This is a genomic window from Ruegeria sp. CL3, from assembly GCF_056536505.1.
Genome location: NZ_JBQFPT010000003.1, coordinates 284,061 through 341,112 on the forward strand (window position 1 = coordinate 284,061; position 57,052 = coordinate 341,112).

The 57,052-nt window shown below is 54.9% G+C and carries 52 protein-coding genes and 4 pseudogenes (2 of these 56 only partly in view); 16 read left to right on the plus strand and 40 right to left on the minus strand.

Translation table 11 applies throughout. The features are described from left to right. Positions 1–318: the end of a CRTAC1 family protein gene (locus ACR0NO_RS05825; RefSeq protein ID WP_480723276.1), read on the plus strand. Its footprint begins 1,194 nt before the window's first position; only the last 318 of its 1,512 coding nucleotides appear in the window; its start codon lies off the left edge, out of view; it ends in the stop codon at positions 316–318. On the opposite strand, the gene ACR0NO_RS05830 is transcribed toward ACR0NO_RS05825, so the two are convergent. The 4 genes from ACR0NO_RS05830 to ACR0NO_RS05845 all read right to left on the minus strand — a co-directional run bounded on the left by ACR0NO_RS05830 (position 312) and on the right by ACR0NO_RS05845 (position 4,476). After that, positions 312–1,595 carry a cytochrome-c peroxidase gene (locus tag ACR0NO_RS05830; RefSeq protein ID WP_480723277.1) on the minus strand — a complete coding sequence of 428 codons (1,284 nt, stop codon included), beginning with the start codon at positions 1,593–1,595 and terminating at the stop codon, positions 312–314. The genes ACR0NO_RS05825 and ACR0NO_RS05830 overlap by 7 nt on opposite strands. Positions 1,596–1,597: 2 nt before the next feature. Next, positions 1,598–2,524 (minus strand): aldose epimerase family protein, encoded by a 927-nt coding sequence (locus tag ACR0NO_RS05835; RefSeq protein WP_480723278.1) that lies wholly within the window; start codon positions 2,522–2,524, stop codon positions 1,598–1,600. Positions 2,525–2,821: 297 nt separating this feature from the next. Continuing rightward, positions 2,822–3,748, minus strand: a complete 927-nt coding sequence (locus ACR0NO_RS05840; protein ID WP_480723279.1) for an aminotransferase class IV — start codon at positions 3,746–3,748, stop codon at positions 2,822–2,824. Next, on the minus strand, positions 3,745–4,476 hold the full coding sequence (locus ACR0NO_RS05845; RefSeq protein WP_480723280.1) for a sulfotransferase-like domain-containing protein: 732 nt from the start codon (positions 4,474–4,476) through the stop codon (positions 3,745–3,747). The genes ACR0NO_RS05840 and ACR0NO_RS05845 overlap by 4 nt, the downstream gene beginning before the upstream one ends. Before the next feature lie 368 nt (positions 4,477–4,844). On the opposite strand from ACR0NO_RS05845, the pseudogene ACR0NO_RS05850 reads away from it, so the two are divergent. After that, positions 4,845–4,928: pseudogene (locus ACR0NO_RS05850) on the plus strand (thioredoxin domain-containing protein); the annotation flags it as partial. Positions 4,929–5,403: 475 nt separating this feature from the next. Here ACR0NO_RS05850 and ACR0NO_RS05855 read toward each other — a convergent pair. The 3 genes and pseudogenes from ACR0NO_RS05855 to ACR0NO_RS05865 all read right to left on the minus strand — a co-directional run. Continuing rightward, a pseudogene (locus tag ACR0NO_RS05855) lies at positions 5,404–5,955 on the minus strand (DDE-type integrase/transposase/recombinase); the annotation flags it as partial. Positions 5,956–6,066: 111 nt separating this feature from the next. Continuing rightward, the gene (locus tag ACR0NO_RS05860) at positions 6,067–6,474 is read right to left on the minus strand and encodes a universal stress protein (protein WP_480723281.1); all 408 of its coding nucleotides are present in this window, start codon (positions 6,472–6,474) and stop codon (positions 6,067–6,069) included. Positions 6,475–6,531: 57 nt separating this feature from the next. After that, positions 6,532–7,014, minus strand: a complete 483-nt coding sequence (locus ACR0NO_RS05865; RefSeq protein ID WP_480723282.1) for a phasin family protein — start codon at positions 7,012–7,014, stop codon at positions 6,532–6,534. 167 nt (positions 7,015–7,181) lie between these two features. Between ACR0NO_RS05865 and ACR0NO_RS05870 the strand changes: the two genes are divergently transcribed. Next, entirely contained in the window at positions 7,182–8,339 is a 1,158-nt protein-coding gene (locus tag ACR0NO_RS05870; protein WP_480723283.1) for a cation:proton antiporter, read from the plus strand. A 15-nt stretch (positions 8,340–8,354) separates the two neighbouring features. Here ACR0NO_RS05870 and ACR0NO_RS05875 read toward each other — a convergent pair whose 3' ends face one another. Both ACR0NO_RS05875 and ACR0NO_RS05880 read right to left on the minus strand, forming a co-directional pair. Beyond that, entirely contained in the window at positions 8,355–8,762 is a 408-nt protein-coding gene (locus ACR0NO_RS05875) for a c-type cytochrome (protein WP_480723284.1), read from the minus strand. 160 nt (positions 8,763–8,922) lie between these two features. Continuing rightward, positions 8,923–10,527 (minus strand): Na/Pi cotransporter family protein, encoded by a 1,605-nt coding sequence (locus ACR0NO_RS05880; protein ID WP_480723285.1) that lies wholly within the window; start codon positions 10,525–10,527, stop codon positions 8,923–8,925. 440 nt (positions 10,528–10,967) lie between these two features. On the opposite strand from ACR0NO_RS05880, the gene ACR0NO_RS05885 reads away from it, so the two are divergent. Together ACR0NO_RS05885 and ACR0NO_RS05890 are read left to right on the plus strand one after the other, a co-directional pair. Beyond that, on the plus strand, positions 10,968–12,188 hold the full coding sequence (locus ACR0NO_RS05885) for an APC family permease (protein ID WP_480723286.1): 1,221 nt from the start codon (positions 10,968–10,970) through the stop codon (positions 12,186–12,188). Between the two features lie 103 nt (positions 12,189–12,291). After that, positions 12,292–13,848, plus strand: a complete 1,557-nt coding sequence (locus ACR0NO_RS05890; RefSeq protein ID WP_480723287.1) for an MFS transporter — start codon at positions 12,292–12,294, stop codon at positions 13,846–13,848. On the opposite strand, the gene ACR0NO_RS05895 is transcribed toward ACR0NO_RS05890, so the two are convergent. Then, positions 13,849–15,441 carry a trypsin-like peptidase domain-containing protein gene (locus ACR0NO_RS05895; protein ID WP_480723288.1) on the minus strand — a complete coding sequence of 531 codons (1,593 nt, stop codon included), beginning with the start codon at positions 15,439–15,441 and terminating at the stop codon, positions 13,849–13,851. A gap of 220 nt (positions 15,442–15,661) precedes the next feature. Continuing rightward, on the minus strand, positions 15,662–16,165 hold the full coding sequence (locus ACR0NO_RS05900) for an Hsp20/alpha crystallin family protein (RefSeq protein WP_480723289.1): 504 nt from the start codon (positions 16,163–16,165) through the stop codon (positions 15,662–15,664). Positions 16,166–16,443: 278 nt separating this feature from the next. On the opposite strand from ACR0NO_RS05900, the gene ACR0NO_RS05905 reads away from it, so the two are divergent. Together ACR0NO_RS05905 and ACR0NO_RS05910 are read left to right on the plus strand one after the other, a co-directional pair. Further along, positions 16,444–17,748, plus strand: a complete 1,305-nt coding sequence (locus ACR0NO_RS05905) for a ferredoxin reductase family protein (protein ID WP_480723290.1) — start codon at positions 16,444–16,446, stop codon at positions 17,746–17,748. A 335-nt stretch (positions 17,749–18,083) separates the two neighbouring features. After that, on the plus strand, positions 18,084–18,647 hold the full coding sequence (locus tag ACR0NO_RS05910) for a flavodoxin domain-containing protein (protein ID WP_480723291.1): 564 nt from the start codon (positions 18,084–18,086) through the stop codon (positions 18,645–18,647). A gap of 79 nt (positions 18,648–18,726) precedes the next feature. Here the strand turns inward: ACR0NO_RS05910 and ACR0NO_RS05915 are convergent, their stop codons facing one another. The 20 genes and pseudogenes from ACR0NO_RS05915 to ACR0NO_RS06010 all read right to left on the minus strand — a co-directional run bounded on the left by ACR0NO_RS05915 (position 18,727) and on the right by ACR0NO_RS06010 (position 38,926). After that, a complete protein-coding gene (locus ACR0NO_RS05915) occupies positions 18,727–19,572 on the minus strand; it encodes a universal stress protein (RefSeq protein WP_480723292.1) in 846 nt (281 codons plus the stop codon). Between the two features lie 88 nt (positions 19,573–19,660). After that, on the minus strand, positions 19,661–20,038 hold the full coding sequence (locus ACR0NO_RS05920) for a SnoaL-like domain-containing protein (RefSeq protein ID WP_170689791.1): 378 nt from the start codon (positions 20,036–20,038) through the stop codon (positions 19,661–19,663). 94 nt (positions 20,039–20,132) lie between these two features. Further along, positions 20,133–20,243, minus strand: a pseudogene (locus ACR0NO_RS05925) (IS6 family transposase); the annotation flags it as partial. An 87-nt stretch (positions 20,244–20,330) separates the two neighbouring features. Continuing rightward, positions 20,331–21,338 carry a LacI family DNA-binding transcriptional regulator gene (locus tag ACR0NO_RS05930; RefSeq protein WP_480723293.1) on the minus strand — a complete coding sequence of 336 codons (1,008 nt, stop codon included), beginning with the start codon at positions 21,336–21,338 and terminating at the stop codon, positions 20,331–20,333. Between the two features lie 5 nt (positions 21,339–21,343). After that, a complete protein-coding gene (locus ACR0NO_RS05935) occupies positions 21,344–22,513 on the minus strand; it encodes a dihydrodipicolinate synthase family protein (protein ID WP_480723294.1) in 1,170 nt (389 codons plus the stop codon). A 4-nt stretch (positions 22,514–22,517) separates the two neighbouring features. Then, the gene (locus ACR0NO_RS05940; protein ID WP_170376158.1) at positions 22,518–22,826 is read right to left on the minus strand and encodes a Dabb family protein; all 309 of its coding nucleotides are present in this window, start codon (positions 22,824–22,826) and stop codon (positions 22,518–22,520) included. Between the two features lie 2 nt (positions 22,827–22,828). Beyond that, complete coding sequence (locus ACR0NO_RS05945; protein WP_480723295.1) at positions 22,829–24,415, minus strand: GMC family oxidoreductase; 1,587 nt, start codon at positions 24,413–24,415, stop codon at positions 22,829–22,831. A 15-nt stretch (positions 24,416–24,430) separates the two neighbouring features. Further along, complete coding sequence (locus tag ACR0NO_RS05950) at positions 24,431–25,189, minus strand: 3-ketoacyl-ACP reductase (RefSeq protein WP_480723296.1); 759 nt, start codon at positions 25,187–25,189, stop codon at positions 24,431–24,433. Further along, positions 25,186–26,676 carry a GMC oxidoreductase gene (locus ACR0NO_RS05955; RefSeq protein ID WP_480723297.1) on the minus strand — a complete coding sequence of 497 codons (1,491 nt, stop codon included), beginning with the start codon at positions 26,674–26,676 and terminating at the stop codon, positions 25,186–25,188. Before ACR0NO_RS05955 ends, ACR0NO_RS05950 begins: the two co-directional genes overlap by 4 nt. Continuing rightward, a complete protein-coding gene (locus ACR0NO_RS05960) occupies positions 26,673–27,785 on the minus strand; it encodes a sn-glycerol-3-phosphate ABC transporter ATP-binding protein UgpC (protein ID WP_170470396.1) in 1,113 nt (370 codons plus the stop codon). The genes ACR0NO_RS05955 and ACR0NO_RS05960 overlap by 4 nt, the downstream gene beginning before the upstream one ends. A 6-nt stretch (positions 27,786–27,791) precedes the next feature. Further along, positions 27,792–28,673 (minus strand): carbohydrate ABC transporter permease, encoded by an 882-nt coding sequence (locus ACR0NO_RS05965; protein ID WP_068340098.1) that lies wholly within the window; start codon positions 28,671–28,673, stop codon positions 27,792–27,794. After that, positions 28,673–29,566 (minus strand): carbohydrate ABC transporter permease, encoded by an 894-nt coding sequence (locus ACR0NO_RS05970; RefSeq protein ID WP_170376146.1) that lies wholly within the window; start codon positions 29,564–29,566, stop codon positions 28,673–28,675. Before ACR0NO_RS05970 ends, ACR0NO_RS05965 begins: the two co-directional genes overlap by 1 nt. A 101-nt stretch (positions 29,567–29,667) precedes the next feature. Beyond that, positions 29,668–30,906 (minus strand): ABC transporter substrate-binding protein, encoded by a 1,239-nt coding sequence (locus ACR0NO_RS05975; RefSeq protein ID WP_170551916.1) that lies wholly within the window; start codon positions 30,904–30,906, stop codon positions 29,668–29,670. 68 nt (positions 30,907–30,974) lie between these two features. Beyond that, a complete protein-coding gene (locus ACR0NO_RS05980) occupies positions 30,975–32,498 on the minus strand; it encodes an aldehyde dehydrogenase family protein (protein ID WP_480723298.1) in 1,524 nt (507 codons plus the stop codon). A 4-nt stretch (positions 32,499–32,502) separates the two neighbouring features. After that, positions 32,503–33,270 carry an enoyl-CoA hydratase/isomerase family protein gene (locus ACR0NO_RS05985; protein ID WP_480723299.1) on the minus strand — a complete coding sequence of 256 codons (768 nt, stop codon included), beginning with the start codon at positions 33,268–33,270 and terminating at the stop codon, positions 32,503–32,505. Further along, complete coding sequence (locus tag ACR0NO_RS05990; protein WP_480723300.1) at positions 33,267–34,838, minus strand: acyl CoA:acetate/3-ketoacid CoA transferase; 1,572 nt, start codon at positions 34,836–34,838, stop codon at positions 33,267–33,269. The genes ACR0NO_RS05985 and ACR0NO_RS05990 overlap by 4 nt, the downstream gene beginning before the upstream one ends. Beyond that, positions 34,838–35,839 (minus strand): Gfo/Idh/MocA family protein, encoded by a 1,002-nt coding sequence (locus tag ACR0NO_RS05995; protein ID WP_170689773.1) that lies wholly within the window; start codon positions 35,837–35,839, stop codon positions 34,838–34,840. The genes ACR0NO_RS05990 and ACR0NO_RS05995 overlap by 1 nt, the downstream gene beginning before the upstream one ends. Positions 35,840–36,051: 212 nt before the next feature. After that, complete coding sequence (locus ACR0NO_RS06000; RefSeq protein WP_480723301.1) at positions 36,052–36,876, minus strand: TauD/TfdA dioxygenase family protein; 825 nt, start codon at positions 36,874–36,876, stop codon at positions 36,052–36,054. Positions 36,877–36,919: 43 nt separating this feature from the next. Next, on the minus strand, positions 36,920–37,327 hold the full coding sequence (gloA2, locus tag ACR0NO_RS06005) for an SMU1112c/YaeR family gloxylase I-like metalloprotein (RefSeq protein WP_480723302.1): 408 nt from the start codon (positions 37,325–37,327) through the stop codon (positions 36,920–36,922). A gap of 612 nt (positions 37,328–37,939) precedes the next feature. After that, positions 37,940–38,926, minus strand: coding sequence for a serine hydrolase domain-containing protein (locus ACR0NO_RS06010; RefSeq protein WP_480723380.1), 987 nt, complete (start codon positions 38,924–38,926; stop codon positions 37,940–37,942). 196 nt (positions 38,927–39,122) lie between these two features. Between ACR0NO_RS06010 and ACR0NO_RS06015 the strand changes: the two genes are divergently transcribed. After that, positions 39,123–40,103, plus strand: a complete 981-nt coding sequence (locus tag ACR0NO_RS06015; protein WP_480723303.1) for a hypothetical protein — start codon at positions 39,123–39,125, stop codon at positions 40,101–40,103. A gap of 150 nt (positions 40,104–40,253) precedes the next feature. Here the strand turns inward: ACR0NO_RS06015 and ACR0NO_RS06020 are convergent. From ACR0NO_RS06020 to ACR0NO_RS06030, 3 genes and pseudogenes are all read right to left on the minus strand, one after another. Next, a pseudogene (locus ACR0NO_RS06020) lies at positions 40,254–40,789 on the minus strand (DDE-type integrase/transposase/recombinase). A gap of 137 nt (positions 40,790–40,926) precedes the next feature. Beyond that, positions 40,927–41,748 (minus strand): phytanoyl-CoA dioxygenase family protein, encoded by an 822-nt coding sequence (locus ACR0NO_RS06025; protein ID WP_480723304.1) that lies wholly within the window; start codon positions 41,746–41,748, stop codon positions 40,927–40,929. Then, positions 41,741–42,799: an L-idonate 5-dehydrogenase gene (locus tag ACR0NO_RS06030; RefSeq protein ID WP_480723305.1), complete on the minus strand. Its 1,059-nt coding sequence runs from the start codon at positions 42,797–42,799 to the stop codon at positions 41,741–41,743. Before ACR0NO_RS06030 ends, ACR0NO_RS06025 begins: the two co-directional genes overlap by 8 nt. 69 nt (positions 42,800–42,868) lie before the next feature. Here ACR0NO_RS06030 and ACR0NO_RS06035 point away from each other — a divergent pair, with 69 nt between their 5' ends. Beyond that, entirely contained in the window at positions 42,869–43,636 is a 768-nt protein-coding gene (locus tag ACR0NO_RS06035; protein ID WP_480723306.1) for an SDR family oxidoreductase, read from the plus strand. A gap of 47 nt (positions 43,637–43,683) precedes the next feature. Here ACR0NO_RS06035 and ACR0NO_RS06040 read toward each other — a convergent pair whose 3' ends face one another. Genes ACR0NO_RS06040 through ACR0NO_RS06060 form a run of 5 tightly spaced genes read right to left on the minus strand, consistent with a single transcriptional unit; the run spans position 43,684 to position 48,525 of the window. Beyond that, positions 43,684–44,274, minus strand: coding sequence for a LysE family translocator (locus ACR0NO_RS06040; protein WP_480723307.1), 591 nt, complete (start codon positions 44,272–44,274; stop codon positions 43,684–43,686). A 16-nt stretch (positions 44,275–44,290) separates the two neighbouring features. Next, a complete protein-coding gene (locus ACR0NO_RS06045; RefSeq protein WP_480723308.1) occupies positions 44,291–45,250 on the minus strand; it encodes a 2-hydroxyacid dehydrogenase in 960 nt (319 codons plus the stop codon). Continuing rightward, positions 45,207–46,055, minus strand: a complete 849-nt coding sequence (locus tag ACR0NO_RS06050) for a fumarylacetoacetate hydrolase family protein (RefSeq protein WP_480723309.1) — start codon at positions 46,053–46,055, stop codon at positions 45,207–45,209. The genes ACR0NO_RS06045 and ACR0NO_RS06050 overlap by 44 nt, the downstream gene beginning before the upstream one ends. 11 nt (positions 46,056–46,066) lie before the next feature. Further along, a complete protein-coding gene (locus tag ACR0NO_RS06055; RefSeq protein ID WP_480723310.1) occupies positions 46,067–47,863 on the minus strand; it encodes an IlvD/Edd family dehydratase in 1,797 nt (598 codons plus the stop codon). After that, entirely contained in the window at positions 47,860–48,525 is a 666-nt protein-coding gene (locus ACR0NO_RS06060) for an SDR family oxidoreductase (RefSeq protein ID WP_480723311.1), read from the minus strand. Before ACR0NO_RS06060 ends, ACR0NO_RS06055 begins: the two co-directional genes overlap by 4 nt. A 172-nt stretch (positions 48,526–48,697) precedes the next feature. Here ACR0NO_RS06060 and ACR0NO_RS06065 point away from each other — a divergent pair, with 172 nt between their 5' ends. Both ACR0NO_RS06065 and denD read left to right on the plus strand, forming a co-directional pair. Then, positions 48,698–49,582 (plus strand): NAD(P)-dependent oxidoreductase, encoded by an 885-nt coding sequence (locus ACR0NO_RS06065; protein WP_480723312.1) that lies wholly within the window; start codon positions 48,698–48,700, stop codon positions 49,580–49,582. Then, a complete protein-coding gene (gene denD / locus ACR0NO_RS06070) occupies positions 49,579–50,547 on the plus strand; it encodes a D-erythronate dehydrogenase (RefSeq protein WP_480723313.1) in 969 nt (322 codons plus the stop codon). The genes ACR0NO_RS06065 and denD overlap by 4 nt, the downstream gene beginning before the upstream one ends. On the opposite strand, the gene ACR0NO_RS06075 is transcribed toward denD, so the two are convergent. Next, positions 50,544–51,194, minus strand: coding sequence for a GntR family transcriptional regulator (locus ACR0NO_RS06075; protein WP_480723314.1), 651 nt, complete (start codon positions 51,192–51,194; stop codon positions 50,544–50,546). The two genes, denD and ACR0NO_RS06075, sit on opposite strands and share 4 nt — an antisense overlap. A gap of 198 nt (positions 51,195–51,392) precedes the next feature. Between ACR0NO_RS06075 and ACR0NO_RS06080 the strand changes: the two genes are divergently transcribed. The 5 genes from ACR0NO_RS06080 to ACR0NO_RS06100 all read left to right on the plus strand — a co-directional run. After that, positions 51,393–52,406 (plus strand): TRAP transporter substrate-binding protein, encoded by a 1,014-nt coding sequence (locus ACR0NO_RS06080; protein WP_170376099.1) that lies wholly within the window; start codon positions 51,393–51,395, stop codon positions 52,404–52,406. Positions 52,407–52,485: 79 nt separating this feature from the next. Continuing rightward, positions 52,486–53,655 (plus strand): mandelate racemase/muconate lactonizing enzyme family protein, encoded by a 1,170-nt coding sequence (locus ACR0NO_RS06085; protein ID WP_480723315.1) that lies wholly within the window; start codon positions 52,486–52,488, stop codon positions 53,653–53,655. A gap of 16 nt (positions 53,656–53,671) precedes the next feature. Continuing rightward, positions 53,672–54,514, plus strand: coding sequence for a TRAP transporter small permease (locus ACR0NO_RS06090; protein WP_170473590.1), 843 nt, complete (start codon positions 53,672–53,674; stop codon positions 54,512–54,514). Then, complete coding sequence (locus tag ACR0NO_RS06095; RefSeq protein WP_142634770.1) at positions 54,514–56,136, plus strand: TRAP transporter large permease; 1,623 nt, start codon at positions 54,514–54,516, stop codon at positions 56,134–56,136. Before ACR0NO_RS06090 ends, ACR0NO_RS06095 begins: the two co-directional genes overlap by 1 nt. A 10-nt stretch (positions 56,137–56,146) precedes the next feature. Then, positions 56,147–57,052 carry the 5' portion of a phytanoyl-CoA dioxygenase family protein gene (locus ACR0NO_RS06100; protein WP_170665445.1) on the plus strand. The gene runs 45 nt beyond the window's last position, so the window shows 906 of its 951 coding nt (coding positions 1–906); the start codon lies at positions 56,147–56,149; its stop codon lies off the right edge, out of view.

Sequence of the window (57,052 nt, forward strand, 5' to 3'; positions counted from 1 at the left end):
TTGGTGGTCGTCAACCGGGGCGCGCCGTTGGAGGTTCACCAGAACACAAGCAACGCCGGAAATTGGGTGCTTGTCGATGTCTCTCAGAACCTCTCCAACCATGCTGCGGTCGGTGGGTTTATCGAGATGCGAACGCCGTCCGGCCTGCAGACCCGCGAAATCACCATTGGCGGAGGCCATGCCGGGGGGACCTCAGGCCTGCATCATTTCGGATTGGGACCGGCTGAGGCAGTCGAACTTCGGATGATCTGGCCCGATGGCTCCACAAGCGACTGGCAGGCGTATGACGCCAACCAGATCATCCGCCTCCATCACTGATCCACACGCAGCCCGCTGGGAACGGTTTCGGGAACACCAAGCCTTAGGGCCGGGTCTTCAAGGGTGTTCAGAAAACTGAGGATCGCGTTTACCTCATCGTCGCTCAACGAAACCGGCTCCAGGCTATTGGCGGCAGCGATAGCGTCGGTCGTTTCGCCTAAGGCCCGCTGATCATCTGCACCTGGAAACGCGGGCAGACGTGCTTGTTCCAGCGAATACCGCTGCAACGACCCCACGGGATCAAGGTGGTGGCGCACCACATCCTCCAACTCGGCATAGGCACCGCTATGGCCATACGGGGCGGTCAGGGTCACATTGCGCAGCGACGGTGTGCGAAAGGCAAAGGCATCATCGGCCTCACCTGTCACCCGCATGCGACCATCATCGCGTGCGTGACTTTCGAACCGCGCACCTTTACCCGGCCCGATCTGAGGCATCGCGATGGCATGGAACCCATGATCCGTCTGGAGCCATCCGGAATGGCACGTGCTGCACCCGGCCTCACCGTAAAACAGATCCAACCCGGCCTGCGCCTCGGGCGGCAGCTCGGCTTCTCCGCGCAGCGCCTGATCAAACAGGCTATTGTCGGCCCGCCATTCGAAGGCGATGAAATCGGCAAGCACGTTGGCAATCGTCGTAAAGGTGATCTCCTCCCCCGGCAGAGCGTCTTCGAACCGTTTCTGATATTCGGGAATGGCTGCGACACGCGCGGCGATCAGGTCCCAGGCCCCGCCCTCTTGCGTCAGCAGACCCAGACGCACCGCTTTGCTGATTTCATTTTCGGAGTAGTGCCCGGCCATTTCGTCCGGCGACAGCACTGGAAACATAGCCTGCGCCGCGAGGGCGGATTTGAACCCCGGCCGCATATGGGTTCCCAGCGGAGTACGGATGCCATTGGGGCGGCTCGGGTCCGCCTCGAGCCGCCCGTCATGGAAGAAGACCGTGAACTCGTCCGCGCCGAGGTTCCACAAGGCCGGAGAGTTGCGAGGAATGCGCTGTTCCGGGCGGTTTTCGGGGTCCATCGCACGTGTCACTCCCAGCCCGATACCGCCCTCACCCACACCCAGAGACAACCCGTCGGACGTGCCCAAACGCGGATGGTGACATGACCCGCAGCTGATGTTGCGATTTCCCGACAGGATCGGATCGTAAAACAGCAACTGCCCCAACTCGACAACGGCCAGATCAGGTTCCGCGAATTCGGGAGGAGGGCCAAGGTCCAGCGCCTGTGCGGCTGAGGCCAATCCCATCATTCCAATCGCCGAAACTACCCTCATGCCTAAGTCCCTGTGAGTTTGAGTGTAAGTGTCTGATGATAGGGCCGCTCAGGTGAAAAAACCATGCTGGGGAACGCGCTGATGTTGGGCGCGTTGGGATAGCCTGATGGCTCAACACACAAACCAGCGCCGGAGTGAAACGGTGCCCCCAGTGAACCAGCAGAATAGACCTGCGCCCCGGCCTGATCAGAGAATAAACGCAATCCAAGCCCATTTGCGGCGTCAATCGCCGCGATTGGCTGCTGCGCGTCGCGATCGCTGTCGAACACGTAGAAATGATCGATGTTTTTGCCCGGGCGGCCCGGGTGCGTGAAATCTAGCGCCGTGTTTTGTACGTCTTGCAGGTTGCCGGTTGGCACACCCTGCGCATCGGTTTCCAGCACATGATCGGCATTTATTCGGAGGCTGAAATCCTCAACGCCCATAGGACTGCCAAGTGTGTAGTAGTTATGTTGCGCAATGCTAATCGGTGTTGGTCGGTCCGGCTGGGCCGTAATTTTATAGGTCAGATTTGGAAAACTGAGCGAGACATTCAGCTCAAACCTGACCTCGCCCGGAAAGCCGCCTTCGCCATCCGGGGAGAGATAGCTCATCACCGCCTCACGATCCGAGAGCTGCTGTAGGATCCAGACTTGGCGAGACAGACCCTCGGCCCCGCCATGCAGTGTGTTGGCACCCTCGTTCGGGTCCAGCCGGTATCGCATGCCTGCAAGATCAAAGCCTGCGCCCTTTATCCTGTTCGCGACCCGCCCGACAATTGCCCCGTGATAGAAGGGATCGCGCAGATAGGCTTGAGGATCGTCATATCCGAGGATCAACGGGGTATCATCTATCCACCACCCTTGGGTGATCGCACCATAGTTTAGAAGGCTGACGGACATGTTTCTGTCCTGCAAGCGCGCCTGTTCGATCTGCAAATCCGCCCCCATTTTCGCCAGCGGGCCACGACATCTCAGACCCTATCCAGTGGCAGTCTTGAAGACTGGCCCAAGTTATTGCGCTCATAAGACCGCCGAACAGGTCCCAACTCCACCCAAGGCGGCGGATGTCTTAGCGTTACGTCTGAATGGCGGCTGCTCTCGCCTCAGAGTTAGCGCTATCATAGATATTGTTGAACGCTTAGACCAGATGAAAATTGCTTTTTTGTCCGCACTAAATTGCACTTACTTTCCTTGAGGCAGGGCACTTCAACCAGCGCGATCACGACCCCGCTGGTTGGCCAAGGATCACGTTTGCGCGGCCACGTTCCGGGCGACCAGTTCCTTGTAGAGCGCGCGAATCCGCAATGTCATCGGACCAGCCTTGCCCTCTCCGATCTGTTTGCCGTCGATCTCGGCCACTGGGGTTTGCGCGCCGAAGGTGCCGGTCAGAAACACCTCATCCGCACCGTAGGCCTCGTAGAGTGAGTAGTTCTTTTCGAAAACCGGTATGTCATTGGCGCGGCACAGGTCGATCACCTTCTGCCGCGTCACCCCGTTCATGCAGTAGTCCCCGGTCGAGGTCCAAACCTCGCCCTTGCGCACGATAAAGAAATTGCAGGCGTTGGTGGTGTTCACAAAGCCATGCGGGTCCAGCATCAGCCCCTCATCCGCGCCTGCCTGTTCCGCCTGCAAACAGGCGATGACACAGTTCAGTTTGGAGTGGCTGTTGAACTTCGCGTCCTGGCTGGTCGGCAACCCCCGCACCTGGGGCACAGTCGCCAAACGTATCCCCCGCGCGGTCAGCGCCTCGGCGGGTTTGGAGTGTTCGACGATGGCCACGATGGTCGGCCCCCAGCGCGAAAGCTTGGGATGCTGAAACGGCTTGGCCTTGCGACCGCGTGTGATCATCAGCCGCGCGTGAGCATCGGTTGTCGCACCATTGGCGGCAGCGGTGGCGTCCAGAATCTCGCGAATATCCTCACGCGTTTTGCCGATGTCCAGAGACACGGCCTTGCAGCTGTCAAACAGCCGATCCATGTGTTCGTCAAAAAAGGCCCAGCATCCATCATAGAGCCGCAGCCCTTCCCACATGCCGTCGCCCAGCATGAAGCCGGAATCATAGACCGAGACCTTGGCTTCATCCTTGTGAACCAGTACGCCATCGACCCAGATTTTCAGGTCCTCGTTGCGGGCATCGTATTCCGCGTCACGGGTTGAGAGTTCGGTTGTCATGCATCACCTTCCAGAACAAGCGCATCCGACCTGAGCCGCTCATAATACGGCATTGCCGCGTCGCATATGGATTGAAGCGCGGGCGGCAAGGTCGGGAGCGCCCCCTCAGCGCCCGCAAAACCGGTTGAGGCATGTACGGCCCCGTACCAGTGGCTGGCCCACACGCCGTCCGAGGGATGGCCGCCCGCAGGCCAAGACAACATGGCCGGGTCAAAGGGCAGATCAATTGCCGCACATAGTTTTCGCAACATCCGTTCGGGCATCTGACGAATGTCATAGCTGTCGACGATCACCCCTGCCCCGGTTCGAGCGCAGATCAGATTGTAGATCTCGGCCTGTTGCACAAAACCAATATCCTCAAGCGTCGGGTTTTCGCGTTTTGCGGCATAGCTGGCCAACACACGCGCGGGGTGGCGGATCAGAAAGATATGTTTCAGCCCATCCATCCAGGGCTGATCCAAGCCCCAAACCATATGCTGCGTCATGTGTTTCTGGTAGATATGCGCCTTGCCCTCTGGCGGCTGCGCTGCGCAACCCTGTCCGACTTGAATGGGGTCCGTTTCGCCGGCAGCAATGATTTCCGCGCCCATCGGGTGATCCAGCCCGGTCTCGGCCAGATAGGCCGCGTAGAACGGCTCATCCCAGACGGCGCAATCCTCGCGCGCGCCGAAAGCATACATCATCGCAGTGGACAGATTTCTGGGGCCAGACCAGCAGGCTATGTTCATTTCTCAAGACCCCTTAGTCAGATTGAAAGGTGTTATCGCGGGTGTGCCGCTGCACGAAGTTTTAGCATGCGCTGCGGCCACATAAGGACACAACTTCAAGTTCAAGCACACCCCTTTTGCTTGTCATAGCAACACCCCGATCTTGTCAACATTGAGTGTTCAGAGGATCACTGAAAACGGCCTCGGTAAAACGCCAGACTCACGTTGCGTTTTTTTCAGGTTGAATTTCTTTGCAAATGTAACGGTGCTGGAGCGACGACAGGACAGTATCATGAAACTCTATTCCTACTGGCGCTCGACCACTTCCTATCGGGTTCGCATCGCCTTGAACCTCAAAGGCCTAAGCTACGACTACTGCCCCGGTCGATCTGGTCGCCGGAGAGAAAAGCGAACCCGGGTACACCGCGCTCAAACCTGGCAAGGGTGTTCCGACCCTGGTTCTTGAGGACGGCACAACCCTGACCAAGTCGCTTGCGGTCATCGACTATCTGGAGGCCATCGCGCCAGAACCTCGACTGCTTCCCGCCCACCCCCTTTTGCGCGCGCGAGTCCAAGCCGCCGCGCACCTCATCGCGATGGAGATCCACCCGGTGAACAACCTGAGGGTCATGACCTACCTCAAATCTCAAATGGGAATGGACTCTGCCGGACAGACCGATTGGTTCCACCATTGGATGACCGAGGGGTTTGCCGCCTACCAGGCGCTGTTGCCACAAAACACCCGCTTCAGTTTCACAGACACACCAACCCTCGCCGATATCTGCCTTGTCCCCCAGCTCTATGACGCGCATCGCTGGGGGGGGGGTGAACATGACACACTTTCCGCGACTGCTCGAGATCGAAAAACACGCACTGTCCCTTGCCGCTTTTGATCAGGCGCGCCCGGAGTACCAACCCGACGCAAATTGACAAGTTTAAGTAACGGCAAGCGGATTGTCGTCGTCGGTAAGGAAGGTGCGAATTCTCAACGCGGTTGTGGAGCCAACTGCCCGTTTGTTGTTTTCCCTTGGCACCAAGTTCTCTAAGAGCAGCCCGATATGATACGAAAGAAACCGTGACCATATTTTCCGCAACAACAAAGCGCTTCTTAAATTTCTTGAGGAATTTCAATGCTGCCTGCTTGTTTCAGCGATTGGTAACGACAGCTTCGAACACCTCTCCTTCGTGATCAACGACACTCCGCAGGTCTAGCCGCTTTCCATTGATCTCAACAAACACTTCGTCGACATGCCATTTCAATTTTGGGTATGCCCGCAACTGCTGGATCCGTTTTATCCGAATTTCTGATGCGAAAATCGGGCTAAACCAGTTCCGCCACTACCGCACGGTCTTGTGGCTGACTTCGATGCCATGCTTATGCATCAGGTCTCTCACATTTAGAAGCGACAGAGGAAACCAAACGCATAACATCACCGCCAAGCGATTGATCTCTGAGCTGGTTTTAAAGCACTTGAAGGTAACTCGTCTTTTCACGAGCAGAGGCAACGAAAGCCCCCTACCCGACTCAAGACAAGTTCCTCTGACAAGACCTTTATTTTGAGTCAGCAAGAAAGGGCCATTCCATAAATATCTCGCATCGCTAGCTTTGGATCACCGAATTACGTGAACCGAACACTTGGCGTGATGCACCACTCTGTTCGCAGTGGAACCTAGAAATATGTCCTCGAATCCCGGCTTATGTGAAGCTAAGACGATGCAATCAACGTCTTTCTGATTTGCGAAGTCGACGATAGCCCTACCCGCGTGCCCAGAGATGAGCTGTACCTTCGCGTCTGGAATTTCAGAGGCAGTCTGATGCAGGCTCTCCAGTATCTCATGCCGCGTGTTTGCAAGCACTTCGCTTGGAATCTGAGACCCTACATACGCCGGAATAGGCTCCTGGACGTGCACAACGGTGAAAATAGCGTCAGCGTCAGCCAATTGGCGCGCGGCCTCAAACGACGCTTGGGTATCGTGTTCTTTGTCCAGAGCAACCGGGATCAGGATATTCTTGTACATTTGACCTCCTATCTACTGCTCAGATGATTTCAGTTTGGTTTTTCGGCAGCAGGAACCCTACACAGGCTCAGACTTCGAAGATTTCCCCGCGCTCTTTGTAGCGGCGGCAACATCACCAACTGTTTTCTCAACAGCTTCAGCTTCTGTTTCAGCGACATAAGATGCACAACGGGACACGGTTTCGAACCATTCCTGCGCGTCTGCAACCAACCGCTCAGCCGAATGGCGCTGCCATTCCGCCATGCTCTGGAAGGCTTTCGATGGATCGGACGGGTTCGCGGAAGACACATTGCGTGCAGCTTGTAGAGCCGTCCGGACCGCCTCATGACGCCGTTCGAACCAATGCTGCGCAAAGGCCTCTGTTTCTTCGAGCAATTTTTCTTGCGCGTCCCAAAATTGTTCGATCTGGGCCCCGAAGGCCGGATTGCCAGAAACGGATGGCTGCATTTGCTTGAAAACATCCAACAGTGAGGTCGGGCTGTTTGTGTTAGTTTTCTTTGTCGGCATCGAAAGTTCCTCCTCATTTCCTGAATGAGTCATTGTGCCACTTGCGGCACGCTTTCGCCTTAATACAGATCAATATCCCTTATTTTTCAGGTCTTCGGCCAAAGCTGCGTCGGGACTCCCGCATTCTGTCCGACATCGGTTCCTAGAAGGCAGTGTTGGAGTTAGAGTAGTTTAGACAAGAACTTAACGCTTGGGTTTCTATGCACATTGCCGGCTTTCTGATTACCCTTGGTGTCCTCTTTCTTGCCGGATTGGCGGCCGATCAACTGGGCCGGGCCACGCATCTTCCTCGTGTTACAACCTTACTTTTCCTCGGTCTGATCGCCGGGAACGCCGGAATGGGGTTGATCCCACTCAACGTTGCATTGTGGTTCGACGAGATTTCCATTGTGGCGTTGACGATGGTCGCGTTTCTTCTTGGCGGATCTTTGACCCGCGAGAACCTGGTTCGACACGGCCGAGCCATTCTGACGATTTCGATTTCAATCGTGGTTGCAACCCTTGTTATCGTGTCTGCTGGATTGACCGCAATCGGCGTACCCTTCGGGTTGGCGCTGGTGCTAGCGGCAATTGCCACGGCTACGGCTCCGGCCGCCATGACAGACGTGATCAAGCAATCTGGAGTGTCCAACAGCTTCACGGAGACATTGAAGGGCGTCGTCGCAATTGATGACGCTTGGGGTCTGATCGTTTTCAGCATCGCCTTGGTTCTGGCCGGTCATTCGGACGGTTGGACCACCGTTACGACCACAGCGATGTGGGATTTCGGAGGGGCTATTTTGTTGGGTACCGCACTGGGCGTGCCATCCGCCTACCTTACCGGCCGTTTGAAACCGGGAGAGCCAATGCAGGCAGAAGCAGTTGGCATAGTTTTTCTGACAGCGGGCCTTGCGCTTTGGCTGGAGGTTTCATTCTTGGTAGCAGGTATGGTTGCGGGGGCAGTTATCGGGAATCTTGCCCGCCATCACGAACGTGCTTTTCACGAGATCGAGCACATTCAGTGGCCATTCATGATCCTCTTCTTCTTGTTGGCTGGCGCCACGCTGGATATCGAAGCCTTCGGCTTGATGGGTTGGGCTGGTGCTCTTTTCCTGATCCTGCGCGCCATGGCCCGCCTTGTCGGGGGTTATTGCGGAGCGCGACTGGGCGGCCTGCCTCGCCATCAGACCCGCTGGTTCGGCCCCGCTTTGTTGCCACAGGCTGGTGTCGCGGTAGGAATGGCCCTCGTTGCCGGAGAGCAATTTCCGAATTGGGCCGCGTCCATCATGGCCTTTACTCTTGCTAGCACTGTGGCCTTCGAAGTGTTGGGGCCGCCACTGACTCTCATGTCAATCAGACGCACGGCTGATACGGACTAGCAGGTTGGCCCGTGACTAGTCAGCTTGGATCGAGTCCAAAAAGGCGAGCAAATTCGCCAACGGCAGGCCTACCATCATTCGTTGCCCATTGGGCAAAGCCACCGCGATTTGTTGGTCTGTCTCAAACACCGCGCCAAAGATTGGCATCTCGCCCCCATGGGCGAGCAATTGTGAACGACCATCAATCTGCTCAGCTATGCGATCTGTCGGAAATACATCGTCGTTTGCGCCCGCCAACTTGGTGAGATCGGGTGTTCGAATAGCCAGCATTTCTGCCATCGGCCCGTCGCCGCTCGCTTCGAAACCGTGACATTGCCAGCAATACGTCCGGTACAAATCACGTCCCTCATAGACGCTGACGTCCTGTGCCAGTGCAGGTCCCGTGACGAAAAGTGCCAGTAAAATCCCGCGAACAATCTGCATATGTTCCTCCAATGTGCTGCCCTGGATGCAGATCAAATTAAACCGCATCCTTGAGAAACTTCTTTGACCTTGCTCATGTTGCACGCTTAAGCGCGAAGATTGGCGTTTCAGTCGAAGAACGTTTGAGCAAGTGCCGAATCTAATCCACGCCAGCCTCCAACTACGCCAGTTCGTCATTGACCTCGCCACCCTTGCGCCCAGGCGACTCTCGTTCCAATGCGTTCAAATGCCAACGAATTCGCCAGAGGTGATAAGACACGCGATGTAACCATCTGAGGGCATCCAGCCGAGCCCAAACCACGTCGTCCGGCAGATTGTCAGTTGCAGCGTCGGAAATGAGCAAGTCTCTGCGAAGTTTCCTCTGTCGCCTCATAAAACGGCGAAGACGGTTCAGCGTGTTTTCACACTGCACTGGATTGTCGATCTCTAAATAGCCGTCAGTTGCTGAAATCAATACCGAAGCAAGCCGCTTCAAACGCCGGTCTTTCGGTAACTCGCTTATCCGATCATCTTGGCTACACCGATAAAGCAGCCGGTCAAGATGATCGAGGACATGGTACATACCCTTGATACTGGATATCTCTGCGTCGGACCTGCTGGGCAGTTCAATCTTGTCTAAATACGAGCGCGCCTCGGAAACAGCCGTTTCAATGTTGTCTGACCCATAGTCGGTTCCGCCTGGCTGAGATGCCCCCATACATGACCGAAGGTGCCCCACTTCGGCCCTAACAATTTGTTCGACTGAAGCTTTTGCGGCGTCCACCGCTATTTCTGGCATCCCAAGAACGAGCGGATCCAGAGATCTCGTCAACTCAGCACCTCTGTCGGGTACGAGCGCCTCGATAAATCTGGCGAAGGGTTTCGCGAACGGCAAGATCAGCGCTACGCCTATGGCGTTGAAGAAACTATGGAACGCGACAAGCGCAGTCAGTGAGTTTCCGGCCCCCGTCCCACTTACAAAGACCGAAGTAAACGGCCCGAGCAGAAAAAATGCCATTGCTCCGGTCATCACGTTGTAGATCACATGCGCAAAACCGGTTCGACGCGCCATCGTGCCCCCACCCAAGGTGGCTAAAACAGCGGTGAAAGTTGTCCCCACGTCCATTCCAATGACGAGAGCTGCTGCTTGAGGGAAGTTCACAGCACCGGCGCTCAACGCAGCCAATGCCGTTGCAACACCAGCACTCGAAGACTGCGTCACCATCGTGATAACGACACCGATCAATACAAGCTTCAGTCTGCCCACTAGTGTATCTGGTGGAAAATCGGCAGGGGTAACTACGCCGCGAAAGGCGTCCAGCCCGGACTTGAGCTGCTCGATCCCAATGAAAATCAAGCTGAATCCGGCCAACGCCAGCCCTAGGCCGGCAACCGCTTTTTTTCCTGAAAGCGCCAGCAAAGCCCCAACAAAAACAACGGGCAACATTACTTGCCCCAAGTCCAGCTTGAACCCCAAGAGCGCGACGAGCCAACCTGTCATGGTCGTTCCAATATTGGCCCCAAAGATGATCCCAAGCGCTTGTGGAAAGGTGAGAAGGCCAGACGCGACAAATCCGACGGCAGCGACGGTCGTCGCACTGGAAGACTGGATCGCAGCTGTCGTGACCGCGCCTGTTACCGCCCCGGTAAAAGGTGTCGACGTGAACCGGCCCAAAATATCTCGCAATCGCGCACCTGCCAACGCCTTCAAACCGTCCGTCATCAACAACATGCCGATAAGGAACAGGCCGATGCCGCCCAGGGCTGGTAACAGGTTCCAGAGCATTACGAATTGCCTTCCACCCAAAATCTCAAACCGCCTGGCATGTTTGCTTTACCTTTGAGTCCGACGGCAAACGACCGTTGGTTTGGATTCAGCCTCGCAGACCGGCGACCGCGAGTTGATTGACATAGATCAAAGCACCAACAGGAATCACATAGTGAAATACGAATGTTTCAGCGTGTTCTACGTTCACCGGTCTGTCCCCAAGCAAACACAAAGGTGAACGGAATTCTGAAGGAGTGGAAGTTCCACCCACTGGGGGCTCGGCAGAAGTGGTGGCGGGCCCCCAGTTAGTTTATTGGTGCCCTATGCGCGCAAACGTTGAGACACAAGGCATTCGGTGCAGCTTTGACCATCGGATCGCGCCGTTCCGCCAATCGCGGACAAAACTGGGAAGGACTCCACTGACGACGTTCTGAATGGGCAGTTGGTGGAAAACGCTTATGAACTCTGTTGATCCAAACGAACAGAAACTCAGACGAGCCCTGACTACCCCGTTGCTCACGCTCTATGGCCTCGGGGTAACGGTCGGAGCGGGCATTTATGTTTTGGTCGGCGCGACAGCAGACATTGCCGGACCGTTTGCGGCGTTTTCGTTTGTTGTAGCCGCCCTCGTCGTATCACTCACCGCGCTTTCGTATGCTGAACTCGCAACACGATTTCCTGTCAGCGCAGGCGAAGCGGCCTATGTTGAGGCGGGATTTCAGAAAAGATGGATGGCGGTTTTCGTCGGGCTCGCGGTCGCAGCTTCTGGAATTATCTCTGCCTCTGCAGTTGCAATTGGCGCAGCGTCATACCTGCACGCTTTAACCGGTTTTGCGATCCCTGTTTTGACCATCAGCGTCGTTTTGATCATGGGTCTAATCGCGCTCTGGGGGATCACTGAGTCGGTCTTTGTCGCGGCTGTCATAACGATCATCGAGATCGCAGGCCTTCTCTTTGTGATTGGCTGGGGTATGTCGATTCAGGATCCGCAGGGATACGAGATCGGTTCAATGCTTCCCCCGCTTGAACTCGACGCGTGGAGAGGCATTTTCGCGGCATCACTTCTCGCCTTCTTCGCATTTGTTGGCTTCGAGGACATGGCCAACGTGGCAGAAGAGGTCAAAGACCCGGTCCGCACCATCCCAAAAGCGATTTTACTAACCCTCGTTCTGGCGACCGTATTGTATCTAGGAACCTCAATGACGGTTCTACTTGTTGTTCCGATCGATGTTCTGTCGACATCTGCAGCGCCCCTCGCGCTTGTGTTTTCAAACGCACCCGAAGTGATCAAACAGGGCTTTTCCGCAGTCGCGATTGTGGCGACAGTCAATGGTGTACTGATCCAGATGATCATGGCCTCGCGGGTGATCTACGGCCTGGCGGACCGTGACCATTTGCCGAAGGTTCTGGCGATTGTCCCGAAAGCAACTCAGACACCAGTTGTCGCTACTTTACTGGTCGTGGCGATCATCGTTCTCCTGACCCAAACTATACCGATTGGTACTCTGGCAGAGCGCACGTCTCAGATCGTTCTAGGTGTCTTTGTACTGGTCAATGTCTCGCTGATCCTGCTGAAGATGAAGCCGGACGAGGCCGCCAAGCACTTCCGCGTTCCTCTTGTGGTACCGATCCTTGGGGTAATCACCAGTGCATTGCTTTTCGGATCTGGATTTCTCTAACTAGATACAACGACCCATAGGCCTAAACGAGCTGCCACGGTATATGACGACTGACCAAACTTCCATAGGATCAAAACTCTCGCGTTGGTGGCATAGAACGTTTGTGGATCTGGTTCAGCAGCTGCAATGGTCCTATTTGCCGCCACTGATGGTCTATTTCGCGGCGGGCGTGTCCGGCCTGACCTCAGTCGTCGGAGCTTTTTTCCTAAAAGACTATCTCGATTTATCTGCCTCTTTCGTTGCAGGACTTGCATTTTGGGCCGGTCTCCCTTGGATCCTCAAAATGCCACTTGGCCATGTCGTGGACTTGTTCTGGCGTTGGAAGTCCTTGCTGATCTTGTTCGGCGCATCCTTGATCACATTGTCTTTGCTCACAATGTACGGTCTCGTGACCGCGCCTGCACAGATGTCCAAGTTCATGCCGTTGGAAGACTGGTATGTTGTTGCCCTCCTCTTGGCGCCTTCCGGCTATGCCATTCAGGATGTTGTCGCTGACGCCATGACTGTTGAGGCGGTCCCAAAGGTTGACCAGCGCGGTCTACCGTTTACGCCAGAAGAAACCCGTGCTCAGCACACTACGATGCAAACCTTGGGCAGAGTTTCGATCATTTCCGGGTTCGCGACGGTTGCGGCTGTAAACATCTGGATATTCTCTGGAACCGAAGAACTGCAAAAATCCGAACGCCTTGCGCTTTATGGCCAAGTATACCTGATAGCTCTGGCCATACCGGTGTTGTCCGTCAGTGGAGTGGTTCTTCATAGCTTTATCCAGCGTCAGCTTGTCAAGCGCGGCCACCCGCCACATACGCCGGATGAAGCCACCGAAGTCAGATGGTCCATATTGCTCGGCGGTCTTGCATTCGTTTTGCTTAGCATCGTACTGGGAACCGCGGATTTCGAGTTTGCGCAAGAGACTGTTTTTGCGGTTTCCCTGGCGGTGATCCTCTACCTCATGTCGCGTCTACTGAAGGAGCTGGACCCGGCCCAAGCCAAAGCCTTGATCGGGACAGCGACAATCATTTTTGTGTTTCGCGCTGTGCCGCTACCGGGACCAGGCCTGACATGGTTTGAAATCGATGAACTGGGATTCGATGAACAGTTCCTGGCAATCCTTGCGTTGTTGACTTCGCTGCTGGCCCTACTCGGGTTAATTGTCCTTCGACCATTTATGGCCAATCGCTCCATTGCGCATGTGGTGGTGTTGCTGACGATTGCGGCGGGCATTCTCGCCCTACCCAACCTTGCCCTCTACTACGGCGTGCACGAATGGACGGCGGCGCGTACCAGCGGAGTTGTCGACGCAAGGTTCATTGCCATTCTCGACACAGCCGTTGAGTCGCCGCTTGGACAGATCGCCATGGTCCCGATGTTGGCTTGGATCGCACGCAATGCCCCTGTTCAGTTGAAAGCGACTTTCTTTGCGGTGATGGCATCGTTCACAAACATGGCTCTGTCAGCCAGCAGCCTAAGCACCAAATACCTCAACCAGACATACGTCGTCACGCGCGCTGTCACGAACCCGGAAACCGGTGAGGTCACGTCAACCGCGGACTACAGTCAATTTGGATACTTGCTGATCTCCGTGGCCGTGATCTCGGTGATCGTTCCACTGGTCACAGTGTTTTTCGTTCAAAACTCGCGCTTCCGAACGAGCGAATGATCACTGACTTTCCGCCTCTTCCAGCAGAGCTCGGAGATGTGAGACCGGGACGCCGATGTTTGAGCCACCAAACTCGGGCAGGATCGCAGCATTGATGGCAACGACCTCACCCCGCCGATTCAATGCTGGCCCCCCGCTCCCACCGGTCGTGGTCTCGGCGTCATAAACGATGGCGCTCCCACTTGTCCGCGCAACAATCCCCCGGCTTGCTAGCGGGTGTATCTTGCTTTGTGTAGAAAGCCGGGACGCGATCGACCAGAAGTTCAACGTTCCTTCTGCTTCCAGTTCCTCTAGAAAGCCCGGACCGGCCTGCGCGATCAAAGCTTTCAAACCCGTTGGATATCCCAACAGATACAGCTCTTCACCTACGCGCGACGTGGCATCCGCCAAAGGAATTCCGAGGTCCTGAACGCGGCTTGGCTCAACTGCCAAAATCGCCAAGTCTGCCGCGTCGCTGAATCGGACCAGACGCGCCTCTATTGGTTCCGTTTGATCAGGCAAGTAGGCCAGCAGCCTCAACATCTCTGGCTCAAGACCCGCGTCCATCAGCGCTTGCTCTCGGTTCCCTGAAGTCCAAGGCAAAGCGACATGGCGATTAGTGGCCATCAACGGTACCCCAGCAATCAAAAAGCCCGTTCCGGTGAATTGAAATTCTGCGGGTTCGCCGGTCCCGTCCGGTTCGATCCAAGGCTGGCCAAACGGAGTTTTCAGGTTTTCTCCGTTCGGTCCCAACACATGCCGCAAAATTTTGCCGCTTTCCACGTGGCGCAGCCCATAAGCCCCCTGGAGGAAAGCGACGGATCGAATTGACGCAGCGATCACGCGCGTGGGTGCTCCCGCCCGCTGCTCCAACGTTCCAAGACGCTCCTCGGTCGATAAGACCTGGTTCTCAAAAGCGTCACGCAACGAAGCCAGGTCATCAGGGGTAAGTGCGTCTTCTCGCGTCTGGGCGAGCATAACCGCGATCGCTTCGATCTTGCGGGACTCCTGTTCGATACTATCCGCCAAGCGCCGGTCGTTTTGGTAAAGCAGGTACCCAAACCCCGCGACCACAAGAAGCGTCGCAAGAACCGTGATCCTGAACAATATCGTGGTTTGAGAGGCAAGCCGCCGCCCGCTATCGCGTAGGGCACCAGACATCTTTTTAGCGAAAGGTCGGCGGCTCATTCGGGTGTAAGCATATGCATCACTGAGGATATCCTCGACTGTATGGTGCGCGGGAAATGAGTGATCGCACAGCCTGTATCGAGACATAGGACCCTTTTCACCGAACTCGATCATGTCGCCATGCCTAAGAGACGCTAACGAGGCTTTTTCCCCGTTTACCCACACATTGCGCCCCACCGACGCGGCGATTGTGTAACCGTCGTCAGCCCACTGCAGTGTGGCAATATCGTTATCATGTGGAGGCAGGTCGTATTTGGGTCGAATGCTTAACACCCTGCCATCGTCAACAGAAACGGTCAGGGCATTATCGACCAGCCAGTTCACGTTTCCGCGCGAAGGTCCGGTCAGGCTCTCCAGAAAGGCCCGCACCTCACCTTCACCAGCATGTCCTGAGGGTGTCATGCCACTCTCTTCTGGTTTTCGCATTGTGGCCCCCTACCCAAACGCGTGAGGGCATTCTACCACGCTTCAACGCCAAACCCATGGCCTGGTACGAACGTGCAAAAAACACGTTTGTACAGACACTTGCGATGTCTGTCCGGACTCAACCAAAGACACTTATCAGGCCGCAACTCTAAGAAGGCTGATCCATGATCGACCCTCTGCCTTGGCATTTTTTAGGCATGGTATCGAGGCACCAGGCCGTCTATTTCGACGATACCTTGATCTTACGGCTTGGATCCTGAGGTTCAGTCTTCGGCATTTCTACATGCAGAACGCCCTTGTCGAAGGTGGCTGAAATCCTGTCGATTTCTACAGTGTCCGGCAGCGACATAGCTCTGGAAAAGCTGCCATAGCTTCTTTCGCTGACACGCAAATCGCCCGTTTCATCATGCGCAATCTTCTTCTGACCGCTCAAGATTAGCCTGCGGTCCTTGATTTCAATTTCCACATCATCCTCTTCAAGCCCCGGCAATTCAGCCGTCAGGACAATCGCAGAATCCGTTTCTTGGACATCGATTGCCGGTGAAATCGCACCCGTCAAATCAAGAGACGGAAAACCCGTGCGTTGCGCAGCCGTTTCCATCGGCAGGAAGGGTGATCCTCCCCCCAAAAAACGCGACATCAAGGTTTCCATTTCACGCCGAAAGTTATCGGAGAGCGGGTGCATTCCAGTGAAAATTTGCGGTGACTTTTTGTCTTCCAACATTTTGAGCCTCCTCCTTTGGTCGGATTTCGCGCGCGCAACATTATGACAGGAAAAGCAGTCAAGGACCTTGATCTTGCGCAAGCATGCAACCTCAGCATCAGCCAGACCGAACGCAACGGCTGAACGAACTGAAACGGGAAACGTCGTCCACCAAACTTGCCTTGTCGCGCCGGAATTAACACCAATCTCAGTAGTCTTGATCGGAACCCCAGGTCAGCTTAGCGTTTATTTTGAATGAGCCCGAGCTACCCAGCTTTAGCACAGTGGAGCAAAACTGTATGAAATGGCCTTATTTGGCGCTGATTTACGTTTTGCTGATCTTAGCTCCCTTGGGTTTTTCTTGGTACCTGGGATGGCAACCGCGATCATTTCATCAAGAACTCGCGTCCGGGCTCGGAATGCTTGCTTTTTCAATGATCTTAGTCGAGTTCCTGCTGTCTGGGCGGTTCAGATTCATTTCTTCCGGTCTGGGTATGGATGTAACCATGCGGGTGCATCAGTTGATGGCGCGTACAGCACTCGGCTTTGCGCTGATACACCCGCTGCTGTATCAGGGTACGCCTTCTGGCGGACGCCGCCCGTGGGATGAAACAAACCAACTTACGATTTCGACCGACTTTTCTACGCTGGTATCGGGCATCGGCGCATATTTTTTACTGTTCCTCCTGGTCGCCTCGGCAATTGCCCGCAAATCCCTTGACTACAAATATGAAACATGGCGCCTCTTACACGGGCTGGGAGCCTTGGTGATTGCATGCCTGCTGTTGCATCACACGGTCTATGCTGGGCGCTACGGTGGGCATCCGCTGTTGATGTATCTCTGGCTTGCCTTGACCAGTATTGCGGTTGGAACTTTGCTGTATGTCTATCTCGTTCGCCCTTTACGTCAGAGGAAAAGGCCGTGGCGCGTCTCATCTGTGTCTCGACTATCACCGAAGCAATGGGAGTTGCGCCTCAAGCCCCATGGACACAACGGACTGACCTTCGAAGCAGGGCAGTTTGCCTGGCTAAACGTCGGCCACAGTGCCTTTTCTCTGCGTGAGAACCCATTCTCAATTAGTTCGGCACCAGCCGCAGGCCCCGAAGTTTCATTCGTGATAAAGGAGCTTGGGGATTTCACATGTGGTCTCGGACAGATCGCTCCGCAAACCACGGCCTATCTGGATGCCCCACACGGAAATCTGTCGATCAGCCACCGAACTGAGACAGGTATTGTTTTGATCGCAGGTGGTGTCGGGATCGCGCCCATGTTGAGCATTATGCGTCAAGTTCGACTGAGTGGAACACGGCACGATCTCAAGCTTATCTATGGCAACCGGGTGGAGGAGCAGATTGTTTATCGCCAGGAGTTGTACAAAGAAGACACAGCATTTGTTCTATCCGAACCGCCAAAGGATTGGTCCGGAGAGACAGGCTTGATTGACGGTCCGCTGTTGGACCGCAATTTGTCATCGGAACAATTTGAAAGCTGGCTTTTTGTTCTTTGCGGTCCCCCTGCCATGATGGACACCGTCGAAGATCATCTGATTGAGCGTGGGACCGCGTTACACCGGATTTTGTCTGAAAGGTTTGACTATGATTAGACTGCTCAGAAACCTGCCGGCACGCCAACAAGTGAGTTTTGCAGTGTGGTTCATCAGTTTATTAATCTTCGTCGCTGTCTTGGCCTTTTGCTTAAGGTAGCAAGCTAGATCACTAGGAATTGGCTAGCTTCAAAGCTGCCGGCCGCAAAGGCAGGTTTTCTAGGAGATGGATGCCGCCGCGAACTTCCCTAAAACATGCTCTGCGTAGACAGCAAAAGCGTACGACAACGATCCCGATATGGTCCCAAGAAACGCCTTTGATGGAGATCAAGGGCAACGCACGTCACTTATTCATAATAAGCAATCTATTCGGACCGATTTATGGGAGGATCGGAATGACCGTACTCATCGCCTTCGCGACGGTCGAAGGCCAAACAGCAAAAATTGCGCGCTTCATCACCGATCTCGCGAAGAATGCCGGTTTCGACGCAAATTTGTTCAATACCGATGAAATGCCCAGCCACGTTTCACTTGACGATGTGGTCAAGGTTATTCTCCTGGCCCCTGTCCACGAGCGTAGGCACCCCAAGTCATTCGAGGCGTTTGTCGCTTCAAATAGAGATGCCTTAATGAAGCGAAAGTCTCTCGTGCTTTCCGTCGGTTTAAAAGCTGCATTCGCGTCAGGTCGAGAAGAAGCACGCGACTATCTTGACGAAATGCTTCTTCGAACAGGTTTTGAACCAAATGCGACGGCTTTGATCGCAGGCGCGGTGAGGCCCGAAAACTACGGGTATTTTGAGAGAGAGATTCTTAAGCACGTCGTCTTGCTCGGTCGAAAAATCGATCCACGAGAAGGGGCAAGGGAGTTTACTGACTGGGATGAACTAACGTCAATTGTGATAGCGTTCCTTGGCGAAAACGGTCGGGCGAACACGCTTCAACCTCAAGCAAACTCTTAAAAAAATGGTTTCTTAACTATTTAACGATGAATTATTATAGCTATGGCTCCCAGAAAGTCACAGTCTTCGGCTCACTTGATCAGTGTCCGAAAAGCACTGGTAAACTTGTCTGCTCCAACATTGTTTGCGTCGTGCCCCCAAAAACTGACTCTCGCAAATGGGAATGCCCATAAGCGCCCATAACAATGAGATCGGCCCGCGCTTCGCTTGCTCGTTCCTGAATGCAGCCTGCAATTGAATTCCCCCCGCACGGGAACTGCGAAACGGTCAAGTTGCAACCGTGATGGCCGAGCCACTCAGCTAGGTCAGTTCCGGGCACACTACCTTCTACGTCCTCAGGCGACGGCAAATCAAAACACCCAATCACAACTTCTTTGGCCGCCACAAGAATGGGTAAAGCTAAATGCGTTGCCCTAGACGCAGGCAAGCTATCATTCCATGCCAAAAAAACGCGCTCGCGTTGGGCAAACGGGTCTCCATTGATCATCAGAGCGACAGGTGAATGAAACAACACTCCGCACGCGATCTTGTGAAATAAATCGTGGTCTCTTCGCAATCCAGCGTCTAGACAAGCGATATCAGAGCATTTGGCTCGTTCTGCTGCAAGTTGCTGCAACTCTGCTCCAAGTCCCATGAAGCCAGTTACATTAGCAGATACGCCCTGCCCAGCAAGAAGCGCTTCAACTTCAGTGGCGCGAGACTTCAAGGCGGCATTTTTCGCGTGAAGAACGTCCAACCAGTTAGAGGGAAGACCCGCCTCAACGAACCTGTTTGATCCATACTTCAGGTAAGGCAGGTTTGGTAGTGCCCCGGTCACTACGCAATTCAAGTGGTCGTTCTGGATACGGGCATTTTCAGCGCATTCCAGAATCGACGCGTCTTCAGCATCAACTCCTACAAAATATGCCACAGTTCTGTGTTGCATTCCCGACCTCCGTCCGGAATTTAACTCTGCCCAAAAGCGGTGTGTACTGATTGAGCCAACAATTAGCTGATGTTGTTAGTAACTCTTCTCACTTCGGCAACATGAAAAACTCTTCCAGCACAATCTTGCCTTCCGCCACCGAATACACTGCGATCTCGCGTAGGGTCATACGCTCACCCGTGGCCTTCTGAACGACTTCGGCCCTGAAACGGACTCCAAAGCGGTTGGGTGGGTGGACGTAGGGGCCATCCACTTCTAGATCTTGGATTTCATGCGATGCCAACCAATCCTCTCTTTTTCCCTTGATGGCTTCGCGACCCTTTGAAACGCGGAATTGTCGAACCGGAGGCACAACGGCCTCTATCGACTGTGCGTTTTCGGCATACATTTCATCAACACTGCCAAGGCCTCTGCGTTCACGCATGGCCTGGACGAAGGACCTACCGATTTCAATCAACTCTTCCATGAATCCCCTCCCCTAGGTTGCCATTGAGTGTACCACTTCTTACCCCCTCAATTCTTGACAAGGATCAATAAGCACATTGGTGGAAATTTTTGGGGCTCACGTCGATGCCACGCTTGTGCAGCAGATCTTTGAGATTCCGAAGCGAGAGCGGGAAGCGGATGATCTCGGGACTAGATTCAAAGTGTTTGAAAAAGTCGGGTCTGGTCGTGGCAAAAGCTGCGCAACCGCCATGCCCCGCTTTACCAAAGTTCTTCTCACAAAACCTCTCGACAAAGGCTGGTATAGTCTTTTGCTACACCGTGTCTTTCGTAGTTTGCCTCAATACCAAGCGCGTTGTAGTTCGCGTGTGTTGCGCAGGCGCGACACCATCCTGCAACCACAGCAAAACAGTGTCCGCAACTTGTTCTCCAAACCCAGAGACGCCACAATGTACGGTAGACAAAGCTGGCCAGCATTCTGATGCTTCCTTGATGTCGTCGAAACCGACAATCTGAAACCCCGTGCCAATTTTAACCTGAGTTTCATGGCAGGCATTGATCATCCCAAAAGCAACGAGATCATTGAAACAAACTGCGGCATCGCACGCAGGATGCTCTTTGAAGAGGCGGACTGTTGCTTCATGTCCAAACGATCGGCTGGATTCCCCTGTTTTTACAATAGGCTGCAAGTGGTTGTCTTTCATCGCACTGATATAGCCGGACAGCCTTTCCTGAGTGACTTCGGCACCATCCAGACCACCGACAAAGGCGATGTTTCGCGCGCCCGTTTCGATCAGGTACTGCGTGGCCGCCCGTCCACCCTCTGCGTAGTCAGGAGCGATAAATGGAAATCTGCCCGTTTCGCTTTCAACCTGTCGCAAGACTTGCATCAATGGAATGCCAGCTCGCTTTACCGCGGAGAGGGTGTTTGTGACATCGCCATAGGCGGGCGACAGGATCAAGGCCGAAACACCATGCTCAAGCATAGCGCCCACCACCTGATCCTGAAGTTCGGGGTCTTCGTTTGTGTTCGCCAATACGACCGCGTAGCCTCGGGACCCCAACGCCATCTGCAACGAAGTCGCAAACTCGGTGAAAAACGGGTTGGTTAGGTCGTTGATCACCAAACCTATTAGCGCCGTTCCCGTGGATCGCAGATTTGCCGCCGATCGGTTGTAAACATACCCGATCTCTTTCATCGCGGTATGGACGAGCTTGCGTGTCTCCGGCTTCACCTGCGGACTGCCCTGCAGCACTAGGCTTACCGTCGACTTGGAAACGCCCGCCGAGTTGGCGACATCTATGATCGTGGGTCTTCGCATTCAGGCTATTGTTCAACTCCATGCAAGCTGAGAAGCGTGGTCATCCGTGCTTTAGCCAGTTCAGGATCCGAGAGTAAACCGGCCTGATCCGCCAATCTGAACACTTGCGCGTAGTGGCAGATGTCTCGACTGGATTGGAACCCACCCGGCATGATGAAATGAGACTGGGCACTGTTCAGCCAAGCCAGATAAGCGATCCCGGCTTTGTAGAACCGCGTCGGAGCCTTAAATATCTCTCGACTGAGGGGAACGGTCGGTGCGAACAGCGCGTTGTAGCGATCCATGTCGCCCATAGCCAATGCTTCAAGCGCCTGGCTGGCGGCGGGGGCGATCGCAGCGAAAATGCCAAGCAGAGCATGGGAAAAATGCGTTCCATCCCCGGCAATAAGATCCGCGTAGTTGAAATCGTCACCGGTGTAGAGGCGCACGCCGTCCGGCAGCCGCACGCGGAAGGCTTCTTCATGTGCCTGATCAAGCAAGGATATTTTTATCCCGTCAACCTTGGCAGGATTTTCGTTGATCAGGGACAGTACAAAGTCGCTGGCCGCGTCGATATCCGTGCTACCCCAATAGCCCGTCAATGCAGGATCGAACATATCGCCAAGCCAGTGCAGGATTACTGGGTTCGCCGCCCCATCGATAAGCGCGCGATAGACGTCGTGATATGTGTCCGGACCCGCGTTGATCGCTGGAAAGGCACGTGACGCCATGAGGATCAATTGCCCTCCGGCGGCCTCGATAGCCTCGGCCTGGTGCTCGTAGGCTGACAGAATTTCACCTGCTGTGTTCAACGCGCTTAGAGGCAGATGATCGGTCCCAGCGCCACAAGCCACCCGGGGCGACAACGGATGCGCTTGCGCCGCCTTCATTGTGCGCTGGATCAGCTCCAACGCGGTCTCCCAATCGACACCCATACCCCGTTGTGCGGTATCCATAGCTTCGGCCAGACCCAGCCCCTGATCCCAGAGCCCCTGACGAAATCGCAGTGTCGCTTCCCAATCAACCGTGGGGCGTCCATCCCAGGGGTTACGTTCTGCCAGCGGATCAGAAACCACATGAGCCGCCGCAAAGGCCGTACGCGTCAGAGGCACCTGCGGCGCGCGCGGTAATAGCGGCGTTCCGGTCAGCGCATAGGGTTCCAATTGCCCCTCAGGGTTTGGCAAAATCAATTTCATTTTCTCAAACCTCCAAATCCAGAACCAGAATGCCGTCGATACCACCCACCGCGTTCTCGACCAGTTGCGCGCCCAGCGCCTTATGCGTTTTGTTGTTCTGATAGGCCTCCAGCGCGGCCCAATCGTCGAAGTCGATCACGAACCCATGCATGTATCCGCGTTCAATCTGCTCGGGGCTTTCACTACGCCCCCCGGTGAACCCGCTAGCTCCAGGAAGAGCCTTGGACACGTTTTCTAGGCCTTTGTAGATGGCTCCAATTGCCTCTTCGGTCACGTCGGCGCGGAATTTGGTCAGTACGATGTGGCGGATCATATTTAGAAACCCTGATCTTGTTTGATCATGTCGGCAGCTTTTTCCCCGATCATGATTGTGGGTGCATTGGTGTTGGATGAATTGACCGTCGGCATAATCGACGCATCCGCGACGCGAAGCCCTTCGATCCCATTGAATCGTAGGCGCGGGTCCAGAACGGCTTCGGCATCGCTGCCCATACGGCAGGTTCCAGCGCAGTGGTGCGATGTTTTGGAATGTACGCAGATAAAATCGAAATATTCTTGCTCGGTCCGCACGCCCGGGCCCGGCAAACGTTCGGCCAGGATGTACGGCTTCAGCGCATCTTGCGCGAGGATGCTCTGCACCAGCTTCAGCCCACGAATGGACATCTCTCGATCGTAAGGATCCGCCAGATAGTTGGGATCAATAAGCGGCATCACCGCGGGGTCCGAGCTTTGCAACCGAACGGTTCCGCGTGACCTGGGGCGCAGGAAACAGGCGTTCAGCGTAACCCCGCCGTTGGGCATCGCCTCGACCCCAGCCTCAATGCCGGTACCAAGCCCCAGATGCATCTGAAGATCCGGTGAACGCGCATCCGGGTCTGCGTACCAGAACCCACCCGTTTCGAACAAGCTGGACGCGACCGGTCCCTTGCGCGTGAAAAGATATTGCAGGCCCGCGAAGGCTGAAAGGTGCAGCTTGGCGAAACGGTCGTAGGTGTGCGGGCCGGTCACTTCGCAGATCGAGTACAAGTCCAAATGGTCTTGTAGGTTCGCACCGACCTGAGGTTGATGATAAACCGCGTCGATACCAAGACTGTCCAATTGATCCGCTGGGCCAATACCTGACAGTTGCAACAAGCGCGGCGAACCGATGGCACCTGAGGACAGAATGACCTCTTTCGCGGCGACGATCTTGTCCCCGTTCATCATCTCGACACCAGTCGCCCTGCCCTTGTCCACCATGATGCGGCGGACCTGTGCGCCGGTGCGCACCGTCAGGTTCGGGCGGCTGCGGTTCGGTGCGATAAACGCCATCGCAGCAGAGGATCGTCGCGCATTGCGTTGGGTCAGCTGATAGTACCCCGCGCCATCCTGCTTCGCCCCATTCACATCGCGTGTTTCGGGAATCCCCACTTCGCCTGCGGCCTTGATGTAGGCATCGCAGATTGGCAAAGGTGCTGCGGGCATGGACACGCCCAGCGGTCCGCCCTTGCCGTGAAATTCGTCGTCGTAGGTGTCGTTGTCCTCGGATTTTTTGAAATAGGGCAGCACGTCGGCATAGCTCCAACCCTCGCACCCCATCTGTCTCCAGTCATCGTAATCCTGTGCTGCACCCCGCGTGTAGATTTGCGCATTGATCGCAGACCCGCCGCCGATCACCTTGGCCTGGGTGTAGTTGAAGACCTTGTTCTGCATGTGCTTTTGCGGAACCGTGGACCAGCCCCAGCTGCCGATACCCTTGGTCATCTTCGCAAACCCGGCTGGCAGGTGAAAGAACGGGTGGCGGTCGGTGGAACCAGCCTCCAACAACAGCACACGCGCCGAGGGTTCTTCGGAAAGACGCGCAGCGATCACCGAGCCTGCGGAGCCGCCTCCAATGACAATGAAATCATATCCTTCAGACATTCTTAGTGCCCTGATTTACAGACGTGAAATCGACAAGCCGCCATCGACCGGGATGGCGGCGCCGTTTGCAAAGTGCATCTGCCCCTGAACCAGTGGGACGACGACGGACCCAATATCCTCGGGCGCACCCCAACGTGCCGCGGGAACAAGACCGCCTTCGATACGGTCGGTGTACTTGTCGCGCACGCCCGCCGTCATCTCAGTCGCGATGATGCCCGGTCGCAGCTCAAAGACGCCGATGCCTTCGGGGGCCAAGCGTACGGCGAACAACTGAGCCATCATCGCTGCGGCCGCCTTGGACACGCAGTACTCGGCGCGTTCGATCGATACCATTGTCGCGCTGACAGAGGTGACAAAGGTGATTGAACGGTAAGCATCTTGAGGCTGCTTCAACATGCGCCGAGCCACCTCTTGCGCCAGAAAAAACGCGCCTCGCAGGTTGATGTTCTGCACGAAATCCCAGTTCTCGGGCTTCAGATCCAGCATGTCACCACGCACCGGCGCCCCTACGCCTGCGTTGTTTATCAACGCGGTGATCGGGCCCAAATCGGCTTCGATCTGATCCAGCAACGCCGGCACGTGATCAATGTCGGACACGTCGTGCTGAACATAGATTGCGTTTGGACCAAGCTCTGCCAAAGCCGCCTGAACAACCGGTTTATCGGGTGCCGAGCGAGAGGCTATTGCGACCTTGTACCCGGCCGCGATCAAGGCGCGCGCCACCCCCAGACCAATGCCCTGTTGTCCTCCGGTCACCAATGCTGCTCCAGTCATGCGGCGAACTCCGTTTCAATAATGTGACGACCTGCCCGGAGCGCGAGTGCGGCTATAGTGAGGGCCGGATTCACCGCCGCAGATGTCGGAAGAACTGACGCGTCGACGATGAACAGGTTCTTGTGGTCGTGGCTACGACAGAACGTATCGACGACACTGCTTGACGGATCATTGCCCATCCGCGCTGTGCCGCATTGATGTGACGGAGTGCGCCGATCAAATGGTCGCGACAATACAACAGGAAACCCGGCCTGCTTCAGATGCGCCTTTAGCCGCGCAACCAAGGCCTCGTGCGCGGCCCAATTCGAGCGTTTCCAATCCAGCCTGATCTGGTCACCTTCGACCGTCACCCGGCTGTCTGGGTTCGGCAGATCTTCGGACATGGCATAGAAATCAAAACTGCGATTGGCGATCAGTGCTGCAAGTGGACCCGGAAGATGGGTTTGCGACGCAAGAATCGGTCCAGTGATCTTTCCCAACATCTGAATGTTGCCCAAAGGCAAGCCACCCTGTCCGTCGCTGTTGTAATAGTCGTTGAACATCAATGTCTTTTGATAGACCGCCCTGTTTCGACGCAGAGGATGAAGGGCCAGCACCGCCGAGCAATTGTGGTTCATGAAGTTACGCCCGACCTGATCGGACCGATTGGCAAGACCGGTTGGACAATTGTCGTTCGCGGACTGCAGCAACAGGACTGAGGACTGTACCGCACCTGCCGCGAGCACGATGACCTGCGCACTAAGGGCACCGTGGCCATCAACCTCGACGCTTGTGACGCGACCAACGGCATTAGCCTTCAGTTTTCGGACACGCGCGTTAGTTAAAAGTTCGACATTCTCGTGCTTCAATGCTTCGGTAAGCGCACAGGTTTCGGCATCCATTTTGCCGCTGCATGTGTTGGGAAACGCATCCCAAGTTGTTTGCCCAGCCTCTAGCCAGGTCTCAATGTCCACGCCCAACGGTACTGAGGATGGCGTCAGGCCTGCATGGCTTAGCCGGTTCCTCAGGTCTGCAATATCAACCTCATCTGGCACAGGTGGGTGCGGGTAACCCCTACTGTGCGGCGGTTCGGAGGGGTCTTCTTTGGTGGTGCCACGCGCGTCGTAAAGCTGTTCCGCGGCGGTGTAGTCTGTCTCCAACTCTTCGTAGGGCATGGGCCAGCCGTGCGAGTAGCCACCCATATGTTGACGCGGCTCAAAATCTTCTTTCCGATAGCGTATCAAAGCTGCGCCGTAGAACTTGGAATTTCCACCAACGCAGTAGTAGTTTCCGGGATTGAAAGGCTTGCCAGCTCCATCCAGCCATGTTTCATCAGGGCGGAAGTGCCCATTGGCAAAGATCGCCCTTGGGTCTCGATCCTGAGGTGAGGGATGCAACCGCTCTCCTCGTTCAAGGATCAGAATGCGACGACCGGACGGGGCCAACGCCGCAGCCAGCGTTGCCCCCCCGATACCCGACCCAATGATTATGACGTCAGCCCGATTCATGGGAGGATCCGCATCTCGCTTTCAGGATCGAAAGCCACGGCTTTTTCCATGTTCACAGCAAAGTTGAAATCCTGCCCCGGCGCGACCTCGGCGTCCGAACGCATACGCGCGATTACATCTCGCCCGCCCAATTGCATCGAGACGAAGGTGTCCGATCCAGCGGGCTCCGTCACCACAATACGGTTGGTCATCTGCGCGATGTTCGACGACTTTCGATCCGCACCATCCATATCAGTGATTGTCTCAGGGCGGATACCCAACAAGATCTCGCGCCCATCCCATGCGGCCAAGTTGTCCTGACTGAACGGAAGTTGTGCCATGGATCCGTCGTGAACGGCGACCTCTGCATGGGGGCGGCCATTCAATACCGTAACCTTGGCCGGTACCACGTTCATCGCAGGCGAGCCCATGAACGTTGCGACGAAGATATTCGCAGGCGTGTCATAGATTTCCTGCGGCGTGCCCAGCTGCTGGACATAACCGCCGTTCATCACGGCGATGCGGCTTGAAAGCGTCATCGCCTCGATCTGGTCATGCGTCACGTAGACGATGGTGGTGCCGAGGTTTTGATGCAGTTTCTTGATCTCGGTTCGCATGTCGACGCGAAGCTTGGCATCAAGGTTCGAGAGCGGTTCATCGAACAGGAAAACGTCCGGATTCCGCACCAGCGCGCGACCCATTGCAACCCGCTGACGTTGACCGCCCGACAACTGACCGGGCTTGCGATCCAGCAACTGCTCGATCTGCAAGAGCTTGGCAACTTCTTGCATCGCTTTGTCGCGTTCAGGCTTGGGCACCCCGTGCATCTCAAGCCCGAAAGTGATGTTCTGCCCGACAGTCATATTGGGATACAAAGCATAGCTTTGGAAAACCATGGCAATGTTGCGGTTGGACGGGTGCACCCCATTCATCACCTGGTCCTTGATGCGGATTTCACCGCTGGTGATCTCTTCCAGCCCCGCGATCATGTTCAGCAGAGTGGATTTGCCACAGCCCGAAGGGCCGACCAGCACCAGGAACTCTCCCTCCTGCACCGAGATATCGACCTTGTGCAGAACCTCGACTGCCCCGTAGGATTTGGTCGCGTTGTCTATGTCTAGAAAACCCATGAGGTCTTATCCTTTCACCGAACCCGCCATCAGGCCGCGGACGAAGTATCGACCGGCCACGATGTAGACGAGCAGAGTTGGCATGGCCGCCAGAATGGCGCCTGCAAAATGAACGTTGTATTCCTTCACACCGGTTGACGACTGCACCAGATTGTTCAGTGCCACCGTCATCGGCTGGCTGTTGGCATCTGCAAAGGACGCGCCGAACAGGAAGTCATTCCAGATGTTGGTGAACTGCCAGATGATCGAAACCACGGCGATTGGCCCGGAACTGGGCAGAAGTATGCGCCAGAATATCTGGAAGAACCCGGCACCATCAATCTGAGCCGCCCGGATCAACTCGGTCGGGAACACAGCGTAGTAGTTGCGGAAGTACAGGGTGGTGAAGCCAATCCCGTAGACAACGTGGACAAGCGCAAGACCCCAAGTGGTGCCTGCCAGCCCGATTATACCCAACATCCGCGCCATTGGGATCAGAACAATCTGGAACGGGATGAAGCAGGCGAACAGCATCAGACCGAATAGGATTGTGTCGTACTTAAAGCGCCACTTCGTCAGCACATAGCCGTTCAACGCCCCAAGAATGGTCGAGACAATCACCGCCGGAACCACCATCTTAATCGAGTTCCAGAAGTAAGGCTTCAGACCCGTCGGATCGACGCCGATCTGCGCCGAAGACCACGCCTTGAGCCACGGCTCAATCGTGAACACCTGCGGCAGGTTCATCATGCCGCCGCCGGTGATCTCTTCCAGTGGCTTCACCGAATTCACCAGCATTACGTAGAGCGGCAGCAGGTAGAAAAGACCGAACAGCAGCAGCACCAGGTAGATCAGCGTGCGCGTGACGCGGCCGGTTCGGATTGCGGTATCCTGAGTTGCTTGGGACATCAGCGTTTCTCCCGCAATTCGGCGTAGAGATAGGGGATCATGATCGCCGCGATGGTCATCAGCATGATCGTGGCCGAGGCCGCACCGATCCCCATCTGGTTCCGTGTGAAGGTGTAGGAATACATGAAGGTCGCAGGCAGTTCGGTTGCGCGACCGGGTCCACCCCCGGTCAGGGCGATGACAAGGTCAAAGGTCTTGATCGCAAGATGGCTGAGGATCACAAAGGCCGACAGGAAGGCTGGGCGCAGTTGCGGGATAATGATCCGGCGATAGAGGTTCCAATTCGAGGCCCCATCCATTTGCGCGGCCCGCAGAATTTCATTGTCGATCCCACGCAGACCGGCAAGAAACATTGCCATTACGAAGCCGCTTGTCTGCCAGACGGCCGCTAGAACCACCGTGTAGATGGCGTAATCACGGTTTTTTATCCAGTCGAACTCGAAGCTGGTCCAACCCCATGTGTGCATCACGTTTTCCAACCCGATGCCAGGGTCCAGGAACCACTTCCAGGCTGTACCGGTGACGATGAAGCTCAGAGCCATCGGATACAGGTAAATCGGGCGCAGCAGCCCTTCTCCGCGGATTTTCTGATCAAGGAAGATCGCCAGACCCAGGCCTATACAGGTGCAGATCACGATATAGAGGCTCGCGAAAATCCCCATATTGATCAACGAGGTTTCCCAATGGCTCAGCCGCCACAGTTTGTCGTAGTTTTCCCATCCGACCCATCCAAAGGACGGCAGGATGCGACTGTCGGTAAATGACAGGTAGACCGAAAACAGAATGAACCCGTAGACAAAGACCAACATCATCGCCAGCGACGGTGACAGGACCAGCTTGGGTATCCAGTTCTGAAGGCGTGTCTTAAAATCCGCGTCGGCTGAAGCAGCCATGGCGCGCCCTCCTCGTTCGAGTCGTGTTAGATCGGAGCTTTTGCGCCCACTTGGTGACAGGGCGGCCAGACTGCCGCCCCATCGGGAGGATCACTTATGGATCACTTGGCGATCGAAACGGCGTCAACCAGTTCGGTCACAGCATCTTCGCTGCCGTATTCGCCGTTAAAGTGAGCGGTCACAACGTCATAGACGGCGTTCTTGACTGACGCAGGCGCGGCATGTCCGTGTGCCATTGAGCCGAACAGGTTGCCTGACGAAGCCGCAGCAGCCAAATCTTTCATGCCTTGCTGACCACACGCATCCAGATCACTGCCGTCCACGTCAGTACGAGCCGGGACAGAGCCCTTCACCTTGTTGAAGGCAATCTGGAAGGATGGCGACAGGATCGCGCTGGCCAGCGCGGCCTGCTCGGCCGATACCGTACCGCCCTGATCAAACATCATGAACTGGTCAGCGTTGAAGGTGACCTGATCCTGAGTACCCGGGAAGCGGAAGCACAGGAAGTCCTCACCCGGCACTTTGCCGGCGTTCAGGAATTCGCCTTTGGCCCAGTCACCCATCATCTGGAAACCGGCCTCACCGTTGATGACCATTGCTGTCGCCAGGTTCCAGTCACGACCCGAGAAGTTCTCATCCACGTTGTCACGGATAAAGGCCATACGGTCGAACGCTTCTTTCATCGCGTCGCCACCCAGCGTTTCCTCGTCCAGGTCGATGAAGGCCGCCTTGTAGCCGTCAGGCCCCAGCGTCGACATCGCGATAGCATCGAACACGGTCGCGTCCTGCCATGCCTGACCACCATGCGCGATCGGAGTGACGCCAGCAGCTTTCAACGCCTCAACTGCTGCGACGAATTCGTCCCAGTTGGTGGGCTGTGCAATACCATTGGCGTCCAGCACCGCTTTGTTGGCCCAGACCCAGTTGGTCGAGTGTACGTTAACAGGGGCCGAGACCCATTTGCCGTCATGCTTGGCGAAGGCTTTCAGCGCATCTGGGACAACGTCATCCCAACCTTCCTGGGCTGCCACTTCGTTCAGATCGGCCAGCGCGCCCTGATCGGCCCAGTCCAGAATGTCAAAGCCCAGCGCCTGAACGGCTGTCGGAGCGTTGCCTGCGGTGACGCGTGCGCGCAGAACGGTCATCGCCTGCTCACCACCGCCACCTGCTACAGGCATATCGGTCCAGCCGATGCCCTGTCCGGACAGATCGTCCTTGAGAACGTTCAATGCTGCGGCCTCACCGCCAGACGTCCACCAATGCAGAACTTCCACGTCTTCAGCGTGCGCAAGGCTGGTCGTGCACAGTAGACCTGCTACAAACAGCGATTTTGTCTTCATAAATTTACGCATTCTTGTTTCCTCCCTTAATGCGTTATTCTCACTCGGGACCAATCTGGCGCCCGGTCTTAGTCTTGCGGAACCCATGGCGCCCGGCTGTTGCCGATGCGCATGACCACTGATTTCACTTCGAAGAATTCCTCGAACCCGTATCGTCCGATTTCCCGCCCCTGCCCGGATTGTTTGACCCCACCGAAAGCGACCTCGGGGAACCCATCCATCCAGGTGTTGGTCCAGACCGTTCCCGCTTCTGCTCGGCGGGCAAACTCTAGGCAGGTGTGAACGTTTTCGCTCCAGACCCCTGCCGACAGACCGTAAACGCTATCATTGGTGAGCGCGATGGCTTCGTCCAGTGTTTTGAAAGTCAAAACAGACAGAACGGGCCCGAATACTTCATCGCGGGCAATGGGCATATCAGGCGAGACGTCAGAAATCACCGTCGGGTGATAGAACTGAGCGCCGAGGCCTTCGACCTCCAGCGGCTCACCACCCAGATCAATAGTCGCACCCGAAGCCTGCGCCCGTTTGACATATGCGTCGATTTTTGAGTTGTGCTCGGACGTTACGATAGCCCCAACCTGCGTCGTCGGGTCCAGAGGATCGCCAAATTTGACTTTGCGCGAAAGGGCGACGACACGTTCACGGAAGTCGTCAGCTATTTCCTCATGCACGATGATACGACTGCTTGAATTGCAGCATTGGCCAACGTTGAAATAGACGCCGAACACAACGGCATCAGCGGCTGCATTCAGATCGGCGTCGGGAAAGATGACCTGCGGGTTCTTGCCCCCAAGCTCAAGCGCGACCTTCTTAAGTGTATCCGATGCTAATGCGCTGATCGTCTTGCCCACAGCGGTTGAGCCCGTAAAGCTGATCATGTCCACGCTGTCATGGCTCGACATCACGCTGCCAACGGGAACTCCGTAACCCAGAACGATATTGCATACACCGGCGGGCAATCCGGCTTCGATCAACAATTCGCCCAGCATCAAGGTTGTCGACGGTGTCATCTCAGACGGTTTCACAACAACGGTGCAACCAGCCGCCAATGCGAAGGGCAGCTTCTGACTGAGAATCCAGAAGGGAAAGTTCCAAGGCGTAATGATGGACACGACGCCGATGGGTTCCTTCAGCACGACACCCATCATGTCTGCGCCAAGAGTATTGTGGCTGTCGCCGTGCGTGCTGCGTGCCAACGAGGCTGCGTAGCGCCAGAGGTCTGCTGCACCGCCGACCTCGCCCTTGGATTGGCTGATCGGCTTACCGCTTTCCAGCGTTTCGATCAGTGCAATCCGGTCGACATTCTGTTCAATCAGGTCGGCAACCTTAAGCAAAACGGTGGCCCGCTCTTTGCCCGATGCCCGACTCCACACACCGCTGTCGAACGACTTGCGTGCCGCCAAGATCGCCGCCTCAGCTTCAGCTTCGCCACCCAAGGCTGACCGGCTGACAATATGCCCGTGCGACGGCGAGCGCCGTTCGAACGTCTCACCCGATGCGCTATTCTGCCACCTGCCATCGATGAGATGCCGACCTTCGAACAACGGCGGAAGCTCGAACGGGATAGCAGGGTTGATGGTGATATCTTTCATATCGTCAAAGGCCCGAGAATGTGGGGTTACGTTTTTCCATGAACGCAGCAACGCCTTCTTCGCGGTCCGCTGAGGCGGCAATTGCTGCACTACCAAGGGCTTCGACCACGGCATGAGTGTCTTCACCGACCGCTGCATGGATCATGTTTTTTGAGATTTCGGTGGCGCGGGGCGAAAGATCGCCAAGTTCGGCGGTGATCTCAAGCGCGCGCGCCAGTACGTCGTCAGCTACCTCGGTCGCATAGCCTAAAGCCAGCGCACGGTCGGCACCAATACGGCGCCCGAAGAGTGCCATTTCCTTCACCGCAGTTTCGGGGATCAGCCGGGTCAACCGCTGTGTCCCGGACCAGCCGGGCACGATCCCGACCCGAGCTTCGGGCAAAGCCAGCGTGGACCGCGGAGTCATCAGGCGCAGATCGCAGCAACTGGCCAGCTCTAGCCCACCGCCGAACGCGTGGCCGTTGATCGCAGCAATTGTTGGTTTGCCGATCCCCGCCAGACGGTCAAAGATACGATGTCCGTCACGGACCCAATGGCGAGCGAATTCGGCGGGGCTCAGACCGCCCCAAGCGCCGATATCAGCACCGCAACAGAACGCTTTTTCACCCGCGCCGGTCAGAACAAGCGCACGAATGGACGCGTCACGCTCGACCTCTGTAAGGCTAGCTTCCAGCGCGTGCAGCATATCAACAGTTAGCGCATTGAGCTTGGCCTCGTTGTCCAAAGACAGGACAGCGGTTGCACCCTCGATATGAATGCGAAGCTTGCTCACAGTGTCATCCCCATCGGGCCAACTGCGAATAGCGACTTGGGCATCTGAGCCGCATTTTCCGCGACTTTGACGCGACCGCCCGAGGCTTCGACAATATCACGCTGCGCCTCAATGCCGGGCATGATTTCTGTCGCGACCAGCCCCAGATCCGTCAGGCGAATAACGCAACGCTCTGTCACATAGAGCACGTCCTGGCCGGTTTCTCGGGCACGGCGGCCCGAGAATGTGACATGTTCGACCTGATCCACCATCTTGGTGAACTTTCCGGGGGCATTCACTTGAATACCGTCATCCGTCAGGTCGATCTTGGCACCGGCTTCGAACCAGCCAGAGAACACGATCTTTTTGGCACGCGCGGTGATATCGACAAAGCCACCGCATCCTGCAGTCAGGTAGGGCTTCTTGCCAAGTTTGGAAACGTTCACATTGCCTTCTACATCGACCTCGAGGAACGAGAGGAACGACATGTCGAACCCGCCGCCCTGGAAATAGATGAATTGCTGTGGTGACGGTACGAAAGCATGTGCGTTGGATGCGCACCCAAAGGCAAACCCGGTCAATGGGACGCCACCAACGGCCCCTTGCTCGATCGCCCATGTCACCGCCTGAGGATGACCCTCCTCCAACAAAACACGCGGGACCATTGCGCTGATGCCGAAGCCCAAGTTGGCGCTCATGCCGCTGCGCAGTTCTTGGGCGGCGCGGCGCGCGATGACCTTCTCGACACCATGCTCGGCCAGTGAGAAGCTGTCCCAAGGGCGCATAATCTGGCCAGAGATCGCAGGGTCATAGGGCGTCTCTGTCGTTTGCATCTGCTCTGGGTCTTCAACGATCAGGTCGACCAAGTGACCTGGCACGCGCACGTCATGGGGGCGCAAGCTACCCGCGGCAGTCACACGTTGAACCTGTGCGATCACGAGTCCACCGTGGTTGCGTGTGCAAATCGCTTGCTCCAATCCGCCCAGATAGGCACCTTCATGTTCATAGGTCAGGTTGCCAAACTCATCCGCCGTGGTTGCGCGCAAAACGCACACGTTCGGATTGATGTTTGGGAAGTGCAACCAAGTCTGACCGTCGAATTCCTTTCGGTTAACAATTGGAGCCGCCGCACCACGCGCGTTCATCGCGCATCCTTCTCGAACAGGATCCACGAAAGTCTCAAGCCCGACCTGCGTCAGTACACCGGGTCGATGCGCTGCGGCTTCGCGGTGCATATCGAACAGAATTCCCGATGGTACGTTGTATGCGGCCACTCGATCTTCGACGATCATTTTCCAGATTTCCGGCATCTCAAGGCTGGAAGGACCCGACGGGTATGAACCGGCGAGAACGCGGCTTAGCAGTCCATCCTGCGCCAGATAATCCATTCCCCTCACGCCATACATATCCCCGGCAGCGATAGGGTGCAGCGTTGTAATGTTGCGCGGATGCCCTTCAGTGCGAAACCGCTCTCCAAGTTCCTTCAGCACGAGGTCTGGGCACCCCAACGCAGAGGACGACGATACGGTGACAACCGCATTGTCTGGGATACGAGAAACGGCCTCGGAAACGGAAACAAGCTTGGTCATCAAAAACCGCCATAATCTATGTTGATACGATCACCCGACGCTGCGGCCTCACGAACGCTCAGCGCGATTGACAGCGATTTCACTCCATCAGGTCCGTCGGCAGCAGGACGGCCTTGTCCCGCCGCTGCGGCGACAAATTCCGAAACGCCTTGAACATATAGAGAGTGGCCCGAAAACGGGATCTCTTCACTTCCGGCTTCAGTCACCAGCTGTATTGCCCCAACCGGGCGCTGCGTCATGATGCCATCCGCAAATATCGAACCCTCGGTTCCATGCACCTGCAGGCCAGACCCGGCAAAGGGGTGCGTAAAGCTCTCATGCGTCATGACCATCGCGCCTGAGGGCATAGTCCAAACGGACATGCAGGAGTCTTCGACACCTTGCCCCATCCCAGAACTGGCCATTTGCGCAACGACAGACACCGGGTCTTCATTGAGCAGGAAGCGGGTGACATCCGCGTCATGAACAACGATGTCAGGGATCACGCCACCACCAGCATCGGCCGAGTTGATACGCCACCCCTGCAAGTTTTCGGGCAAATGAACTGCGTGATGGATGCGCAACGAAAGAACCTCGCCGACGCGCCCATCTGCGATCAGGTCACGAATGGCACGATGACTGCCAGAGCATCGCAGGTGGTGATTTGTAGCAAAAGCCACGCCAGCCGCGTCTGCCGCGCGCACCATTTCGATAGCTTCCGCTTGCGTCATCCCGAGCGGCTTTTCGCAAAGGACATGCTTGCCAGCCGAAATGGAAGCCATCGCCTGACCGTAGTGCTTCTCATTCGTGGAAGAAATGTAGACGGCTTTCACGTCATCGTCAGACAGCGCCGCGTTCAGGTCTGTGGTTGCATTGGGAATACCGTGCTCTTTAGCCCAGGTTTGCACCCGGTCAGAGGAATTACTGACGACCCAGGTCACGTCGTTGCCTGTCTGCTGACGCACCGCGTCCAACATATATTGCGAAGCTATCGTACTCGCTCCGACAAATGCCCAGTTCATCTGATTTCCCCACAATTGGAACGTTCCAAAATGTGTAATGGAACGTTCCAAATTTGACAAGAAAAAACTCTGCCTTTTCTTTAAAGGCCAGAAAATATGGCTAAAAACGCGACGCTTGCAGCCTCATCCAAAACAATCACAGGGAATCGAAGGGAATCACGGCGTGTCGGTACTCCGACTGAGTCGCTGAAATACGCCGCGCGCTACTTACATCAATGCGTCAGAGCGACCCCTTCCACTGTCACCCTGTGCATAAGACGTCGAAACCCATGGTAGTCGTTGATCGCTTTGTGCCACGTCGCTCTGTTGTCCCAAATGGCGATATCCCCTTCCTGCCAACGCAGGCGACATTGGAATTCAGGCTGCTTGCAATGATCATAAATCATACCCAGCACTGCGGCAGACTCATTCACGCTCAAGCCTTTGATTTCGGTCGTGAACACAGGGTTGACGAACAACCCGCGCCTACCGCTGAGAGGATGCGTGATGACAACTGGGTGCAAAGCGTCTTGCGTGGCAGCTTCGGCGTTCCCCAAACGGCCGCTTTCTGCGGCTTCTGTGTCCATGATGCTGGCTCCAAAGACATGGCGAGAGGAATGAACCGCCTTCAAACCATCTAAGAAACCACGCATCGTGGGCGACAAAGCTTCGTAGGCGGCAGCCATCGACACAAACAACGTGTCGCCACCATGGGGCGGAACCTCCAGGGCGTGCAGGATCGAGCCCATAGCAGGCTCCTGATCATAGGAGTGGTCAGTATGCCACCCCTCTCCCACAGCTTCTTTCTGATCCTTCTCTTTCAACACCGTGGCAATCTCAGGATAGCCGTCCACCGGTTTGAAAAATCGGTTCACGTTGATTGGGCCGAACCTTCTCGCAAAGGTCAAATGCTCTTGCGGACTAACGCTTTGGCCCCTCAGTGCGATAACGGAGTACTTTGCGAAGGCTGACTTAATTGCGTCGAATTGATCTTCACGCCGGATGTACGCCCCGACGATTTCCGCACCCAATCCACCGGTGAGAGGTTTTACTTCCATGCGCCTTCCTCCCTGCTTCGCTCAGCCTAAAAGACGAGAAATATCACTTCAAAGCAATCGGCTTGGCTTCATACAACTCCAAGGGAAGATCGTCTGGGTCGTTGAAGAAAGTGAACCGATGGCCGGTATACTCATCGACACGGATGTCTTCGACGAGGACACCTTTCTGTTCCAGGCCGTCTTTCAGCGCCTCGATATCATCCACAACAAACGCAAGATGCCGCAGACCTCGCGCTTCGGGACGAGACGTGCGTTTGGGCGGGTTGGGAAAGGAAAACAGTTCAATCTGAGAGCCGTCCGGCAACGCCAAATCCAGCTTCCAAGACTGACGTTCAGCCCTGAAATTCTCGGCAACAATCCTCAATCCAAGGGTCTCCGAATAGAATGCCTTGGACCGTTCATAGTCCGAACAAATGACTGCAGCATGGTGGATTGCTTTCAGACTAGTCACAGGCCTGTATCCTTATTAAATCAATTAGCTAAGTCAAACTCTTGAAGTAATTCTTCGCTTCACTTTCGAAACTGATCGAGAAAACGAAGAAGTGTTTGGTCAAACTTGGCAACCAAACAATACAGGAAAACACAGCTGTAATCATCAAGCGTCTGTGAACTCACAGTCGACGTTTTTTGCAACTCGTGCAAGCGGCGACTCGTGGCTCGAGACGCGCCTTTAAAACCAAGCTTCGTGATTTCCGAGTTGAGTGCCAATGCCGCCATTCTCGGCTGCTTACAAACTCGCTTGAAAGAAATGAGTGTTGCTCTCAGACAAATTCGAACCAGCCTCAGTTGCACCAATTGGAACTGCCCTCAATGCCGCGCAAAAAATCGCGCCCCTCAAGCAATTTCAATCTGAACGGGCTCTTTGACCGACCTGCCTGGACCGGCAAAGCGAGACTTTGGGAACACAGTCAAGCTGGCCACCGCCTCTTTCACCTTTCAGAAGAGGAATTTGATCAGCTGTCCAGATGCTCCTCTGTCCCACCGAAGAAGAAGGCTGTTTGTTAGTCCCACGCCCTTTAGGTCAAATGTGACCAACCCCAAGCGGGTTAGAAAAAAGGTCTCTCTAGGTAGCATTCAAAATCGGACCATCCAACAATCTGACCAAATCTCCAAAATAGCCTTCAGAACGCGCGGGACGCGTAGGATCAGATGTTATTGCGACAGCGAGGTTTCGCTCAAGATGGGCCGCTATGATTTGGCCTCCGTACCCACGCGCCAATGCATAGCCCGAAGGGGACAGAAACCAGCCATAGCCGTAGTCCAACCCAGAGAAAGGCGAACGGCCGTGTGGCTTGGTCGATTCCAAAACCCAACGCTCAGGAATGATTTGCCTGTTGGCAAAAACCCCGCGGTCCCGAAGCAACACCGCGATCTTCAACATCGACCTCGGCGCAATCGCCATTTCATTGCCACCCAAGTAGTAACCCTGTGGATCCCTCGTCCAAGCGGGGATCTCGATACCAAGCGGTGCACCCAGCCTCTCTCGCGTCAGTCTCAATAGGCTTTGTCCGGTCGCCACGGTCAACGCTGCGCCGAGCACGTGGGTCGACCCCGTGGAATAGAGCATCTGCTCTCCGGGTTCAGCAACCATCGGTCGCGTCAGCGCGTCCGCGATCCAGTTGGCAGAGTTGATCCATTCTCCGTAGTTGTTGCCCGAGGTTCTTTCGAGCCCTGCCCGCAGTGTCACCAGATCCTCCATCGTAATACTCTCAGAACCGGGTGTCGCGTTAGCGGGCAAAAGTCGCGGCGCGACCTCCTGCAAGGTGGCATCTACAGATTGGATTTCCTGCCGGTCGATCGCCGTCCCAAGCAACAAAGCCACAATGCTTTTCGAACACGACTTTATATTGGCCGGCCTATCCAGGCCTGCACCCTGTTGGGCCTGTGCGAAAATGACATCTTCTCCGCGTTGAATTTGAAGTGAATGCAACTGCGGAAGACCGCTGATTGCATCATTCAGCGCCACCGTTTGTCCCCGCGCAATATACGGAGCACAAATTGCGGTTGCGGTTGCCAACAGGAACTTGCGACGTGTGATCATGGCATTCATTTGGAAGCAAATCTCGGAATGTCCAGACACCTGCGCAACATCCCAGGACTTATTGTCCAAGATTTAAGAAAGCCTCAGCAAACGAAAAATGGGATTTGAGGCAACAGGAGGCTTCACTTGTAAACTTGGCCAGCATCCTAGCGCGCAAGAACTGTGGTAGACTGACACCGAGGACATTCTAGCAGGAGATTTCCCATTGCTACCGAATTCACTCCGCCTCGCACTCTCGGTCATAGCAATCGCCATGTCGGTGGGCGCCCTACCGGACCGCGCCAATGCGATAACGCAAGATGTTCCAGCGTGGCTACAAAAACACGTGGGCACGGGTGAGGGGCAAATCGCGCCAATCGTTCTGGAAAGGGCACGCGCGCTTTACATCAAGAAACTACGCCGAGGCGAAGTAAGGAACCCCTGCTACCTGGCCAAGGACGCAACCCGCCCCAGCACTGCAAGAAACGGCAATCCGGGCAAGCGTTTTTATGTCATCTGCGAGTCACAAAAGTCCTTCCGAGCGGTTTCGTCCGGCTATGGCAATGGCCGAAAACTACAGCGCGCCAATTTTTCGAATGGCCGACAATGTGCGAAGAACTTCAGCAACGCAGAGGGCTCCAAACTAACCGCCGGAGGCGCCTATGTGACGGCTGAAACCCGCACGTCCTTCAAAGGTTACCACAGTCATTCCGGTAAAACGCAGCCGTTCTACCGCACGTTTCTTTTGTTTGATGGTGAAGGAGAAACGAGCAATGCTCGCGAGCGCGCCATCGGAGGCCATCCGGCTGTCTTCCTCAAGTGGCAATGTAGGTTCAAAAATCCTCAAAGCACTCATGCAGACAACGATGGCTATGTCCCCTACGGAAGGCTTGTGAACTACACCGGTGGTCGTAGCAATGGTTGCACAACCTGGTCGCAATCCGCTTCAAAAGAGATCTTGGCGCTCGTAGAAGGAAACCCGACAACCCTGTATATCTACCCAGAATCCAAAGACATAAACGCTGTCGCCAAGGCGGCAAAAAAGGGAAAATCACTTTCTCGAGCTGGAGTATACTGGAATGCAGCTTGCCTAAAAGCGATTGGCGAACCAAAGTTTTGGCCCAAAAGCAGCCTACAGCCGATCATAAATAGTTGGAGAGCGTCCTTGCCCAAACAGCCGCCACTTGAATTGCCGATCTGCAAGTAAACTGCAAAGCAGAACCTAGGCGCGCTGCCCTTCTAGCCTTTCTGCTGTGGGCTCGACGCTGACGTTCAGTGCATTTCGCTCATTGTCTGCTTTGATGGGTGCTGTCAGACAAAATCGAACCAGTCTCATTTAAGCCAATATAGCTGCCCTCTATGCGTCACCAAATTCGCGCCACTCGGCGAGAGCCGCGGCGCGTGTCAGCTTGAAGGTATCTTTGCTGGCTAGCGACCTTTCCTAGTTGAAGTAGTTGTATGAGGCGAAGCAATCCGTCACGACGGTCCGCTTTACCGTGCAGCTTCATGAATTTCTTGAGGAATTTCAATGCCGCCTGCTTGTTTCGGCGTTTGGTGACAACGGCTTCCAGCACTTCGCCGCCATGATCTACGCCCCGCCAGAGGCAGTTCCTGTTACCATTCACTTCCACAAAATAAATTATCCATGTGCCACTTCCAGTTTGAGAACGTGCACAGCTGCTGCACACGCTTTTTTCTGAACTCAGCAGCAAGCATGTGGTGGAACAAGCTCCGTAAAGATCGGACGGTTTCGTGGCTCACCTCAATTGCCCGTTCATACAACAGATCTTCAACGTTTCGCGGCAACAATGAGAACGGAACATAAAGCACTACAGCCAAATGAACGACCTCGGGTTTGATCTCGAAAAAATTGAATGGCAATAGTGTAATCACATGCGAAGGTCACAAGGGTGAACTGCACTCTTCAATCTAAGTTCTTCTGACAAGACCCTTCTAAATATCCACCAGTTTTCGATATCCAGTTCGGCTTCCTGGTTGATGCAACAATGGTTCTGAGGTTGCCAAGGGCGTCATTTCACTCCGGCGAAGAGTATTTGTTTCTTGCGGTCTGCATCCCTTTGACACACAACGAAATCCTCCTCATGCAAAAATCCCTGAGGGGAGGACGCAACTGAGAAATGCCCAAAATCATCTCGCCCTGCAACTAGCGCAACCAAAGTTTTCACACCGTTTTGCTGTTTCATTGAGGGCTTTATGAAACGCATGGCCGAACCGATGCGTCTATCGTCTGTGTTATTGGGTCCTGATGCGTGAAAAAGATGCCCGTGATGCATGGATGCCTGCCCCGCACGCAATTCGGCAGCGACTGCATCTTGTTCGTTCACATCGACTGCTATTTCTTGCCCACGTGACAGCAGATTGTTTTCGCTGAAGGTGTCCACGTGAGGCACGATACGGCTTTTGTGGCTGCCAGGAATAAACTTCATACACCCGCTTTGCTCGGACGCTTCTGAAATCGCAACCCAGCACGTAACTTCTTCAGCATCATCCAATCCCCAATAGGTCAAGTCCTGGTGCCACGAGACTATCTTCGATGATCGCGCTTCTTTTACGAAAAGTGCACCGCTCCAAACCATGAGGTCCGGCCCTAACACCGTTGAAGCAGCCTCAATCAGCTTCGGATGGCGAAGAAGTGCATCGAATGATGGTATCAGCCTGTCCGGATACGAATATAGAAGCTTGAGTTTCTCCGGGTCGTCTCTGAGAATGCGCTCCGCTTTCTCAAAATCATCGCGTAGCGTTTGGACCTCAGAAGCTGTCAGGATATCCAGCGGAGCTACGAAACCATCTCGTTCATAAGTCTTTGCAATATCACGCGTTCGTCTATCCATTGTCATTGTCCGGAAAGGTTAACTGCACCTTCATTGATTGGCTTCGATCAGACGCAACCTCGAAAGCAGTGACGGCCTCGCCAACCTCGAAGGAATGCGTCACCAACTGGTCGACATTTATTAGTCCGCTTCGCATCATCTGGACCGCGACTGAGAACTCGGAATGGAAACGGAAAGACCCGCGAAGCATTATCTCTTTCGCAGTCAACGCCTGCATCGGCACTGTCATATCTCCGCCCAGACCAAGCTGAACCAATGTTCCACCCGGTCGCAAGCAAGCGACACCAGAAGCCAGAGCCGATTGAGCCCCGGAACACTCCAATTGGACATCAACTTGGCCCTTGTCCTTTTCAAACTGCTCCAGTTTTTGCGGATCGGCGTAGGTGTTGATGACATCGTCTGCCCCGCATTCACGCGCCAGAGCGAGGGTCTGGTCCGAGATATCCGTCGCCACTATTCTGGCCGCTCCAGAACGACGTGCCGCCAAGATCGTGAGGCAGCCGATCGGACCGCATCCCGTGATGAGTACCGTTTTACCCAGGAGGTTCCCGGCTTGTTTAATCGCGTGCAAACAGACCGCCAGCGGTTCCGCCATGGCGGCCTGCGCAGGGCTCAACCCATCTGCCGGAACGCATTGACTGGCTTTCGCCACGAGTTTGCTTTGAAAAGCGCCTTGGATATGTGGGAACGGCATCGCGCTGCCATAGAACTTCATATCAAGACAGTGGTTTTGCTGCCCGTTCAGACAATAAATGCAGGCTTGGCAAGGGCGGGATGGAGAAACTGCAACCAGTTGACCTGGGTGTAGCCCCTGCACACTTGATCCAACTTTCACGATTTCCCCGGCGACTTCATGTCCTAGCACCATCGGCTGGCGCAACTTGATCGCACCAAAACCACCGTGGTTATAATAGTGCAGGTCAGAGCCGCAAATCCCACCCGCGCGCATGGCAATCAAGACTTCGTCTGGCCCGACATCGTGAACGTCCCGGTTTTCCAACCTCAGATCTTTTGCGGCATGGATAACGACAGCAACACTGGCCGAAGACATTGCACGGACTCCCTATACAGATTGCCAAAAGATACGGATAGTCGGTGCTGACAACCAAGGGATTTTTGCATGACGCTTGAAATGTTCAACCTAAAGGGAACTCGCGCACTGGTAACAGGCTCTAGCCAGGGCATTGGATTTGCGTTGGCTCGTGGCTTGGCTGCCGCCGGTGCGCAGGTCGTTTTGAACGGGCGCGACACAGCGAAACTAGCAGCAGCAGCATCCGAGTTGAGTGAGACAGGCGCCTCGGTACGTGAACTTTCGTTCGATGCAACCGATCACGAAGGTGTCCGATCTGCCGTGGACAATTTTGAAGAGAACGTCGGTCCCATAGACATCCTGATAAACAATGCCGGAATGCAACATAGGACGGAGCTACAGGATTTCCCCGCTGATGCGTTCGAGCGCCTGCTACAGACAAATGTCGCGTCCGTCTTTCACGTCGGTCAGGCTGTGGCACGGCACATGATTGAAAGAAAGTCAGGTAAGATCATTAACATTGCGTCGGTTCAATCCGCATTGGCAAGACCGGGTATTGCGCCCTACACGGCGACAAAAGGTGCCGTGACCAACCTTACAAAAGGCATGGCTACTGATTGGGCTAAGTATGGTCTGAACTGCAACGCCATTGCGCCCGGGTATTTCGATACACCCTTGAACGCCGCATTGGTTGCTGACCCAGAGTTCAGTGCATGGCTCGAGAAACGTACCCCCGCCGGTCGCTGGGGCAATGTAGAAGAACTTGTCGGTGCCGCTGTATTCCTTGCGTCCCCTGCATCCAGTTTCGTCAATGGACATACGCTCTATGTCGATGGTGGAATAACGGCGTCACTTTGATTTGTGGCGTTCAATCGACTGTTAGGTACGACTGACGTACGCGTCGTCTAAAGCGCCGACGCCAATGCAATCACCACAACAACCATCAACGAAGCTGCCATCGCAAAGTTGATCCTTTGATGCGATCTCTCGCTTAAATCAAGGCTGCCCAGCTTTGCGCCAGCACCCAGCCAAATCATGTGCACTGGCACCCAAATCATATTGAAAACTATGAGTTTTATGACGACCTCCCAAACGGGCGCATCGGGCAAAAAGGCAAACCCTGAAAACAATGCTGTGCCGACCACGTAAGCCTTGGGATTAATGAACTGAAGTGTCAGCCCGTTCGCAAAACCAAGTGGCGAGAGCGCAGGGGAAAACCCGACCTTTGAGCCAGCGCTAGCAATACGCCAGGCGAGAAATCCCAAATACCCGACAGAGGCAAATAGCAGGAAAGTTCTAAGCACCGGAATGGCCAAAGCTACCGCAGCGACACCAGAGACAACCAACATCATGTTGATGAACCCGCCGAGCATCAAACCAGCGACGAAGGCGAGTCCGGCTCGAAAACCAAATGCTGATCCAATACCCGCAGTTGTTAAAACACCTGGGCCCGGCGTAATCAGCAGAAAGAAAACCGCAACAGCAAACTCAAACACTTTTCGGATCAGCCTGTTACAGATTTCTGCATTCTGGCACAGCTGTGATCACCGATCCGTCCTTAAGGTGTTGCAGGAGGTTGTCGACGGTTAGGTCACCCATTGCTGCTCGTGTCTCAATAGTCGCGCTACCAGCGTGAGGGAGCAGAGTGACATTGGACAGCTCGCGCAATGCTTTTGGAACACGCGGTTCGTCCTCAAAAACATCAAGCGCCGCCCACCCAAGCTCACCGTTTTGCAATGCATTGATGAGGGCAGTTTCGTCGACGACCGAACCTCGACTAACGTTTATTAAAGTGCCGCCTGCCCCCAACGCGCGCAGCACCTCAGCGTTGACCAGCTTATTGGTCGACGGGCCGCCGGGCGTTATACATATGAGGACGTCCACATGTTCTGCCATTTCAACCAAATTGTCGAAATACCTGTATGGGACATCCTTTTGATTTCGAGTGTGATAAGAGATTTCGGGGCCCCACGGCTCTAACTTATCAACGATCGCCTGACCAATGCGACCAAGACCAAGAATGCCTATTTTTTGATTGTCCGCAGACCGCGTCAAAGGGGCATTACCTTCAACTTCCCACCGTCCGGACCTAACGTAGTCATCGTCACGTATGAGCTCTCGGTAACATGACAGAAACAGCAGAACGGCGGTGGTTGCGACTTCTTTGTTCAAAACATTGGGCGTGTGCGTCACAACAATCCCGCGCTCAGCCGCTGCATTTGCGTCGACGGCGTCGTAGCCGACCCCATAGACACTGATCATCTTCAGATTACTGAGTGATGTCATTAGGTCATGCGGAACACCATCATGCCCGTTCGTAACGATATGCGTAACACTTTCCGCGTTGAAATCGTCCAATTGATGAATGTCGAACGCTGCTGACAGGCGCTCTCGCATCCGTTCTGTGATCCCTCCGATTTGCAACAAGTCAGTCATCTTGGCCGACCTTTTGCCGCTGAACACCAAGTCCATCGATGCGAAGCTCCATGACGTCGCCTTCTTTTAGGTAAACTGGCTCTGGTTTGATCCCCATTCCGACACCAGGCGGTGTTCCAGTTGAAATGACGTCACCGGGGTGCAGTGTGAAAAGTTGGCTTAGGTGCTCAATGATCTCGGCAACCGAAAAGATCATCGTAGCAGTATTCCCGGTTTGCATGCGCTTACCGTTTACATCCAGTGACATGCCAAGACTTTGAGGATCCGGCACCTCATCCCGGGTCACTAGCCACGGACCAGTAGGGCCGAATGTGTCGCAAGACTTGCCTTTGGTCCATTGACCGGTCAGTTGAGTTTGAAAATGCCTTTCTGACACGTCGTTTACGATACAATAGCCCGCAACATGTTCGAGCGCGTCGTCCTTGGATACGTATTTGGCCGTCTTACCGATGACCACACCCAGTTCGCATTCCCAGTCGGTGTGTGTAGATCCTCGCGGCATGACAACATCGTCATATGCCCCAATTACCGCTGAGTTAGCCTTGAAAAAAAGTATCGGATGCGCGGGAATATCTGCGCCGGTTTCTGCAGCATGGTCCGAGTAGTTCAAACCGATGCAAAGAAACTTACCAATGTCACCGACACAGGGTGCGATACGAGGGTCACCCTCTACAATTGGCAGGTTGTTCGGATCCAATGAGCGCAAATTATCAAGCGTTCCGTCATCCAGCACGTCACCCGTGATATCATTCATGTGAGCGGACAGATCCCGCAATTGACCCTCAGAGTCGACCAGGGCCGGCTTTTCCGAGCCCTCGGCTCCGTAACGAACAAGTTTCATTTCTGTTCCTTTTAGTGATTGTCGCGTGGCATGAAGCCTCGCGCGATATCGCGATAGTTTTCTGCGCCCTTGAGCGTCATACCTCGATCCAAACGATCTACTTTTTCGCGGAATATTTCCTGCCACGGGGATTGGTTGGGCGGCATTGAATACCCACCCTTTGCCTCCAGATCGCGGGCGCGTTCATGCAGTTCTTCAAGCGAAACCAGCATATCTGCTATGCCTTTGCCAAGATCGATGCGCAGTCGGTCGCCATTTCGCACCAAGGCCAACCCACCACCCTCTGCAGCTTCGGGTGAGGCGTTCAGGATAGACGGGCTTCCTGATGTACCGGATTGCCGTCCATCACCGATGCAAGGAAGGGCTTCGATGCCTTGTTTCAACAAATACGCGGGCGGACGCATGTTCACGACCTCTGCAGCACCTGGGTATCCTTTTGGTCCTGCTCCGCGCATAATCAGAATACAGTTTGCGTCGATGTTTTCTGCGGGATCATCGATCCGATGGTGAAAGTCCTCGGGCCCATCAAACACAATCGCCCTGCCCTCAAATGCGTTAGGATCATCCGGGTTCGACAGGTAGGTCTCTCGAAATGCCTTTGAGATCACAGATGTCTTCATAATCGCGCTTTCGAACAGGTTGCCCGAGAGATTGATGAACCCCGCCTGTTGCTTGACCGGGTTACCGACTGGTTTGATTACTTCGCCATTCAGCGACCGGCTGGTCGAGCAATTATTACCCATCGTCTTGCCGTTCACCGTTATCGCATTGGGATGCGGCAGCAATCCAGCATCAAGAAGCTCTCCGACGACGGCGGGTACACCTCCGGCTTGTTGGTAATCTTCGCCCAGATACTCACCCGCAGGCTGCATGTTAACCAACAGTGGAACGTCGTGGCCAAGTCTCTGCCAGTCGTCGTTGTTCAATGGAACATCAAGATGCCGGGCGATTGCATTCAGGTGGATTGGCGCGTTCGTCGATCCACCAATCGCCGAGTTTATAACAATCGCATTCTCAAAAGCCTGACGCGTCATCACATCGCTGGGGCGTAGATCCTCCCAGACCATGTCCACAATACGTTTTCCGGTTTCGTAGCTGATTTGACCGCGCTCCCTATACGGGGCGGGTATGGCTGCTGATCCGGGCAATTGCATACCCAAGGCTTCAGCAAGCGAATTCATGGTCGTTGCTGTTCCCATCGTATTGCAATAACCCACCGAAGGTGCCGCGGCGGCTGCAATTTCCATGAACTCATCGGTGTCGATTTCGTCAGCCGCAAGGTCTTCGCGCGCTTTCCAGATAACCGTGCCAGATCCGGCGCGCTCGCCTTTCCACCAACCGTTGAGCATGGGGCCGACCGACAAGGCAATCGCCGGGATGTTGACAGTCGCAGCGGCCATAAGAAGCGCAGGTGTGGTCTTGTCACAACCAATGTTAAGAACAACGCCATCAATCGGATACCCGAATAGACTCTCAACCAAGGACAGATAAGCCAGATTGCGGTCAAGTGAGGCCGTTGGCCGTTTACCGGTTTCTTGTATCGGGTGGACCGGTATTTCGATGCACGTTCCCCCGGCGGCGATGATTCCGTCGCGAACGCGTTTGGACAACTCGATATGATGCCGATTACAGGGGCTCAAATCACTGCCGGTTTGAGCAATGCCAATGATCGGTTTGCCTGATTGTAGCTCCGCACGGGTCAACCCGTAATTCAGGTATCTTTCCAGATACAATGCAGTCATCTCAAGGTTCTCGGAATTCATAAACCACTTACGAGATCGCAGATCGTCCTTTGATACTTTTGTCATAGGGCTGACCAACCTCCGTCAATTTTATGTGTGTGTCCTGTGGTGAATGCACTCTCATCGCACGTCGGATAGACGATCAATGCAGCAATATCTTCCGCGGTCGCTACACGCCCCGTAGGCTGGCGCGCCACAAATCGAGCAAGGGCTTCGTTTCTCGTGCCCAGTTGCTCGCCCAACGCATCTACGCGATCACGCCTGCTGGGACTGTCGACCGTTGCTCGGCGAACGCAATTGCACCGAATTTCTTTCGCGATGAAATCCACGGCCACCGATTTCGTCACCCCAATAACGGCAGCCTTTGTAGCGCGCACTATTGAGCGTGGATCGAGATCCATGGCGAAATCCCATTCACTATCATTTGCAACCAGAATAGTTCCGTGATGCACGAACGCGTCGCCGTTGAACAAAACATCAGGCTTCAATCGCGTGACTCCATGACGAATACTGTAATCATTCGCCACATACATCTCGAAAATTTCGTGATTTTCGAGATTCTGACCGCGAATCGAATTTAGCTTTTCGGAGTTTATATCCGTCGCATAGACTTTCGCACCCCTTCTTGCCGATGAAATCGTACTTGCAATTTCGATCCCTTGTGAGGCGGCTATGGCTAGGTTGCGCTTCCCCTTAAGCCTTTCTGACATATAAATATTCCGACTCATAAGGTGGCGGCTGAACAAGTGTTGTTTCGTTCCACAGGTCAACCGAGAAGCAAAGAAACCTTAGCGGTTTCGCAACGACTTCTGGCATGCGGGCCCAGAGCCGTTAGCGTATGATAGAGATTTTGGTTTGGCCATAACCATGCGTGGCGCACCTTGGGAAGGACAGTAGATGATGAGCAAGCAGTTCAAAGTGGCACTGTTGGGAACCGGCCTGATGGGAGCTCCCATGGGGAGGAATATTTTGCGCGCCGCATTTCCGCTCACTGTATGGAACCGCAGCTTGGAAAAGGCGAAACCGTTAGCAGCAGAAGGCGCGACATTGGCGGAAACTGCCCCGCTGGCGATTTCGGGTGCAGACGTAATAATAACCATGCTCTCGGATGGATACGCGACCGGCGCGCTACTTTCTGATGAGGCTTTCCGAGACCAACTCAAACCAGGGATGATCTGGATTGATATGTCCAGCGCCAAACCCGAACATGCCAGAGAGCAATCCGCGCAATTGTCCTCGATGGGGGTGCAGCATCTGGACGCCCCGGTTTCCGGGGGCACCAAGGGTGCCGAAGCTGGCACCCTTGCGATCATGGTCGGTGGCAATCAGGACGTTATGGAGCGCGTGCGACCGGTTCTAACAGCAATGGGCCGCCCTGTGCATGTAGGCCCAAGTGGTTCTGGTCAATTGTGCAAATTGGCCAATCAAACAATTGTCGCAGTGACAATATCGGCTGTCGCCGAAGCGACATTGCTGGCTCACCAAGGCGGTGCAGACCCGACCGCGTTGAGGGCCGCACTGAAAGGGGGCTTTGCGGATAGCATTATCTTACAACAACATGGCGAACGCATGTCTGATGGAAATTTTGTCCCCGGAGGATTGTCTAAGTTTCAATTAAAGGATTTGGACAACACGCTAGAGGAAGCGCGCAGCCTTGGCGTTGAGCTACCCAGCACCCAATCCGTGCGCGACCGTTTCGAATATCTGATAGACGAAATGGATGGGGCCGAACTCGATCATTCGGCTTTGTATCTGGAACTCAAAAAACGGAACGGAATGCTGTGACGCGGGTACTTGTTATAGGCGGTGGAGGAATGCTTGGCCAGAAACTGGCCCATCGCATTTCGACCCAAGAAATTTTTGGAACAGATGCTCAACTCTCACTGTTCGATCTCTCATTCCCGCTCGACAGTGCGCCAGGTAAGCAAATTGAGGGGAACTTGACCACGTCAGGCATCGCCAAGTCTGTTGCAGCTCAGCGCCCGGACGTCATATTCAACCTTGCAGCCATCGTTTCAGGCCAAGCTGAAACAGACTTTGCGTTGGGCTGGGATGTCAATCTTATGGCGACCTGGGCGTTGTTGAACGCGCTCAGAGATGAACACGAGGCATCAGGAGGCGAGTACACGCCTCGTCTGGTTTTTGCCTCATCGATAGCTGTTTTCGGGGCACCGTTCCCCGACAAGATAAGCGATGAGTTCCTCTCGGCACCGTTGACCAGTTACGGAGCGCAGAAAGCGGCCTCTGAATTGATGATCACGGATTTCAGCAGGAAAGGTTATATCGACGGTATTTCCTTGCGCTTGCCCACTTTGTGTGTGCGCCCGGGCAAAGCCAACGCTGCCGCTTCGTCCTTCTTTTCAGGTATAATCCGAGAGCCGTTGAATGGGGATGAGGCTATCTTGCCTGTTGCCGAAACTGTTCGCCACTGGCACGCCAGCCCCCGCGCCGCTGCGACTTTTTTGACCCATGCAGCAACGATGGACACGCAGCCTTTGAATGACAGACGCGCGTTGAACATGCCGGGCGTAAGTTGCACGGTTGCCGAACAAATCGAAGCGCTGCGCGCCGTGGCCGGTCAAGATGCAGTTGGCCTCATCAGGCGAGAACCCGACGAGGCAATCGAACGAATAGTCAAGAATTGGCCGCGCGACTTTCAAACAGATCGCGCTCTGGAGTTGGGGTTCGAGGCGGAATCAAGCTTCGACGAAATCATTCGTGTGTATTTGGAAGACGATTTTCGGCTTTAGTCGCCCATCGTCTTTCCAGTTAGGTGGCGTTTCAGATGATCGTGTATTTTCACTCGTGTTAACTGCTCATCCCCTGACAATGCCGCTTCAAGTATATCGGCATGGTGTCTTATGTTCTGAGAAATGAACTCAAAGTTCCGGTCTGCCACCATCAACTGCTGTCTGAATTGCGCGTAAACTCGGCTATGCATTTGTTTTAAGGTTTCCGAGCCACAGGCAGAAATAAGCGTTTGGTGAAACTCTTTCTCTGAGGCAAACCAAATCTCGATAAGGCCGCTCGGGTCGTCTGTGGCGTGAATGCGTTTTTCGATATGGCTGAGTTTGTGATGCGCGGCCGTCAGTCTTGCTTCCCAATCCACCCCGCCACTACGGATCGACATTGCGGTACCTTCGGCCTCCAACAAAACACGGACATGTGTCAATTCGATAAGCTTCTGCGGCGAACGCATTGGCACGCGGAAACCTTTTTGTTCCTGAAAGTCCACCAACCCTACAGCGGACAATCGAAAAAGGACTTCGCGAACTGCACTCGCAGAACAGCCATACTCTTTACGTAATTCTTCGGCCCGCACCTTGGCTCCATGCTCGAATCCATTCGAGATGAGGCGCATCTTAAGATCTTGATAAATATCGATTTCTTCTTTCATCCCGGTATGCGCCTTCAAATTTTGTCCAAGTAGGGTCCTAAGCCCATTTTCGAATTTACGCAAGAATCTCGAAATTTTTAGAAATTTCAAATTCTTCTTGTTGCATTCGATTCGTCGGCTTAACGTTTATCTGCGTGACGGCAAAGGAGGCGGCAAGATCTCCCTCTCCGCGCAACGCTCAACGTCTGGGAGGACAATATGAAAATAGTCAAGACAGCGGCCGTGGCGGCCGTAGCCACGACAATGGCAGCCGGTTTCGCGATGGCTGAAACCACGAAGCTTAGAATTCAAACCCATTTTTCGCCCGAAACTCTGTCTGGCCAGATGGCTGCAAAATTCGTTGAAGACATTCAGGAGATGTCGAACGGCGAAATCGAAGTTGAAATGTTCTATTCCTCTTCGGTGGTCAAATCAGTTGAAACCTTCGATGCCGCAGCTACTGGAATTCTAGATTGCGACATGACGGGTGGCGGCTATCAGACCGGTAAGAATCCGGCCTTCCAGTTCGCGGGCGACCTGCTCGGCGGGTATCAGAACCCATATCAGCAAATGGCCTGGCTTCTTCATGGTGGCGGAAGAGAAGCTGTAAATGATCTATACAACGGCTACGACATGGAATTCATCGGATGGTGGATTCCCGGGCCAGAGTCGCTTTCTTCGACCAAGCCGATTGCAAAGGTGGAAGACTTCAAAGATTGGAAGTTCCGCTCGCCTCCAGGCCTCGCAACCAAGGTATTCGCGGAACTTGGTGCTTCTCCGATCGTGATGGACTTCAACGAAATCTTCACGGCTTTGGAAACCGGCATCATTGATGGTGCGGATGCTGCGAACCTGACGAACAACGTGGGTCTGGGTCTTTACGAGATCGCAGGTCACACAAACTATCCCGGTTTCCACTCGATGCCTGCAGATCACCTAGCCTGTCGCAAAGACGTTTGGGAAGCGATGCCTGCGCACCACAAGAAGATCATGGAAGTCGCGATGGATAGCTTGGCGTTGCACAATGCGACCATCAACGAAGTGCAGAACGCTCAGACAGCAAAAGACCTGAAAGCAAAAGGTGTTCAGTTGTACGAATGGACGCCTGAAGATCTGGCAGCCTATCGCGCGGCCGTTCAGGTCGGTTGGACTGAGTTCGCAACGACCCCTGAAGCACAGGCGCTGCTGGAAAGCCACATCAACTTCCTGCGTGACCTAGGCGCAATGCAGTAGTCAGGCTGCGACCGACTTACGACACACGTAGAGGCCGCACTAGCGGCCTCTACGGATCGGTGCCGGGATCCAAAACTTCATGAAAATCACCAGAATAATAAGTCACGTACTGCAGTACGACATGCCGGAAGTTCTGGGCTACTCGCAACAGTATTACGACAAGCGTACAACCCATCTGGTCGAGGTTCAGACAGATGAAGGGGTAACTGGTTGGGGGGAGTGCTTTGGTCCCGGAAACGTAGCCATTGCCAACAAATCCATCGTGGAAAAGGTCATCCAACCAATGATCCTTGGCATGGACCCTTTGGACAAAGACGTGATCTGGCACAAGGTGTACAACCTTTTGCGAGACCATGGCCAAAGCGGAATGCCAATGCAGGCTTTGTCCGGGGTGGACATCGCACTTTGGGACATCACCGGCAAAGTCTCTGGCCTCCCCCTCCATAAGCTTGTCGGCGGCGCGCATCGCACAAGCGTTCCTTGCTACGGCTACGGCATGATGCTTCGGGAAGAACCGATTTCTAATCTGGCCAGCCGTTTTGAGGATGAAGCCGCAAAGATCAAGGAGATGGGATTCACCGCCACCAAAATGAAAACGGGCTTTGGCCCGAAGCCTGATGTTAAGCTGTGTGAAGCTGTTCGACGCGGGGTTGGTGACGACTTTCCCTTTATGGTCGACGCAAACCACGCCTATACGACTTCGGACGCATTTTTTGTCGGTCGGGCGCTGGAAGAACTGGACGCATATTGGTTCGAAGAACCCGTCGCGCCAGAAGACATGGATGGATACCGAGAATTGCGTACTTCGCTGAAAGTCAACATCTCGGGCGGAGAGGCGGTATTCAATCGCTGGGCTTGGCGCAGTCTCCTTGAAAATCGCGGCATCGATATTGCGCAGCCAGAAGTATGCGCTTTGGGCGGTGTTTCAGAGTATCTCAGGGTAATGGCCCTATGCCACGCACATTTCACTCCGGTCGTAAATCACGTCTGGGGTAGCGCCATCGCTGTCACAACTAATCTGCATTTACTGGCGGCAATGCCTGCAATTCCAGGCGGTTTGCACCCATGGGAGCCGATGCTGGAGTTCGACACAACGGACAACAAGTTTAGGGACGATCTGCTGACCGTACCGCTGGAAATTCAAAATCAGGTCAAGGGCAATAACGGCCGTGTCATGATCCCGACTGGCCCCGGACTGGGTGTCGAGCCGGATCGAGACTTTATCGATCACTACAGGATCGAAGGATAGGGACGAGGGTTACGCGATGCACAAGAATTCAGGCGGACCAATTGAATGGCTCATACCGTTGGCCTTCGTCGCGACGGCCAGTTGGCTTGTTTGGCATCTCCCAGCATTCCTATTGGATTGGCTGCCTTACACCTCTGAATCCCTCAAGAGTCAGGTAACAGAAATATATCTGCGCAGCGACATCACGCCCGAATTGTCTGGCGTGTTCGGGGGGTATGTCGACATCATCGACGTGGCAGCGCTTGTCCTTCTACCGTTTCTTGCAGTGATTGGTACCAAGACCGTGCGCCCAGCTACGATGGAGTTCGAAGGCTCGACGGTTATGGATCGTTTCGCCCTGTTCATAGGCCGAGTGACGATGATGATGATCGCAATCATGACTGTCGTCATGCTCTACGAAGTCTTCATGCGATATATCCTGGAAAAGCCGACCGAGTGGGCCAATGAAATGACACTCTGGTTCGCCAGCTTTGTGTTTTTGATGTCTGGTTACTACGCCATGCAGCAACGAAGTCACATTCGAATATTCCTGCTGTACGACGCAGTTCCACGATGGCTTCAACGCGTTTTTGATACGGTTTCGACAATACTCATCGTGCTGTTTGCCTTCTTTTTGGTTTACGGCAGCTACAAGCAGGTGTTCGTCAACAAGCTCTATAAATGGGAGCTTTATGGCTCTGCCTTCAATCCTCCGATCCCAGCGACGTTGCAGCCGATGGTGCTGATCGTGATTACGCTCGTCGCAATGCAAGCAATTTTGAACCTAATCGCGGATTGGAACAAAGAACCGGAAATCCACACAGATGAACCGGACGAAGACGAAATTGAAATGATCAAACGAGCGGTGGGACAAGACTGATGGATATTGGAACAATCTCACTCATCCTGATGGTCGCCCTGATCGTGCTTCTGGCGATCGGGATGCCCTTGGGCCTGGCCTCGGCTTCCCTTGCGGTTCTGGTTCTTGTCCTGAAGTTCGAACCGACGCTGCTTTTGAACCCGTTCTCATTCGGCGACGGGGTCCTCACCGGTCGGCCAGGCACTGGGCCGCTGTATATCCTGGCGCAGAAGATATACGGGCTCTTAACGGACTACGTGCTCATATCAGTGCCATTGTTTATCTTTATGGCGTCGCTGCTGGAGCGGTCCGGGATCGCGCGTGACATGTATTCGTCGTTGAATGTCTGGCTGTCCAGAACACGCGGCGGCATCGCAATCGTGACCTCAATCATGGCGGTGATCATGGCGGCCATGTCCGGCATCATCGGCGGTGAAGTCGTCCTGCTGGGCCTGATCGCCCTGCCCCAGATGCTGCGCCTAGGCTACGACCAAAACCTCGCGATCGGCGTCATCTGCGCCTCGGGATCGCTGGGAACCATGATCCCACCCTCAATCGTTCTGATCATCTATGGGCTGATCACCGAAACCTCGATCAAGTCGCTCTTCACCGCATCTTTCATTCCGGGCTTCATGCTTGCCTCGATGATCATCCTATACATCATCATCCGCACGCAGTTGAATCCTCATCACGCTCCGCTGCCGGAACCGGACCCGAACGACCCCGAACCGGCTGAAAAACGCAAATTGTTTGGGGCGTTCATGAGCATCGTCGTCGCCGGATTTTCCACCGTTCTGTTTATCCGGGCCGCGTTTTTCGAGCTCTCAGGCTCGAACGCTGCCAGCCAAGGTGAACCAGCGCGATTGGGGACAGCTGACTACCTGCCCTGGTTTGCCGGTATCACGATCGTTGCCCTTCTGCTGATCTTCTTCGTCTTTGGCAGGGAGCGCGCTAAAATCGGGTGGGAAATGGGCAAAGGCCTCGTTGCGCCGCTGGTCGTCATCGGCGTCGTTCTCGGCTCAATCTACGGCGGGATCACAGGTATCACCGAGGCTGCTGGTATGGGCGCCTTTGCTGTTCTGATCATCGCCATCCTGCGGGGCGAAGGATCGTTCGAGCTGGTTTGGGACAGCTTGATGCGAACCCTGAAATCCACAGGCACCATCATCTGGGTTACAATCGGGGCTGCCGCGCTGGCGGGCGCCTACACCATTGCCGGCGGGCCCCAATACGTGGCCGACCTGATCGTCGGCCAGGAGCTGCCGACCATGCTGGTCATTCTGGTGATGATGCTGATCTTGCTGTTCATGGGCGCATTCATGGATTGGGTCGGCATCGTGCTTTTGATCATTCCGGTCTTTCTGCCGATCGTCCTGCGCCTTCCTATCGAAGAAATCGGAGTCTTTGGCCAGTTGGAGCCGAGTCATGTCGCCATCTGGTTCGGCGTCGTGTTCTGTATGAACATGCAGGTCAGCTTCCTCTCGCCACCTTTCGGCCCGGCGGCGTTCTACCTGAAGTCGGTGGCCCCGCCGCATATCAGTCTGACGGATATCTTCCGCGGCTTCCTGCCATTCATCGGAATCCAGTTGCTGGCGCTTTCCGTCCTTCTGATCTGGCCGGGCATCATCGCGCTGCTGTTGTGAGGTTGCACCCATGCTGACACAAGATCAGATTGGCAAGTTCCAGACGGACGGATACCTCGTGGTCGAGGATGTAATTCCCGGCGATGTCCTGGATCGGGTACAGACTGAATACTCGGATGTCCTGAACCGGCTCTATGACGGTTGGTACGAAAACGGGCTGGTCAAGGACGAACCGTCAGGAAAGACCTTCTGGGACAAACTTCTGTCCGCCTATCAGGCCGGTTGCGACTATTTCCAGCCGCTGGACATCTCGTTGCCCGGCGATCGGATCATGGCGGACACACCGTTCCATATTGGGCCCGCGGTGTTCGACTTGCTGACGGCCCAGCCCATGCTCGACATTGTCGAGCAGTTGATCGGGCCAGAGTTGGTGAGCAATCCGATCCAGCACGTTCGGCTGAAGCCCCCCGCCCTCAAGCTGTCCAAAGATGAGGTGCGCGCGCACATCACCGCAACAGACTGGCATCAGGACCGGGCGGTTGCGTTGGAGGATGCGGACCAGACCGACATGGTCACGGTGTGGATCGCCGTCAACGATGCAACGGTCGAAAACGGCTGCCTGCAAGTGTTGCCAAAGGCACAGGACCAATCCATTCTACCACATTGTGCGCGAACGCAGACAGGCATTGCTGACGGCTTCATTGACGAAGGTCGAGCTGTGCCTCTGCCAGTCAAAGCAGGCGGGATCATCCTGTTTCACCCTCTGACGCCACATGCTTCGCTGGTCAATGAAACGGACCGGTTCCGCTGGTCTTTCGACATCCGCTTTAGTGCGGTGGGCCAGCCCACTGGTCGAGACCATTTCCCCAGCTTCGTCGCAAGGTCCAGATCGCGCCCCGAAACCGAGCTACGAGATTGGCGTGTCTGCAAATCCAATTGGGAGGCGGCGCGAGCAAGGCTGTCTGGACAGCCGCAT

What these genes read in the sequence shown, in the direction of transcription:
- ACR0NO_RS05830 (WP_480723277.1), bottom strand. Translation starts at nt 1,595, where the DNA reads ATGAGGGTAGTTTCGGCGATTGGAATGATGGGATTGGCCTCAGCCGCA.
- ACR0NO_RS05835 (WP_480723278.1), bottom strand. Translation starts at nt 2,524, where the DNA reads ATGGGGGCGGATTTGCAGATCGAACAGGCGCGCTTGCAGGACAGAAAC.
- ACR0NO_RS05840 (WP_480723279.1), bottom strand. Translation starts at nt 3,748, where the DNA reads ATGACAACCGAACTCTCAACCCGTGACGCGGAATACGATGCCCGCAAC.
- ACR0NO_RS05845 (WP_480723280.1), bottom strand. Translation starts at nt 4,476, where the DNA reads ATGAACATAGCCTGCTGGTCTGGCCCCAGAAATCTGTCCACTGCGATG.
- ACR0NO_RS05860 (WP_480723281.1), bottom strand. Translation starts at nt 6,474, where the DNA reads ATGTACAAGAATATCCTGATCCCGGTTGCTCTGGACAAAGAACACGAT.
- ACR0NO_RS05865 (WP_480723282.1), bottom strand. Translation starts at nt 7,014, where the DNA reads ATGACTCATTCAGGAAATGAGGAGGAACTTTCGATGCCGACAAAGAAA.
- ACR0NO_RS05870 (WP_480723283.1), top strand. Translation starts at nt 7,182, where the DNA reads ATGCACATTGCCGGCTTTCTGATTACCCTTGGTGTCCTCTTTCTTGCC.
- ACR0NO_RS05875 (WP_480723284.1), bottom strand. Translation starts at nt 8,762, where the DNA reads ATGCAGATTGTTCGCGGGATTTTACTGGCACTTTTCGTCACGGGACCT.
- ACR0NO_RS05880 (WP_480723285.1), bottom strand. Translation starts at nt 10,527, where the DNA reads ATGCTCTGGAACCTGTTACCAGCCCTGGGCGGCATCGGCCTGTTCCTT.
- ACR0NO_RS05885 (WP_480723286.1), top strand. Translation starts at nt 10,968, where the DNA reads ATGAACTCTGTTGATCCAAACGAACAGAAACTCAGACGAGCCCTGACT.
- ACR0NO_RS05895 (WP_480723288.1), bottom strand. Translation starts at nt 15,441, where the DNA reads ATGCGAAAACCAGAAGAGAGTGGCATGACACCCTCAGGACATGCTGGT.
- ACR0NO_RS05900 (WP_480723289.1), bottom strand. Translation starts at nt 16,165, where the DNA reads ATGTTGGAAGACAAAAAGTCACCGCAAATTTTCACTGGAATGCACCCG.
- ACR0NO_RS05905 (WP_480723290.1), top strand. Translation starts at nt 16,444, where the DNA reads ATGAAATGGCCTTATTTGGCGCTGATTTACGTTTTGCTGATCTTAGCT.
- ACR0NO_RS05910 (WP_480723291.1), top strand. Translation starts at nt 18,084, where the DNA reads ATGACCGTACTCATCGCCTTCGCGACGGTCGAAGGCCAAACAGCAAAA.
- ACR0NO_RS05915 (WP_480723292.1), bottom strand. Translation starts at nt 19,572, where the DNA reads ATGCAACACAGAACTGTGGCATATTTTGTAGGAGTTGATGCTGAAGAC.
- ACR0NO_RS05920 (WP_170689791.1), bottom strand. Translation starts at nt 20,038, where the DNA reads ATGGAAGAGTTGATTGAAATCGGTAGGTCCTTCGTCCAGGCCATGCGT.
- ACR0NO_RS05930 (WP_480723293.1), bottom strand. Translation starts at nt 21,338, where the DNA reads ATGCGAAGACCCACGATCATAGATGTCGCCAACTCGGCGGGCGTTTCC.
- ACR0NO_RS05935 (WP_480723294.1), bottom strand. Translation starts at nt 22,513, where the DNA reads ATGAAATTGATTTTGCCAAACCCTGAGGGGCAATTGGAACCCTATGCG.
- ACR0NO_RS05940 (WP_170376158.1), bottom strand. Translation starts at nt 22,826, where the DNA reads ATGATCCGCCACATCGTACTGACCAAATTCCGCGCCGACGTGACCGAA.
- ACR0NO_RS05945 (WP_480723295.1), bottom strand. Translation starts at nt 24,415, where the DNA reads ATGTCTGAAGGATATGATTTCATTGTCATTGGAGGCGGCTCCGCAGGC.
- ACR0NO_RS05950 (WP_480723296.1), bottom strand. Translation starts at nt 25,189, where the DNA reads ATGACTGGAGCAGCATTGGTGACCGGAGGACAACAGGGCATTGGTCTG.
- ACR0NO_RS05955 (WP_480723297.1), bottom strand. Translation starts at nt 26,676, where the DNA reads ATGAATCGGGCTGACGTCATAATCATTGGGTCGGGTATCGGGGGGGCA.
- ACR0NO_RS05960 (WP_170470396.1), bottom strand. Translation starts at nt 27,785, where the DNA reads ATGGGTTTTCTAGACATAGACAACGCGACCAAATCCTACGGGGCAGTC.
- ACR0NO_RS05965 (WP_068340098.1), bottom strand. Translation starts at nt 28,673, where the DNA reads ATGTCCCAAGCAACTCAGGATACCGCAATCCGAACCGGCCGCGTCACG.
- ACR0NO_RS05970 (WP_170376146.1), bottom strand. Translation starts at nt 29,566, where the DNA reads ATGGCTGCTTCAGCCGACGCGGATTTTAAGACACGCCTTCAGAACTGG.
- ACR0NO_RS05975 (WP_170551916.1), bottom strand. Translation starts at nt 30,906, where the DNA reads ATGAAGACAAAATCGCTGTTTGTAGCAGGTCTACTGTGCACGACCAGC.
- ACR0NO_RS05980 (WP_480723298.1), bottom strand. Translation starts at nt 32,498, where the DNA reads ATGAAAGATATCACCATCAACCCTGCTATCCCGTTCGAGCTTCCGCCG.
- ACR0NO_RS05990 (WP_480723300.1), bottom strand. Translation starts at nt 34,838, where the DNA reads ATGACCAAGCTTGTTTCCGTTTCCGAGGCCGTTTCTCGTATCCCAGAC.
- ACR0NO_RS05995 (WP_170689773.1), bottom strand. Translation starts at nt 35,839, where the DNA reads ATGAACTGGGCATTTGTCGGAGCGAGTACGATAGCTTCGCAATATATG.
- ACR0NO_RS06000 (WP_480723301.1), bottom strand. Translation starts at nt 36,876, where the DNA reads ATGGAAGTAAAACCTCTCACCGGTGGATTGGGTGCGGAAATCGTCGGG.
- ACR0NO_RS06010 (WP_480723380.1), bottom strand. Translation starts at nt 38,926, where the DNA reads ATGAATGCCATGATCACACGTCGCAAGTTCCTGTTGGCAACCGCAACC.
- ACR0NO_RS06025 (WP_480723304.1), bottom strand. Translation starts at nt 41,748, where the DNA reads ATGGATAGACGAACGCGTGATATTGCAAAGACTTATGAACGAGATGGT.
- ACR0NO_RS06030 (WP_480723305.1), bottom strand. Translation starts at nt 42,799, where the DNA reads ATGTCTTCGGCCAGTGTTGCTGTCGTTATCCATGCCGCAAAAGATCTG.
- ACR0NO_RS06035 (WP_480723306.1), top strand. Translation starts at nt 42,869, where the DNA reads ATGACGCTTGAAATGTTCAACCTAAAGGGAACTCGCGCACTGGTAACA.
- ACR0NO_RS06045 (WP_480723308.1), bottom strand. Translation starts at nt 45,250, where the DNA reads ATGGACTTGGTGTTCAGCGGCAAAAGGTCGGCCAAGATGACTGACTTG.
- ACR0NO_RS06050 (WP_480723309.1), bottom strand. Translation starts at nt 46,055, where the DNA reads ATGAAACTTGTTCGTTACGGAGCCGAGGGCTCGGAAAAGCCGGCCCTG.
- ACR0NO_RS06055 (WP_480723310.1), bottom strand. Translation starts at nt 47,863, where the DNA reads ATGACAAAAGTATCAAAGGACGATCTGCGATCTCGTAAGTGGTTTATG.
- ACR0NO_RS06060 (WP_480723311.1), bottom strand. Translation starts at nt 48,525, where the DNA reads ATGAGTCGGAATATTTATATGTCAGAAAGGCTTAAGGGGAAGCGCAAC.
- ACR0NO_RS06065 (WP_480723312.1), top strand. Translation starts at nt 48,698, where the DNA reads ATGAGCAAGCAGTTCAAAGTGGCACTGTTGGGAACCGGCCTGATGGGA.
- ACR0NO_RS06075 (WP_480723314.1), bottom strand. Translation starts at nt 51,194, where the DNA reads ATGAAAGAAGAAATCGATATTTATCAAGATCTTAAGATGCGCCTCATC.
- ACR0NO_RS06080 (WP_170376099.1), top strand. Translation starts at nt 51,393, where the DNA reads ATGAAAATAGTCAAGACAGCGGCCGTGGCGGCCGTAGCCACGACAATG.
- ACR0NO_RS06085 (WP_480723315.1), top strand. Translation starts at nt 52,486, where the DNA reads ATGAAAATCACCAGAATAATAAGTCACGTACTGCAGTACGACATGCCG.
- ACR0NO_RS06090 (WP_170473590.1), top strand. Translation starts at nt 53,672, where the DNA reads ATGCACAAGAATTCAGGCGGACCAATTGAATGGCTCATACCGTTGGCC.
- ACR0NO_RS06095 (WP_142634770.1), top strand. Translation starts at nt 54,514, where the DNA reads ATGGATATTGGAACAATCTCACTCATCCTGATGGTCGCCCTGATCGTG.